General features: G+C 67.0%; 59 protein-coding genes and 1 tRNA gene (1 of these 60 cut by a window edge). 36 read left to right on the forward strand and 24 right to left on the reverse strand.

Going from position 1 to position 54,244, the window contains the following annotated elements; translation table 11 throughout:
• Positions 1–54: 54 nt before the first annotated feature.
• The 4 genes from KQ310_RS11140 (at position 55) to KQ310_RS11155 (ending at position 2,590) form a co-directional block, all read left to right on the forward strand.
• Positions 55–381, forward strand: a complete 327-nt coding sequence (locus KQ310_RS11140) for a S4 domain-containing protein (RefSeq protein ID WP_259721821.1) — start codon at positions 55–57, stop codon at positions 379–381.
• Between the two features lie 176 nt (positions 382–557).
• A tRNA-Val gene (locus KQ310_RS11145) sits at positions 558–629 on the forward strand.
• A gap of 21 nt (positions 630–650) precedes the next feature.
• Positions 651–2,045 (forward strand): UDP-N-acetylmuramoyl-L-alanine--D-glutamate ligase, encoded by a 1,395-nt coding sequence (gene murD / locus KQ310_RS11150; RefSeq protein WP_259721822.1) that lies wholly within the window; start codon positions 651–653, stop codon positions 2,043–2,045.
• 89 nt (positions 2,046–2,134) lie between these two features.
• Complete coding sequence (locus KQ310_RS11155; RefSeq protein ID WP_259721823.1) at positions 2,135–2,590, forward strand: EVE domain-containing protein; 456 nt, start codon at positions 2,135–2,137, stop codon at positions 2,588–2,590.
• 49 nt (positions 2,591–2,639) lie between these two features.
• Here the strand turns inward: KQ310_RS11155 and KQ310_RS11160 are convergent, their stop codons facing one another.
• The 3 genes from KQ310_RS11160 to KQ310_RS11170 all read right to left on the reverse strand — a co-directional run bounded on the left by KQ310_RS11160 (position 2,640) and on the right by KQ310_RS11170 (position 3,957).
• The gene (locus tag KQ310_RS11160) at positions 2,640–2,927 is read right to left on the reverse strand and encodes a DUF2811 domain-containing protein (protein ID WP_399238184.1); all 288 of its coding nucleotides are present in this window, start codon (positions 2,925–2,927) and stop codon (positions 2,640–2,642) included.
• A gap of 419 nt (positions 2,928–3,346) precedes the next feature.
• A complete protein-coding gene (locus tag KQ310_RS11165) occupies positions 3,347–3,730 on the reverse strand; it encodes a DUF1818 family protein (protein WP_259721825.1) in 384 nt (127 codons plus the stop codon).
• An 8-nt stretch (positions 3,731–3,738) separates the two neighbouring features.
• On the reverse strand, positions 3,739–3,957 hold the full coding sequence (locus KQ310_RS11170) for a DNA-directed RNA polymerase subunit omega (RefSeq protein ID WP_399238208.1): 219 nt from the start codon (positions 3,955–3,957) through the stop codon (positions 3,739–3,741).
• A 73-nt stretch (positions 3,958–4,030) separates the two neighbouring features.
• Here KQ310_RS11170 and KQ310_RS11175 point away from each other — a divergent pair, with 73 nt between their 5' ends.
• The 3 genes from KQ310_RS11175 (at position 4,031) to KQ310_RS11185 (ending at position 6,885) form a co-directional block, all read left to right on the forward strand.
• Positions 4,031–5,614, forward strand: coding sequence for an Hsp70 family protein (locus KQ310_RS11175; protein WP_259721827.1), 1,584 nt, complete (start codon positions 4,031–4,033; stop codon positions 5,612–5,614).
• 97 nt (positions 5,615–5,711) lie between these two features.
• Complete coding sequence (locus KQ310_RS11180; protein WP_259721828.1) at positions 5,712–6,539, forward strand: hypothetical protein; 828 nt, start codon at positions 5,712–5,714, stop codon at positions 6,537–6,539.
• 127 nt (positions 6,540–6,666) lie between these two features.
• Positions 6,667–6,885 carry a ferredoxin-thioredoxin reductase variable chain gene (locus KQ310_RS11185; RefSeq protein WP_259721829.1) on the forward strand — a complete coding sequence of 73 codons (219 nt, stop codon included), beginning with the start codon at positions 6,667–6,669 and terminating at the stop codon, positions 6,883–6,885.
• 11 nt (positions 6,886–6,896) lie between these two features.
• Here the strand turns inward: KQ310_RS11185 and pyrR are convergent, their stop codons facing one another.
• Positions 6,897–7,487: a bifunctional pyr operon transcriptional regulator/uracil phosphoribosyltransferase PyrR gene (gene pyrR, locus KQ310_RS11190; RefSeq protein ID WP_259721830.1), complete on the reverse strand. Its 591-nt coding sequence runs from the start codon at positions 7,485–7,487 to the stop codon at positions 6,897–6,899.
• A gap of 250 nt (positions 7,488–7,737) precedes the next feature.
• On the opposite strand from pyrR, the gene gpmI reads away from it, so the two are divergent.
• Genes gpmI through KQ310_RS11215 form a run of 5 tightly spaced genes read left to right on the forward strand, consistent with a single transcriptional unit; the run spans position 7,738 to position 10,456 of the window.
• Complete coding sequence (gpmI, locus tag KQ310_RS11195) at positions 7,738–9,306, forward strand: 2,3-bisphosphoglycerate-independent phosphoglycerate mutase (RefSeq protein ID WP_259721831.1); 1,569 nt, start codon at positions 7,738–7,740, stop codon at positions 9,304–9,306.
• A 23-nt stretch (positions 9,307–9,329) separates the two neighbouring features.
• Positions 9,330–9,563, forward strand: coding sequence for a preprotein translocase subunit SecG (gene secG / locus KQ310_RS11200; RefSeq protein ID WP_259721832.1), 234 nt, complete (start codon positions 9,330–9,332; stop codon positions 9,561–9,563).
• Positions 9,560–10,039, forward strand: coding sequence for a peptide-methionine (R)-S-oxide reductase MsrB (gene msrB / locus KQ310_RS11205; protein WP_259721833.1), 480 nt, complete (start codon positions 9,560–9,562; stop codon positions 10,037–10,039). The genes secG and msrB overlap by 4 nt, the downstream gene beginning before the upstream one ends.
• A gap of 45 nt (positions 10,040–10,084) precedes the next feature.
• Positions 10,085–10,213, forward strand: a complete 129-nt coding sequence (locus KQ310_RS11210; RefSeq protein WP_259721834.1) for a hypothetical protein — start codon at positions 10,085–10,087, stop codon at positions 10,211–10,213.
• 48 nt (positions 10,214–10,261) lie between these two features.
• Entirely contained in the window at positions 10,262–10,456 is a 195-nt protein-coding gene (locus KQ310_RS11215) for a hypothetical protein (RefSeq protein ID WP_259721835.1), read from the forward strand.
• Positions 10,457–10,634: 178 nt separating this feature from the next.
• Here the strand turns inward: KQ310_RS11215 and groL are convergent, their stop codons facing one another.
• Positions 10,635–12,269 (reverse strand): chaperonin GroEL, encoded by a 1,635-nt coding sequence (gene groL / locus KQ310_RS11220; RefSeq protein WP_259721836.1) that lies wholly within the window; start codon positions 12,267–12,269, stop codon positions 10,635–10,637.
• A gap of 48 nt (positions 12,270–12,317) precedes the next feature.
• Positions 12,318–12,629, reverse strand: coding sequence for a co-chaperone GroES (groES, locus tag KQ310_RS11225; RefSeq protein WP_259721837.1), 312 nt, complete (start codon positions 12,627–12,629; stop codon positions 12,318–12,320).
• A 228-nt stretch (positions 12,630–12,857) separates the two neighbouring features.
• Here groES and atpD point away from each other — a divergent pair, with 228 nt between their 5' ends.
• From atpD to KQ310_RS11240, 3 genes are all read left to right on the forward strand, one after another.
• A complete protein-coding gene (gene atpD, locus KQ310_RS11230; RefSeq protein ID WP_259721838.1) occupies positions 12,858–14,324 on the forward strand; it encodes a F0F1 ATP synthase subunit beta in 1,467 nt (488 codons plus the stop codon).
• Positions 14,325–14,365: 41 nt separating this feature from the next.
• On the forward strand, positions 14,366–14,773 hold the full coding sequence (gene atpC, locus KQ310_RS11235) for an ATP synthase F1 subunit epsilon (protein WP_259721839.1): 408 nt from the start codon (positions 14,366–14,368) through the stop codon (positions 14,771–14,773).
• A 62-nt stretch (positions 14,774–14,835) separates the two neighbouring features.
• The gene (locus KQ310_RS11240; protein ID WP_259721840.1) at positions 14,836–16,059 is read left to right on the forward strand and encodes a rhomboid family intramembrane serine protease; all 1,224 of its coding nucleotides are present in this window, start codon (positions 14,836–14,838) and stop codon (positions 16,057–16,059) included.
• On the opposite strand, the gene KQ310_RS11245 is transcribed toward KQ310_RS11240, so the two are convergent.
• Positions 16,004–18,373: a transglycosylase domain-containing protein gene (locus KQ310_RS11245; protein ID WP_311134732.1), complete on the reverse strand. Its 2,370-nt coding sequence runs from the start codon at positions 18,371–18,373 to the stop codon at positions 16,004–16,006. The two genes, KQ310_RS11240 and KQ310_RS11245, sit on opposite strands and share 56 nt — an antisense overlap.
• 45 nt (positions 18,374–18,418) lie before the next feature.
• Here KQ310_RS11245 and KQ310_RS11255 point away from each other — a divergent pair, with 45 nt between their 5' ends.
• From KQ310_RS11255 to KQ310_RS11280, 6 genes are read left to right on the forward strand one after another with little or no spacing between them, the layout of a single operon-like run.
• Positions 18,419–18,706 carry a hypothetical protein gene (locus tag KQ310_RS11255; protein ID WP_259721841.1) on the forward strand — a complete coding sequence of 96 codons (288 nt, stop codon included), beginning with the start codon at positions 18,419–18,421 and terminating at the stop codon, positions 18,704–18,706.
• Entirely contained in the window at positions 18,703–19,545 is an 843-nt protein-coding gene (locus tag KQ310_RS11260) for an FHA domain-containing protein (protein WP_259721842.1), read from the forward strand. Before KQ310_RS11255 ends, KQ310_RS11260 begins: the two co-directional genes overlap by 4 nt.
• The gene (locus KQ310_RS11265; RefSeq protein ID WP_259721843.1) at positions 19,542–20,873 is read left to right on the forward strand and encodes a protein kinase domain-containing protein; all 1,332 of its coding nucleotides are present in this window, start codon (positions 19,542–19,544) and stop codon (positions 20,871–20,873) included. The genes KQ310_RS11260 and KQ310_RS11265 overlap by 4 nt, the downstream gene beginning before the upstream one ends.
• A gap of 20 nt (positions 20,874–20,893) precedes the next feature.
• On the forward strand, positions 20,894–21,631 hold the full coding sequence (locus KQ310_RS11270; protein WP_259721844.1) for a VWA domain-containing protein: 738 nt from the start codon (positions 20,894–20,896) through the stop codon (positions 21,629–21,631).
• On the forward strand, positions 21,625–23,190 hold the full coding sequence (locus KQ310_RS11275; protein ID WP_259721845.1) for a protein phosphatase 2C domain-containing protein: 1,566 nt from the start codon (positions 21,625–21,627) through the stop codon (positions 23,188–23,190). Before KQ310_RS11270 ends, KQ310_RS11275 begins: the two co-directional genes overlap by 7 nt.
• A 10-nt stretch (positions 23,191–23,200) precedes the next feature.
• Positions 23,201–24,238, forward strand: coding sequence for a hypothetical protein (locus KQ310_RS11280; protein ID WP_259721846.1), 1,038 nt, complete (start codon positions 23,201–23,203; stop codon positions 24,236–24,238).
• A gap of 238 nt (positions 24,239–24,476) precedes the next feature.
• On the opposite strand, the gene KQ310_RS11285 is transcribed toward KQ310_RS11280, so the two are convergent.
• Complete coding sequence (locus KQ310_RS11285) at positions 24,477–25,019, reverse strand: 30S ribosomal protein PSRP-3 (RefSeq protein WP_399238193.1); 543 nt, start codon at positions 25,017–25,019, stop codon at positions 24,477–24,479.
• Positions 25,020–25,080: 61 nt separating this feature from the next.
• On the opposite strand from KQ310_RS11285, the gene KQ310_RS11290 reads away from it, so the two are divergent.
• Complete coding sequence (locus KQ310_RS11290; RefSeq protein ID WP_259721847.1) at positions 25,081–25,740, forward strand: transaldolase family protein; 660 nt, start codon at positions 25,081–25,083, stop codon at positions 25,738–25,740.
• A gap of 13 nt (positions 25,741–25,753) precedes the next feature.
• Positions 25,754–26,554: a TIGR01548 family HAD-type hydrolase gene (locus KQ310_RS11295; RefSeq protein WP_259721848.1), complete on the forward strand. Its 801-nt coding sequence runs from the start codon at positions 25,754–25,756 to the stop codon at positions 26,552–26,554.
• On the opposite strand, the gene KQ310_RS11300 is transcribed toward KQ310_RS11295, so the two are convergent.
• A complete protein-coding gene (locus tag KQ310_RS11300; RefSeq protein WP_259721849.1) occupies positions 26,526–27,869 on the reverse strand; it encodes an aminopeptidase P N-terminal domain-containing protein in 1,344 nt (447 codons plus the stop codon). The genes KQ310_RS11295 and KQ310_RS11300 overlap by 29 nt on opposite strands.
• 174 nt (positions 27,870–28,043) lie before the next feature.
• Here KQ310_RS11300 and KQ310_RS11305 point away from each other — a divergent pair, with 174 nt between their 5' ends.
• The 5 genes from KQ310_RS11305 to ald all read left to right on the forward strand — a co-directional run bounded on the left by KQ310_RS11305 (position 28,044) and on the right by ald (position 33,996).
• Positions 28,044–29,081, forward strand: coding sequence for a CNNM domain-containing protein (locus KQ310_RS11305; protein ID WP_259721850.1), 1,038 nt, complete (start codon positions 28,044–28,046; stop codon positions 29,079–29,081).
• A complete protein-coding gene (locus tag KQ310_RS11310; protein ID WP_259721885.1) occupies positions 29,081–30,412 on the forward strand; it encodes a GTP-binding protein in 1,332 nt (443 codons plus the stop codon). Before KQ310_RS11305 ends, KQ310_RS11310 begins: the two co-directional genes overlap by 1 nt.
• Positions 30,413–30,423: 11 nt before the next feature.
• Positions 30,424–30,990, forward strand: a complete 567-nt coding sequence (locus KQ310_RS11315) for a nicotinate-nucleotide adenylyltransferase (RefSeq protein ID WP_259721851.1) — start codon at positions 30,424–30,426, stop codon at positions 30,988–30,990.
• A 113-nt stretch (positions 30,991–31,103) separates the two neighbouring features.
• Positions 31,104–32,789 carry an NAD+ synthase gene (locus tag KQ310_RS11320; RefSeq protein WP_259721852.1) on the forward strand — a complete coding sequence of 562 codons (1,686 nt, stop codon included), beginning with the start codon at positions 31,104–31,106 and terminating at the stop codon, positions 32,787–32,789.
• 67 nt (positions 32,790–32,856) lie between these two features.
• Complete coding sequence (gene ald, locus KQ310_RS11325) at positions 32,857–33,996, forward strand: alanine dehydrogenase (protein ID WP_259721853.1); 1,140 nt, start codon at positions 32,857–32,859, stop codon at positions 33,994–33,996.
• 29 nt (positions 33,997–34,025) lie between these two features.
• On the opposite strand, the gene KQ310_RS11330 is transcribed toward ald, so the two are convergent.
• From KQ310_RS11330 to KQ310_RS11390, 13 genes are all read right to left on the reverse strand, one after another.
• Positions 34,026–35,084, reverse strand: coding sequence for a DUF3326 domain-containing protein (locus tag KQ310_RS11330; RefSeq protein ID WP_259721854.1), 1,059 nt, complete (start codon positions 35,082–35,084; stop codon positions 34,026–34,028).
• Positions 35,081–35,284, reverse strand: a complete 204-nt coding sequence (locus KQ310_RS11335) for a hypothetical protein (RefSeq protein WP_259721855.1) — start codon at positions 35,282–35,284, stop codon at positions 35,081–35,083. Before KQ310_RS11335 ends, KQ310_RS11330 begins: the two co-directional genes overlap by 4 nt.
• Complete coding sequence (locus tag KQ310_RS11340) at positions 35,281–35,610, reverse strand: 2Fe-2S iron-sulfur cluster binding domain-containing protein (protein WP_259721856.1); 330 nt, start codon at positions 35,608–35,610, stop codon at positions 35,281–35,283. Before KQ310_RS11340 ends, KQ310_RS11335 begins: the two co-directional genes overlap by 4 nt.
• A gap of 16 nt (positions 35,611–35,626) precedes the next feature.
• Positions 35,627–36,343, reverse strand: a complete 717-nt coding sequence (locus KQ310_RS11345) for a 2OG-Fe(II) oxygenase family protein (protein ID WP_259721886.1) — start codon at positions 36,341–36,343, stop codon at positions 35,627–35,629.
• A gap of 316 nt (positions 36,344–36,659) precedes the next feature.
• Entirely contained in the window at positions 36,660–37,613 is a 954-nt protein-coding gene (locus tag KQ310_RS11350; protein ID WP_259721857.1) for a F0F1 ATP synthase subunit gamma, read from the reverse strand.
• 13 nt (positions 37,614–37,626) lie between these two features.
• The gene (gene atpA / locus KQ310_RS11355) at positions 37,627–39,144 is read right to left on the reverse strand and encodes a F0F1 ATP synthase subunit alpha (RefSeq protein WP_259721858.1); all 1,518 of its coding nucleotides are present in this window, start codon (positions 39,142–39,144) and stop codon (positions 37,627–37,629) included.
• 60 nt (positions 39,145–39,204) lie between these two features.
• The gene (gene atpH, locus KQ310_RS11360; protein ID WP_259721859.1) at positions 39,205–39,753 is read right to left on the reverse strand and encodes an ATP synthase F1 subunit delta; all 549 of its coding nucleotides are present in this window, start codon (positions 39,751–39,753) and stop codon (positions 39,205–39,207) included.
• Complete coding sequence (locus KQ310_RS11365; protein WP_259721860.1) at positions 39,753–40,277, reverse strand: F0F1 ATP synthase subunit B; 525 nt, start codon at positions 40,275–40,277, stop codon at positions 39,753–39,755. Before KQ310_RS11365 ends, atpH begins: the two co-directional genes overlap by 1 nt.
• Positions 40,274–40,747 (reverse strand): F0F1 ATP synthase subunit B', encoded by a 474-nt coding sequence (locus KQ310_RS11370; protein WP_259721861.1) that lies wholly within the window; start codon positions 40,745–40,747, stop codon positions 40,274–40,276. Before KQ310_RS11370 ends, KQ310_RS11365 begins: the two co-directional genes overlap by 4 nt.
• Positions 40,748–40,874: 127 nt before the next feature.
• The gene (atpE, locus tag KQ310_RS11375) at positions 40,875–41,123 is read right to left on the reverse strand and encodes an ATP synthase F0 subunit C (protein WP_106502337.1); all 249 of its coding nucleotides are present in this window, start codon (positions 41,121–41,123) and stop codon (positions 40,875–40,877) included.
• Positions 41,124–41,296: 173 nt separating this feature from the next.
• Positions 41,297–42,025: a F0F1 ATP synthase subunit A gene (gene atpB / locus KQ310_RS11380; protein WP_259721862.1), complete on the reverse strand. Its 729-nt coding sequence runs from the start codon at positions 42,023–42,025 to the stop codon at positions 41,297–41,299.
• Between the two features lie 86 nt (positions 42,026–42,111).
• Positions 42,112–42,447 (reverse strand): hypothetical protein, encoded by a 336-nt coding sequence (locus KQ310_RS11385; RefSeq protein ID WP_259721863.1) that lies wholly within the window; start codon positions 42,445–42,447, stop codon positions 42,112–42,114.
• Between the two features lie 190 nt (positions 42,448–42,637).
• Complete coding sequence (locus KQ310_RS11390; RefSeq protein ID WP_259721864.1) at positions 42,638–43,906, reverse strand: bifunctional 2-polyprenyl-6-hydroxyphenol methylase/3-demethylubiquinol 3-O-methyltransferase UbiG; 1,269 nt, start codon at positions 43,904–43,906, stop codon at positions 42,638–42,640.
• Between the two features lie 217 nt (positions 43,907–44,123).
• Between KQ310_RS11390 and KQ310_RS11395 the strand changes: the two genes are divergently transcribed.
• The 7 genes from KQ310_RS11395 (at position 44,124) to KQ310_RS11425 (ending at position 52,482) form a co-directional block, all read left to right on the forward strand.
• Positions 44,124–47,144, forward strand: a complete 3,021-nt coding sequence (locus KQ310_RS11395; protein WP_259721887.1) for a phycobilisome rod-core linker polypeptide — start codon at positions 44,124–44,126, stop codon at positions 47,142–47,144.
• 450 nt (positions 47,145–47,594) lie between these two features.
• Positions 47,595–48,080: an allophycocyanin gene (locus KQ310_RS11400; RefSeq protein ID WP_259721865.1), complete on the forward strand. Its 486-nt coding sequence runs from the start codon at positions 47,595–47,597 to the stop codon at positions 48,078–48,080.
• A gap of 42 nt (positions 48,081–48,122) precedes the next feature.
• The gene (apcB, locus tag KQ310_RS11405; RefSeq protein ID WP_259721866.1) at positions 48,123–48,611 is read left to right on the forward strand and encodes an allophycocyanin subunit beta; all 489 of its coding nucleotides are present in this window, start codon (positions 48,123–48,125) and stop codon (positions 48,609–48,611) included.
• 34 nt (positions 48,612–48,645) lie between these two features.
• On the forward strand, positions 48,646–48,846 hold the full coding sequence (locus KQ310_RS11410; protein WP_197156848.1) for a phycobilisome linker polypeptide: 201 nt from the start codon (positions 48,646–48,648) through the stop codon (positions 48,844–48,846).
• A 274-nt stretch (positions 48,847–49,120) separates the two neighbouring features.
• Positions 49,121–50,284: an FtsW/RodA/SpoVE family cell cycle protein gene (locus KQ310_RS11415; protein ID WP_259721888.1), complete on the forward strand. Its 1,164-nt coding sequence runs from the start codon at positions 49,121–49,123 to the stop codon at positions 50,282–50,284.
• A gap of 48 nt (positions 50,285–50,332) precedes the next feature.
• Positions 50,333–51,073, forward strand: coding sequence for a cytochrome c biogenesis protein CcdA (locus KQ310_RS11420; protein ID WP_259721867.1), 741 nt, complete (start codon positions 50,333–50,335; stop codon positions 51,071–51,073).
• Positions 51,073–52,482 carry a cytochrome c biogenesis protein ResB gene (locus KQ310_RS11425; protein WP_259721868.1) on the forward strand — a complete coding sequence of 470 codons (1,410 nt, stop codon included), beginning with the start codon at positions 51,073–51,075 and terminating at the stop codon, positions 52,480–52,482. Before KQ310_RS11420 ends, KQ310_RS11425 begins: the two co-directional genes overlap by 1 nt.
• On the opposite strand, the gene queF is transcribed toward KQ310_RS11425, so the two are convergent.
• Entirely contained in the window at positions 52,470–52,901 is a 432-nt protein-coding gene (gene queF / locus KQ310_RS11430; protein WP_259721889.1) for a preQ(1) synthase, read from the reverse strand. The genes KQ310_RS11425 and queF overlap by 13 nt on opposite strands.
• Positions 52,902–53,132: 231 nt before the next feature.
• Between queF and KQ310_RS11435 the strand changes: the two genes are divergently transcribed.
• The gene (locus KQ310_RS11435) at positions 53,133–53,471 is read left to right on the forward strand and encodes a P-II family nitrogen regulator (RefSeq protein ID WP_259721869.1); all 339 of its coding nucleotides are present in this window, start codon (positions 53,133–53,135) and stop codon (positions 53,469–53,471) included.
• Positions 53,472–53,485: 14 nt separating this feature from the next.
• On the opposite strand, the gene KQ310_RS11440 is transcribed toward KQ310_RS11435, so the two are convergent.
• On the reverse strand, positions 53,486–54,244 hold the 3' portion of the coding sequence (locus KQ310_RS11440; RefSeq protein ID WP_259721870.1) for a TlyA family RNA methyltransferase. The gene runs 120 nt beyond the window's last position; 759 of the gene's 879 nt are visible here — the last part of the coding sequence; its start codon lies beyond the right edge, outside the window — the gene reads right to left on this strand; its stop codon occupies positions 53,486–53,488.

A 54,244-nucleotide genomic window follows, 5' to 3' on the forward strand; every position in this document is an offset into this window, starting at 1 on the left:
CAGGCGGTGGGCGGGGCGGCCGCCGCCTAACGGCTGCATGCGCAGCCGGGGCTGGTGCGCACGGTTTCAGTGCGCTTCGAGGCCAGGCCGCTCAACACCCTGCAGTTACCGGCCCGGCGTCAGCCACGCCAGATCCAGGTGGTCGAGGCGTCGATGCGGCTCGATGCCGTGGGTTCAGCCGGGTTCGGCGTCTCCCGCAACCGCATGGCCGACGCGATCCGCCAAGGGCTGGTGCGGCTCAACTGGCAACCGGTGAGCAGCCCCAGTAAGGAGCTGGCGCCGGGCGATCGGGTGCAGTGGCACAGCCGCGGTGAGCTGGAGATCCAGGCGGCAAGCCCCACCCAGCGGGGCCGGATCCGGATCGGGCTGCTGCGCCGCTGATCTGCTTGCGGGTCGCCGCTGCGATAGCGGCCCGTGGAGATGCAGGTCTTCGTGCAGACAGCTGCACGGGTGATGTGCGTCAGGCCGCTGTACAGCCGGCTGCTAAGTTGCTGCTGCTGGAGACACAGCACTCACCTGGGCCTCAACTCCTGGGCAGCGGCATCTTCATCACCAAGGGGCGATTAGCTCAGAGGTAGAGCACTACCTTGACACGGTAGGAGTCACTGGTTCGATTCCAGTATCGCCCATTTCCTTCTTTCAGCCCTCCAATGCCAGCCGCGGATTGTCCCCTCACCGTGGTGGTCGGTCTGGGTCGATCCGGCAGAGGCGCCGCGCGGCTGCTGCATCGTCTTGGCGAGCCCGTGCTGGTGCTGGACAGCGGTCAGAGCCCTGACCTTGAGCAGCACGCCAGGCTGCTGCGGGCCGAAGGCATCGCCGTGCAGCTGGGATGCCCGCTGACCAGCTCCGCCTTTGACGACCTGCAGGCACCCCTGGGCAAGGTGATCGTCAGTCCGGGCATTCGCTGGGACCATCCCGTGCTGGCGAAACTGCGCCAGGAGGGGGTGAGCGTTCAAGGCGAGATGGTGCCGGCCTGGATGGCCACGGCCGGAGTGCCCTGGATCGGCATCACGGGCACCAACGGCAAGACCACCGTCACCCATCTGGTGCACCATCTGCTCAGCCAGGCGGGCCTGGATGCTCCCCAGTGCGGCAACGTGGGCTTCTCCGCTGCGGAAGTGGCCCTGGAGCGCTGCGCCGCCGGCGCCACGCCACTGCCGGACTGGCTGGTGGTGGAACTGAGCAGTTACCAGATCGAAGCGGCACCTCAGCTGGCCCCCCGCATCGGCCTCTGGACCACCCTGACGCCCGATCACCTCGAGCGCCACGGCACGCTGGAGAACTACCGCGCCATCAAGCGCAGCCTGCTGGAGCGCAGCCAGCTCCCCATCCTCAACGCCGACGATCCGGATCTGCGGGCCCAGGCTCCGAGCTGGGATCGGGGCCACTGGGTCACGGCAGGGTCCCGCCACCATCTGCCCGCCGACCTCGCGGCCAGCCTCTGGATCGAAGACGGAATGGTCTGCAATGCCAGCGGGCCCCTGCTGGCGGCCGACAGCCTGGCCATGCCCGGCGCCCACAACCGCCAGAATCTGGTGCTGGCCACCGCCGTGGGCCTGGAGGTCGGGCTGAGCGGGGCCGTGATGGAGGCGGCCTTCCGCTGTTTCCCCGGGGTACCGCACCGCCTGGAGCGGGTGCGGGAGCAGGCCGGGGTGGCCTACTACAACGACAGCAAGGCCACCAACTACGACGCCGCCGAAGTCGGCCTGCGGGCCCTGGAGGGGCCACTGGTGGTGCTCGCCGGTGGTCAGTCCAAGATCGGCGAGGCCAGCGGCTGGATCGCGGAACTGCGGCGTCAGGCCTTCGCGGTGGTGCTCTACGGCGCGGCCCGGCCGGAGTTCCGGCAACTCCTGGAGGCGGCCGGTTACGGCGGTGAACTGCACGAGCAGGAGGGCCTCGAGCAGGCCGTGCCCCTGGCGGCGGAGCTGGCCCGGCGCGGTGACTGCCGGGCGGTTCTGCTGTCACCGGCCTGCGCCAGCTTCGATCAGTACAGCGATTTCGAAGCCCGCGGTGATCACTTCCGCCGCTGCGTCGAAGCGCTCTGAGACCACCGGCTCGCCACCTTCAGCCCCCCTGCACGCCATGATCCCTTCGCCATCTCCGTCCGCGCCCTGAATCGCGGCAGCCGCCCCCCATGGCCCATTGGTTGATGAAGAGCGAACCCGACGTCTACGGGATCGACCATCTGGCACGCGATGGGAGCACCCTCTGGGACGGGATCCGCAACTACCAGGCCCGCAACTACATGCGCAGCATGGCGGTGGGCGATCGGGCCTTCTTCTATCACTCCAATGCCAAACCGCCGGGCATCGTTGGCCTGATGGAGGTGCTCGAAACGGGCCTCACCGATCCGAGTCAGTTTGATCCAGCCTCGAACTACTTCGATCCGAGCAGCAGGCGCGAGGCTCCTCGTTGGGACTGCGTCCGGCTCGGTTACCTCTGCACCTATCCCGGTCTGCTGAGCCTGGAGGCGTTGCGCGAGGACTTCAGCCCGGAGGAGCTGGCGGTGGTGAAGCGGGGCAACCGCCTTTCCATCCTGCCGGTGCCGGAGGCCTCAGCCTCTCGCCTGCTGACGCTGCTGGAGGGCTGAGGGCCGGCACGGGCGGCGATCAGAGGTAACCGAATTCAGAGGTAGCGAATCAGAGGCGCCGAATCGGAGCAGCGCGCCGCACCGGCTCGTTCGCCAGCAGGGGCTGGTTGAAGCTGTTCTGCCCCGGAAACAGGTTGGCCAGGTAGCAACGGGTCACCTCCCGGCTCTGCACGCCGTTCTGCACCAGGAAACCGGCCAGGGCGGCCTGAAACAGCCGGTACTGGTCCCAGTTGGGATGGCACTCAATGAAGCCACGCATGGCCGAGAGCAGGGCCTCGGGCACCTCGGCCCGCAGGCTCACCGTGCCACTGGCCTCAGCCTCCGTCTTCAGCCCCACCCCTGCTCCTGACTCCACGGCATACCGCATGCGATTGCTCCCCCTGACACGGACACCAGTTCCCCACATCCCAGGGTCCCCGTCAAATGGCTGCAGCGGGATGGCCAGGCAGGGATCCCAACCTGAGACAGACGGCGTGGCAAGGGATCCCGCAACCCTTGCGCCAAAGCACCGCTGGACCGAGCCCCGCCGGCCAAAGCGTCAAGGGACAAACGGCGGCGGGCGGGTTTTCCCCAGGGCAGGGCGGCCAGCAACGCTTCGGGATCCAGGCTTGTGGAAAACCCCGGGAAAGGGGTGGCCAGGCTGCGGAATCAACCGGCTGAACCGGAAGCATCAGCAGTGCTGATCAGCAGGGAAACCGCCACAGGTCTTACGGGCTTAGCCGCGCTGCTGGGGACGGCGAGGGTGGCAGCCGTCCTTCAGATCAGCTCCTGCAGTGGGGCCTCCAGCGGAACCAGGGCGGCGGCGAAGGCCGCGGCAGCTCCAGCGGACCAGGCTCCTTCCAGACCACGCTGGCCATCGTCCGGGCTGAGCACGAAGCGCAGACTCCACTGGGTCCGGTCTCCCTCCAGGGCCATCCACAGCGGGCCGCGCTCCCACTCCAGCTCAATCGCCTCCTCGTCCAGCAGCTGATCGGTGAGGGCGCCGTGCTGGGCCGTGAGGGTGGCGATGCCCTGCAGCAAGGCCAGGGCCTCCTGAGCCCTGAGCTCGGCAGCCCAATCGGTGGCACCCACCAACAGCACAAAGGGGTGGCGGGCTGCCTCAAAGACCAGCCGCCACCCCTGCGCATCCTCGACCCGCATGGCCGCAATCAGCCAGGCAGCAGGTCGGGCTGGTCCTGCTCGTCGCTCAGCTCAACAATGGCGCGCTGCACGGGCTTGACCATCGACTCATCGAGGAGGCCGTCAAAATCGTCGAAGCGGCGCTGCTTGGCCCGGAAGGCGATCCGCACGGTGGTGAGGTAGCGATTACTGGAGTGGCGGATCAGACTTTCTCCCCTCTGGGCCAGTTCCTTGGCATTGAGTTCCATACCGAGCTGCATGTCAATTCCACTCCTGATCGACCGAATCTAAGCGAGCGTCTCGCCGCGCCATCCTGGCGGCATGACCGGCACCCTTGCGATCGACCTGGGCAGCAGCACCACCGTGGTGGCCTGGCAGCCCGACCACGGCCCGCCAACGCTGCTCGAGCTCGCTCCCTACGCCTGCGGTGATCCCGTCGTGGTGCCGAGCCTGCTCTGGCTCGCCGCCGCCGACAGCCCCCGCCCCCTGATCGGCCGCCAGGTGTTGGAGGCGGGCCTGGCCGCCGATTCCAGCCCCAGCCTCTGCCGCGACTTCAAGCGCCTGATCGGCGCCGGCGACGTAGCGCCATCCCCCAACACCACGGGCATGCTGCTCAGCCCGGAGCAGGCGGGTGAGCGCCTGCTCCGGGCCCTCTGGGCAGCCCTGCCGGCGGGGATCGAGCCACGCCGGCTGGTGCTCACCGCCCCGATCGAGAGCTACCGCGGCTACCGGCGCTGGCTGCAGGAGGTCACCTCCAGCCTGGCGGTGGAGGAGGTGGCCCTGGTGGACGAACCCACGGCCGCGGCGATCGGCTGCGGCCTCCGCCCCGGCAGCCGTGTGCTGGTGGTGGATCTCGGCGGGGGCACGATCGATCTCTCGCTGGTGGCGCTGGAGGGGGGGGAAGGGCGAGCCGCACCGATCGCCCAGCTGCTGCGCTTCGCGGGCCGCAGCCTCGAGGACGGTCGTCAGGCCCTGCGCTGCGCCCGGGTGATCGGCAAGGCAGGTCTGGCCCTGGGGGGGCGCGACATCGATCGCTGGATCGCCGATCTGCTCCATCCCGGTGGCGACAGCGACAGCAGCCTGCTGGCGGTGGCGGAACGCCTCAAATGCCGGCTGAGCGAAGCCGAGGAGGCCCTCGAGATCTGGTGTCCTCCGCAGGGGACCCCCCAGCCCCTGCGCCTGAGCCGGCAACAGCTCGATCAGCTGCTCGAGGAGCGGGGCCTGCTGCTGCAACTGGACGACCTGCTCGAGCAGGTGCTGGCAGCGGCCCGGCGGGAGGGCTCCGGCGGCGACAGCCTCGCGGGGGGCCTGGTGAACGGGATCGCCGCCGTGCTGCCGGTGGGCGGCAGCAGCCGCATGCCCCGCATCCGCCGCTGGCTGCAGGAGCATTGCGGTGCCATTCCCCTGCGCGATGAACGACCCGTGGAAGCGGTGGTGCTCGGAGCCCTCGCCCTCACGCCGGGGGTGCAGATCCGCGATGTGCTGGCCCAGGGTGTGAGCCTGCGCTGCTGGGACCGCCGCAGCAGTCGTCATCGCTGGCATCCGCTGTTCGTGCCGGGTCAGTCCTGGCCCACCAGCGAGCCCCTGGAGCTGGTGCTGGCCTGCAGCCGTGACGGGCAGTCCTGCCTGGAGCTGGTGCTGGGGGAACCCCAGCCGCAGCAGCGTTCCGAGGTGATCTTCCGTGACGGGCTGCCGGTGCTGCGGCCACGCCCCGCTGGGGCCGCAGCCGTTCGTCCCTGGATCCAGCAACCCAGCCCCCTGCCGCTCGATCCTCCCGGCCAGCGCGGCGAGGACCGTCTGCAGCTGCGCCTGTGGATCGATGCGGCGGGTCAGCTGCAGGTCGAGGGGACGGACCTTCGCAGCCAGGCGCCACTGGAACCGCGCAGCCTCGGCATCGTGCGCTGAGGGTGTCCCAACCCAGGTGGACAACATCGGGGCTGCCCCCTCAAGGCGTTGGGGCGGCCCTCAGGTCCATAGAAAGGTTGAAGTTCTTGATCTGTTCTTGGCCCTCCGCCGCCACCGGCTGCCGCGTGTCTGGCTGGCGATCACCCTCGGGCTGGTGGCCACGGCCGTGGGGGTGGCCCGTTGGTGGGAAGGCGAGCTGCCCCAGCGGCTGGCGGACGCCTCCCAGCGCGGTGAACTCGATGCCTGCCTGCGGTACAGCGAGCAGCTCTCAGCCTTGCAGTGGATGGCCGGCCGGGCCCCCCTCGAACAGGGCCAGTGCCGCCGGCTCAAGGCTCGCCAGCTCTGGGAGCAGCAGAACTGGCCCGAGGCCCTGGCCCTGCAACTGCAGCTGGTCAACTCCGCCGCTGGCGGACCCGCCGATCGCAAGGAGCTGCAGACCTGGCAGGAGCAGCTCCGCCGCCGCGCCCTCACCCTGTTCCGGGATGGAGATCTGGAAGGCGCCCTGACGGTGCTGGCCGCCATGGGGGAAGAACGTCGCGAGAACGGCACCGCCCTGGGGGACAGCCTGCGCGAGCAATGGAACCGCAACCGTCTGCAGCTGGAACGGGCACGCCAGCTGGCCGAACGACAGCGCTGGTGGGAGGCCCTCGATGCCCTCAACCGCATCGACCATCCCTGGTGGAAGCAGGAAAGCAACGCTGTGCGCGAGGAGGTCGACGCGGGTGTGAAAAGCCTGTCTGGTGCCGATCAGGAGCACGACAGCCACGGAGACCTCCCCCACACGGTGCCCACCGACAAGCTCGATGCCTTGGTGCAGAAGCGGATCGCCGCCGGGGTGGATGAGTGGAGTGCCTTCGAGCAGGCCTGCCAGGAACTGGGGGGCAAGATTGTCGAAGCGGGGCCGGAATCCGCCTGTCAGCGCTGAATCACCGCCGCTGCTGAATCGCTGCCACTCCCGAATCAGCGCCGCTGCTGCCGGGCATCCCGCCAGGGCTGCATGACAGGATGAGCGGCCGAAGTGTTCTCCCGAAGGGCCGGAAGGTCCAGAGCCCATGCAGCCAGGCGATCCGGTCAGCGTCAGCAGCAGCGTGGTGGTGTTCCACCATCCCCAGCACCGGGGACAAGCCTTCGACCTGAAGGGACAGCAGGGGGAAGTCGTGAACGTGCTGAACGACTGGAAAGGCAGGCCGATCAGCCCGACCCTGCCGGTGATCGTGGCCTTCGGCAAATTCCGCGCCCACTTCCGCAGCGACGAACTCTCGCCGGCCTGAGGTTTCTCGCTTCAGGCGTCAGGCGCCAGCAGGTAGACCCCCTCGTGACCATCGATCGCGTTCAGACAGAGCTGGATGCTCTCCAGCCGGCGCGTCGGCACCAGGCGGCCGCAGAAATCCGGTTGGATCGGCAGCTCCCTGTGGCCCCGATCCACCATGACCAGCAGGCTGACCCGCCGCGGTCGGCCCCAGGCCTGCAGGGCTTCCAGGGCCGCACGCACGGTGCGGCCGGTGAAGATCACATCGTCCACCAGCACCACATCCCGATCCTCCAGACCAGCGGCGGGCAGCTGGGTGGCCTCCACCAGTCGCGTGCCGACCCGATCGAGATCATCGCGGTGAAACGTGGGATCAAGGCTGCCCTGATCGATCGGATGGCCGCAGCGCTGCTTGAGCCGTTCCGCCAGAACACGGGCCAGCGCAACGCCCCGGGTGGGAATGCCGAGCAGTAGCAGGGCCCGGCTGTCATCGGTGCGCTCCAGCACCTGGGAGGCGAGGCGATCGATCGTGCGGCCCAGATCCTGGGAGGAGAGCAGTTCCCGGCGACCGCCGGCCTGATTCGACTGGGTCGCTGCGATGGCCTCGGCAGGCAGGGGTTCCATGCTCAGACGTCTGATCATTCACGCTAAGTCAGGTGCTGTCGCCAAAGCCTGACCAAGCCGCGTGCCAGCTGATGCGACCTCGCTGAACCGGAGTAGGTTGGGGATGGTCAGAGATGTGCCGACGATTGCGGATGTTCGGGTGAAAACAGTTGATTCCCCTCAGAACTCCTCACCTCCCGCTTCTCAGCGCTCCGGAGGACACGACGCCATCGCCACCCTGTCTGGCCGAGGCACCGTCGCTCCCGTTGTCTTGGCCATCCTGGACGGTTGGGGCTATCGGCACGAAACCGATCACAACGCCATCCGAGCCGCCTCCACCCCGGTGATGGATGCCCTGTGGCATGCCTATCCCCATACCCTGATTGAAGCCAGCGGGGCTGCCGTGGGTCTGCCCGATGGGCAGATGGGAAATTCCGAGGTGGGCCACCTCACCATTGGTTGCGGCCGGATCATCCGCCAGGAACTGGTGCGGATCGGCCAAGCCGTGCGGGATGGATCGATTGCCACCAATCCCTCCCTCAATGCCTTCGGCGACCGCCTCCTGACCAGCGGAGGCACCCTTCATCTGATCGGCCTCTGCTCAGACGGCGGAGTCCACAGCCATGTCGACCACATTGCCGGCCTGCTGCGCTGGGCGGCGGAACGCGGACTCGACGACGTCTGCCTGCACGTGATCACCGACGGTCGCGACACGGCCCCGACCAGCGCCATCACCTTCCTGCAGCGTATTGAGGCTCAGATCGCCGACGCCGGCGTCGGCCGTATCGCCACCATCTGCGGCCGTTACTGGGCCATGGATCGCGACAACCGCTGGGACCGCACCGAGAAGGCCTACCGGCTGCTCACCGAAACAGAGACCCCCTGCGGACTCACCCCCGAACAGGTGGTGGAGGCGTCCTACGCCGAAGACATCACCGACGAATTCATCGAACCAACCCGGATCAGTGCAGGACTGGTCAAGGCCGGCGACGGTCTGGTCTGTTTCAACTTCCGCCCCGACCGCGCCCGCCAGCTGATCCGCGCCCTGGTGCTGCCCGAATTCGACAACTTCCCGCGTCAGCGGATTGAACCGCTGGATGTGGTCACCTTCACCCAATACGAACAGGGCCTTCCCGTAGCCGTGGCCTTTCCGCCGGAATCACTGGAGGGCCTCTTAGGTCAGGTGATTTCAGAGGCTGGTCTGCGCCAGTTCCGCACCGCTGAAACGGAAAAATATCCCCATGTCACCTATTTCATGAATGGAGGCATCGAGAAGGCCTTTCCTGGAGAAGACCGCCACCTTGTGCCTTCGCCACGGGTCCCGACCTACGACCAGGCACCCACCATGTCAGCGCAGCAGCTGACCGAGAGCTGCATCGCGGCCATCAACAAGGGGATCTATTCGTTCGTCGTGATCAACTACGCCAACCCCGACATGGTCGGGCATACAGGCCAAATGGAAGCCACCACCACGGCCATTTCCACGGTCGACACCTGCGTGGGGCGACTGATGGAAGCCACCAACCGCATGGGCGGAACCCTGCTGGTCACCGCCGATCACGGCAATGCCGAGCTGATGGAAGGTCCGGATGGTCGTCCCTGGACAGCCCACACCACCAACCCCGTGCCCGTGATCCTGGTGGAAGGGGAAGAGCGCAAGCTGCCTGGCCACGGCACCGATATCCACCTGCGTGAAGGCGGTGGGCTGGCCGACATCGCCCCCACCCTGCTGGACATTCTGAACCTGCCCAAACCCGCCAGCATGACGGGCACATCGCTGATCGTGCCCCTCGCGGCCGCTGCCGCGGCCCAGCGCATTCCCCAGACCATCGGCGTCTGACCACCAGGGCCTAATCTGGGTCAATGATCACGTCAGCGGTTTCCTGGATCTGGATCGGCAGTGGTGTGCTGCTGATCATCAGTGTGTTGTTGCACAGCCCCAAGGGCGATGGCATGGGCGGACTGGCCTCCAGCGGAGGCTCCATGTTCACCAGCGCCCGTAGCGCTGAAGCCACGCTCAACCGCATCACCTGGACCCTGCTCGCCTTGTTTCTCGGGCTGGCCGTCCTCCTGAGCGCCGGATGGCTGGGCCGATGACCCGCCGCGGGCTGCTGGCCTCCTTCGGGGCCAGTCTCACCGCCCTGGTCGGGGCGCGTCCAGCCCTGGCGGCCTCCAAAGCCAGCGATCCTGCCTGGCAGCTGAGTGAAGCGGAATGGAAAAAGCGGCTCAGTCCGGGGGCCTACGAGGTGCTGCGGCGAGAAGGAACCGAGCGTCCCTTCAGCAGTCCACTCAACAAGGAAAAGCGCAAGGGCACGTTCCTCTGTGCCGGCTGCCGGCTGCCCCTGTTCAGCTCCACCACCAAATTCGACAGTGGCACGGGCTGGCCCAGCTTCTGGGAGCCACTGCCAAAAGGGATCACCACGAAGATCGATTTCAAGCTGATCGTGCCCCGCACCGAATACCACTGCCGGCGCTGCGGTGGGCATCAGGGTCATGTGTTTGATGATGGCCCCCGGCCCACGGGCAAGCGGTATTGCAATAACGGCGTCGCCTTGGTCTTTCAGCCAGCCTGAACCGCTGAATCGACCTAGCGTGATCAGGTTGACCGTCCTGAGCCCATGATCCGCCTGTTCACAGCTGCGCTGCTAGCCACCCTGGTGGGAACCGGCTCCGCCATGGCCTGTGAGAAGCACCCCCGTGGTCATCAGGGCAGTTCCGACACCACCACCGAAGCGATGCGGCAGTAGGGGACCAGCGCTGAAGCGTGAGAGAGGTCCCGTGCTGAAGCTTGAGCGATGGCCATTGAACTGCTGATCGCACTGGTGCTGCCGGTGGTGCTGCTGATCACCGCAACGCTTCTGCTGGAATCCCACCCCGGCAACCTGCCCCGTCCGCTGGGCTGGCTCAGACGACGTCAATCGCTGATCTGGAACAGCGGCATCGGCCTGATTCTTGGTCTCAGTGCGCTGCGCTATCTGCTCACCCGCTGAACAACAAAGCTGCCGAACAACTGAGGCAGCGTCATCATCGGCTCTGTCAGTCCCCCGGTAGAGCGAGGCAAGGAAACGGCAGCAGCTTGGCACAACCGATCTGCCACAAAAAAGCCCCCGCCGAAGCGAGGGCCGAGACCGACCAGCCAATCAGGCTGGTCGGAAGCCAGGACTGCGATCAGTAGTCGAAGTCGCCGCCCATACCGCCGCCGCCGGCGGGAGCAGCTTCCTTCTTCTCGGGCAGATCGGCCACGATGCACTCGGTGGTCAGCACCATGCCGGCAATCGAGGCGGCATTCTGCAGACCGGAGCGGGTCACCTTGGCGGGGTCAACGATGCCAGCGGCCAGCATGTCGACGTATTCGCCGGTGGCGGCGTTGTAGCCCTCGTTGAAGGGCATGCCCTTGACATGCTCAGCCACGACAGCGCCGTTGACGCCGGCGTTCTGGGCGATCCGCATCAGCGGAGCGGTGAGGGCGGAGGCCACGATGGTGGCACCGATCAGCTCCTCGCCGGAGAGGTTGGCCGCGGCCCACTCCTCGAGGGCGGGGGCCAGGTGGGCCAGGGTGGTGCCACCACCAGGAACGATGCCTTCCTCAACAGCCGCCTTGGTGGCGTTGATGGCGTCTTCCAGGCGCAGCTTCTTGTCCTTCATCTCGGTCTCGGTGGCGGCGCCCACCTTGACCACGGCCACACCGCCGCTCAGCTTGGCCAGACGCTCCTGCAGCTTCTCCTTGTCGTAGGAGGAGTCAGTTTCATCCATCTGCTTGCGGATCTGCTCGCAGCGAGCCTTGACCGCCGCCTCGTTGCCTTCGGCGACGATGGTGGTGGTGTCCTTGTTGATGGTGATGCGACGGGCGGTGCCGAGCATCTCCAGTTTGGTGTTCTCCAGCTTGAGGCCGGCGTCCTCGGTGATCAGCTGACCGTTGGTGAGAACGGCGATGTCCTCAAGCATGGCCTTGCGACGGTCACCGAAGCCGGGAGCCTTGACGGCCGCCACGTTGAGCACGCCGCGCAAGCGGTTCACCACCAGGGTGGCGAGGGCCTCCTTCTCGATGTCCTCAGCGATGATCAGCAGAGGCTTGCCGGTACGGGCGATCTGCTCGAGCACGGGCACCAGGTCCTGCACCAGACCGATCTTCTTGTCGGTGAGCAGGATGTAGGGCTCCTCGAGCACCGCTTCCATCCGCTCGGTGTCGGTGGCGAAGTAGGGCGAGATATAGCCCTTGTCGAAGCGCATGCCCTCGGTGACCTCCAGCTCGGTGGTCATCGACTTCCCTTCTTCCAGGGAGATGACGCCTTCCTTGCCGACCTTGTCCATCGCGTCAGCGATCATGCGGCCCACTTCTTCGTCGTTGCCGGCGGAGATGGTGCCCACCTGGGCGATGGCGTTGGAGTCGGAGATCGGCTTGGCGTGCTCTTCGATCTTCTTGACGAGGAAGTCGGAGGCCTTGTCGATGCCCTTCTTCAGGGTGATGGCATTGGCGCCGGCGGCCACGTTGCGCAGACCCGCCTTGACCATGGCGTGGGCCAGGACGGTGGCCGTGGTGGTGCCGTCACCGGCAGCATCATTGGTCTTGGAGGCGGCCTGACGGATCAGGGCGACGCCGGTGTTCTCGATGTGGTCTTCGAGCTCGATCTCCTTGGCGATCGTGACGCCGTCGTTAATGATCTGGGGGGCGCCGAATTTCTTCTCAAGTACCACATTGCGGCCTTTGGGGCCGAGGGTGACGGCGACGGCCTCAGCCAGAATATCGATGCCTTTTTCGAGAGCCCTGCGGGCATTCTCGTTATAAATAATGCGCTTGGCCATGGAAGACGTTGTCCTTACGGGTGTGGAAAAAGCGGGAACTGGAACCGTTCAGTTGACGATGGCCAGGATGTCCTTCTCGGAGAGCAGCACGAACTCGTCGCTGCCCAGCTTGATATCGGTGCCGGCGTACTTGCTGTAGAGGACCTGATCACCCACGCTCACCTCGGGAGTCTGACGGGTGCCGTCTTCGTTGCGCTTGCCGGGGCCGACCTGGACCACCTCACCCACCTGGGGCTTTTCCTTGGCGGTATCGGGAAGCAGGATGCCTCCGGCAGTCTTTTCCTCCGACTCGGAGACTTTGATGAAGATGCGATCTCCGAGCGGTTTGACCGTGGAGACGCTGAGGGAAACAGCAGCCATGAATTGATGCGATAGCAACGGCATGGCGCCTGAGACGCCACTGAACAACGGGAGAGTTGGCACTCGGCCCCGTTGACTGCCAACGTATGCGAGAAAGTGGGCAACAAGCCAGCCCCAGGCCTGTGCGGTTGACCGAACTCCCAGGGTCGGGTGAGCTGCGGTGGTAAGGTTGCGCCGCTCAAGACGGGCTGATGTCCCGCTGCGCGAAACCGCGATTTTTCCTTACTTATGGCTGCTGCTGCTCCCGCCGCCTCCGGCACCAAAGGCATTGTCCGGCAGGTGATCGGTCCAGTGCTCGATGTGGAGTTCCCGGTCGGCAAGCTGCCCAGGATCTTCAATGCCCTGCGCATTGAGGCGACCAACTCCGCTGGTCAGCTGGTCGCTCTCACCGCCGAGGTGCAGCAGCTGCTGGGTGACCACCGCGTGCGTGCCGTGGCCATGAGCAGCACCGATGGCCTGGTGCGCGGCATGGAAGCACTCGACACCGGCGCCCCGATCTCCGTGCCCGTGGGCGAAGCCACCCTGGGCCGCATCTTCAACGTGCTGGGCGAGCCCGTCGACGAGCAGGGCCCGGTCAACACCACCATGACCGCGCCGATCCACCGGGAGGCTCCCAAGCTCACCGAGCTGGAGACCAAACCCAAGGTGTTCGAAACCGGCATCAAGGTGATCGACCTGCTGGCTCCTTACCGCCAGGGCGGCAAGGTGGGCCTGTTCGGCGGCGCCGGCGTGGGCAAAACGGTGCTGATCCAGGAGCTGATCAACAACATCGCCAAGGAGCACGGCGGTGTGTCCGTGTTCGGCGGCGTGGGTGAGCGCACCCGCGAAGGCAACGATCTCTACGAGGAATTCAAGGAGTCGGGCGTGATCAACGCCGACGACCTCTCCAAGTCGAAGGTGGCCCTCTGCTACGGCCAGATGAACGAGCCTCCGGGCGCCCGCATGCGGGTGGGCCTTTCGGCTCTCACCATGGCTGAGCACTTCCGTGATGTGAACAAGCAGGACGTTCTGCTCTTCGTCGACAACATCTTCCGCTTCGTGCAGGCCGGCTCTGAAGTCTCCGCCCTGCTGGGGCGCATGCCATCAGCCGTGGGCTACCAGCCCACCCTCGGCACCGACGTGGGCATGCTTCAGGAGCGGATCACCTCCACCCTGGAAGGTTCGATCACTTCCATCCAGGCGGTCTACGTCCCTGCCGACGACCTCACCGACCCGGCGCCCGCCACCACCTTCGCCCACCTGGATGCCACCACCGTGCTCAGCCGCGGTCTGGCTTCCAAGGGCATCTACCCCGCCGTGGACCCGCTGGATTCCACCAGCACCATGCTTCAGCCCGCCGTGGTGGGCGACGATCACTACCGCACCGCCCGCGCCGTGCAGAGCACCCTGCAGCGCTACAAGGAACTGCAGGACATCATCGCGATCCTGGGTCTCGATGAACTCTCGGAAGACGATCGCCGCACGGTGGACCGGGCTCGCAAGATCGAGAAGTTCCTCTCCCAGCCCTTCTTTGTGGCTGAGGTGTTCACCGGCATGCCCGGCAAATACGTGAAGCTCGAGGACACCATCAAGGGCTTCAACATGATCCTGGCTGGCGAACTCGACGATCTCCCTGAAGCGGCCTTCTATCTGGTGGGCAACATCGACGAGGTCAAAGCCAAGGCCGCCAAGATTTCCGCCGAAGCCAAGGGCTGAGCGCGTCCATCCACCGCTCGTTTCCCTGAGGTCCCCGATCCATGAGTCTCACTCTCCGCGTCCTGGCACCAGACCAGAGCGTTTTCGACGGCAGCGCCGACGAGGTGATCCTGCCCAGCACCACCGGTCAGGTGGGCATTCTTCCCGGGCACGTCACCATGCTGGCGGCCCTGGATACCGGCGTGATGCGTCTGCGTGACGCCAATGGCTGGAGCACCATCGCCCTGATGGGTGGCTTCGCCGAGGTGGAAGCCGATGAAGTCACGGTGCTCGTCAACGCAGCCGAACTCGGCAGCAGCATCAATGCCACTGCCGCCGAAGCAGCCTTCGAGGCCGCTCAGCAGGCCGCCGCGGTGTTCGAAGGCCAGCAGCCCAGCACTGAAAAGCTGAAGGCCCAGCAGAGCCTGGCCCGGGCCAGGGCGAGGCTGCAGGCGAGCAAAGCCAGCTGACAACAAGGCTGGCTTTGCTCTCGCCATCACCCTCCTAAGCTCGGCCCGCACGGTTCGAGGGCATGGGGAAGGGTGAAGAACTGGGCCTGCAGCTGAGGGCATGGAACGAGGCCGGCCTGCTCGACCTCGACCATCCCACAGCGCTGGCCAACCGGCTGATGGATGGCCTGGGCGCCGAAGACTGGCTGAAGGGGCCGATCCGCGATCTGGCGTCCCAGCCGCTGCTTCGCCAGGTTCTTCGCCAACGGGACGGCGGTAGCCGGCACTCAGCCCTGCAGGCCCTGGTGCATCAGCTCGAGTCGACCTACGCCCCCAAGGTTCTGGTTGAGCTGCTGGCGCTGCTTCAGGCTGCCACCGCTCAATCGATCAACCTGTCAGCACTCGCTGAGCCCATCCCCGATGGGTCCTTGATCAGCACTGACAACTACGGCTCTGCCACTGCCAGTCCACTCAGTGCTGGACCGGGCCGTGATGGTCCCTTCCTTGCCAATTCCTCCAATCCCACGCCTACTGCGCTTGAGATTGCAGCAGGCCCGGCAGGGCTCGCCCAGCAGCTGCAGCTGCTGGGGCCTGGAGTCGCCCTGGCAGCCACCACGGCCCTGGTCTGGCGCTGGTCGGCCGGGGAGTTGCAGCGCTGGCTGTTTGATCCCTGGGGGTGGAGCGGTGGGGTGGTGCTGGTGGTGCTGCTGGCGCTGCTTCAGGCGCTGGCCCTCGGTCCCCTCAAGGTGGTGCGGCGTCAGTGGCCCCTGGAGCAGGCTGATGCCACCGATCCCCGCCAGGCCTGGCGCTGGATCTGCGCGCCCTGGATTCACCATGCCAATGGGGAGGCGCTGCTCAACCTGGTGCTGCTGCTGATTCTGCTGGGCCCATCCCCCCTGCCCCTGCCGGAGGTGATGCTGCGCTACTGCCTCACCAGCCTGGCCACCGCAGCCCTGGCCCTGCTGCTGGCCCAACGCCGCACCAGCGAAGGCCGGTGGGATGGAGCTTCCGGTGCCGTCAGCGCCCTGATCGCCCTGGGCAGTGGCGCCAGCCTGCTGCACTGGCGATCGCTGAGCTATCCCTTCGGCCCCTTGGCGATTCCCGCCTGGGTGCTGCTGGTGGTGTACGGAACCCTGCAGCTCAGCTGGCTGCTGCCCCGCCGCAGCCCCCAGGACAACAGCCGTCCGATCGACCGCCTGCTCAGCAGCCAGTGGTGGTGGGGACTGCAGCTCGGCCTCGCCTGGGCGCTGATCAGCCGGATTGGCCAATGGCTGCAGGCCCTGCAGCAGGCTCGCCCAGCAGGTTGACGGCTGCGGTCATGTAGCGCCCCCACAACTCCGCCACCAGGGCCCCACTGGCGGCTTCGGCGGGTTTGTTGTCGTCGTTGCCCATCCAGATGGCCGTGAGCATCTTCAGCGACGGCGAATAGCCGACAAACAGCACATCGACGCCGTTGTTGGTGGTGCCGGTCTTACCGCGGGCATCGGCCACCAGAGCGGCCGCCTTGCCGGTGCCGCGCTGCACCACCGCGGCCAGCAGGGTATCCATCTGTTGAGCCTGTTCCGGCGGAATCAACTGGCGGGGGGTCTCCCCCACCGGCACCGTCACCCCCCGTGCCGGACAGGTGGCGAGGCTGTAGATCGACTGGCAGATGCCCAGGTCGTAGATGCGACTGACGCCGTGCATCGGCACCGATTGGCCGCCATTCGCCACCACCGCATAGGCCCGGGCCAGCTCGTAGAGCAGGGTTTCACGCCCGCCCAGAATGGTGTTGAAGTCGAGGTCGAGGGGGGTGCTGATCCCCAGCCGGCGGGCCTGGTCCACCACCTGGCGCAGGCCTGCCCGCTGAGCCAGGCGCAGGGCCACCACATTCTCGGAAGCGGCGAAGCCGTCGGCCACGCTGGTGGTGCCATCGGCTGAGCCCGCCCCATGGCGGCAGCCGGCCACGTAGGACAGTGGCGCGCAGGAGATGCGGTCGTCCGGGCTGACCCCATGGGCCAGGGCCGCCAGGAAGGTGAACAGCTTGAAGGCCGAGCCGGGCTGGCGCATCGCCTGAACCCGATCAAAGCTGGAGCGGCCGTAATCGCCGCCGCCCACGTAGGCGAGGATGTCGCCACTCTCGAAATTCAGGGAAATCAGTGCTCCCTGGGTGAGGCCAGCCCGGGCCGCCGGACCCTCCAGGAAGCGCTGCAACTGTTGCTGCGCCAGGGCCTGCAGCCTGGGATCGATCGTGCTCACCACGCTGTAGTTGCCGCCACTCTCCTGTTCGGAGAGGTTGAGCCCGAAGCGGGTGCCCTCCAGCTCACCGAGCACGTAATCGCTGAAGAACGGATAGCTGGTGAAGGTGGAGGCGCGGCAGGCGGAGGGATCGATGTTGAGTGGCCGGCGCTCGGCATCGATCAGCCCCTGATCGGAGAGATAGCCCTGCTCGTGCATCAGTTTCAGCACCAGGTTGCGCCGCTCCCGACCGGCGGTGGGGTCGTCGCGGTTGCAGGGGCTGTAGCCATTGGGGCTGGGCAGCAGACCCACCAGAAACGCGGCCTGGCCCACATCCAGATCGCGGGCCGACCGGCGGAAATACAGCTGAGAAGCCTGCTCGAACCCATCGGTGCCCAGGCCGAGATGGGCCCGGTCCAGATACATCTTCAGGATCCGGTTCTTGCTGTAGCCCACCTCCAGCTGCAGCGCCACCCACAATTCCCGCAGCTTGCGGGCCAGGCTCACATCGGTGCCCACGGCGGGGTAATAGAGGCGCGCCACCTGCTGGGTGAGGCCGCTGCCACCACCGCTGCCGACCAGGGCGGAGCGCAGGGTGCCGAACAGGTCGAGGCCGCTGTTCCAGCCGAAACGCGATTCCTCCGAGGCCACCAGGGCCTGGCGCAGATGCAGGGGATAGTCCTGCAGGGAGGGCAGGGCCGTGGCCGAGCCCTCACGGGCATCGACCTGCTCGCCGCTGGCCGCAAAGATCTTCACCGGTCCGGCAATGGAGCGGATCCGGGAGCCGCCCCCCACCGAAGCCGCCGCCAGCAGCCCGCCCACCAGCAGACCCGAGCCCAGCAAGGCCGCCAGGCCAGCCAGGTGCACCACCTGCTCGAGGGCACTGCGGGGATGGAGGTACCGCAGCCGCGGCGCTTCCCCCTTCAGCGGTGATCCGAGCTGCACCACATCGCCATGGCGCAGGCGGATGGCACGGATGCGGCGGTCGCGGTGGAACAGGCCGTTGGCGGAGTTGAAGTCTTCGAGGCAGAAGTCGCGATCGCCCAGCCGCTCCTGCTCGAGGATGGCGTGCACCCGGCTGAGGCTGGGATCGGCGACCGGCAGCTCGCAGGCCGGATCGCGACCGATCCGCAGCCGCTGACCGGGCTCCAGGGACCGGGCCAGCACCAACCGATCGCCTTGCCACAGTTCGGCGCGGGCCTGTCGCGCCACCAGGTGCCGCCAGGCGGAGCCGAGGGCCCCGGGGCGCTGCGCCCATGGACCACGGCTGCAGGCGATCCAGAGGGCCCGCCAGCGGCGGCGGCGGCTCTCTGCTGCAGCGGTGCGGCGGTCTGCTGCGGCGGTGCAGCTGACTGCGGCGGCAGTGTCGCTGCTGACTTGGACCCCGGGGTCGGACGACGGCACGGGCAGGGCGGTCCACGGCGACGGCCCCATAGGCTACGGACAGCGATGGCGGGAAAACGGGTGGAGCGCCAGCGGGATCCCTGGGAGCCCTTCCGGCTGTGGCTGGCCCTCACGATCGGGCTCTACGCCCTGCGCGCCAGCTTCGCGGCGACCTGGCTCGGGGCGATCCCCGGCTGGGTGCTGCTGACCCTGGTGCTCCTGGCCCTGGCCCTGGCCAGCAATGCCCTGTTGTTCCCGGGCCGCGTCGTGCCCTACCGCGAGGGGGACGGGGGCTGGTGGGCAGACCTGCGCGAAGACTGGCAGCTCTGGTGGCAGCGCCGTCGCGGCCCATGACCAACCCAGCCCCACCACCACCTCGTGCCCGCCTGATCCGGCAGGGCGAACCGGGCAACAGCGTGCCGCTCGATTCCGGTCGGCCCCTGAGCATCGGCCGCGACCCGGCCAATCAGCTCTGCCTGCCGAACGCGTCGGGGCTGTCGCGTCGTCATGCGGAGATCCGCAGCTCCAGCGACAACACGGGCTGGGTGATCGCGGATCAGGGCAGCGCCAACGGCACCTACGTGGGCCGCCAGCGGATCACAGCCCCCCATCCCCTGCAGGACGGCGATCGGATCCAGCTGGGCCGCAACGGGCCGGTGTTCTTGTTTCAGCTGGAGCCCGCCACTGCTCTGAAGAGCACCGCTGCGAGCGCAACTGGTTCGCAGGCCACGGCTTCCAAGCCCAGTGCTGCAAAGAGCACTTCTGGGCAGATCACTTCTGGGCAGACCATTTCTGGAAAGACCAGTGCTGCCAGGCCGGCGCCGCCGCCAGTCCTGGCAGCGCAAGCTGCGGGATCCGCCCCTGCAGAGATCGACATCGGTGGGGAGCGGATCGGCCTCGATCGGATCCGCTCGGCCGAGCTGCGCAGCCTGGCCCTCCACCCCCACATCTTCAGCTGGTGGGTGCTCGTCTGCCTCGGCGGCCTGCTGCTGCTGCCCTTTCCGCTGGTGTTCTGGCCCCTGCAGGTGGCAGCCCTGGCCGGCGCGGTGCTGCTGGGCTCGCGCAAGCAGCACGTTCTGGTGGTGGTGCTGCGCGACGGGCTGGCCTACCGGCGCAGCTTCTCCAACCGGATCACCGCCCTGTCGCACCGCAATGGCATTCGCCGGGCCCTGGGCCAGACGGTGGAGCCATGACCTGGATCCTGCCGTTGGGCGAGACCCTGCAGATGGAGGAACTCAGCAGCCCGATCCGAATCCTGCGCGCCCTGGGGGGCGGCACCCAGGGCCAGGTGTTCGCGGTGGAGGTGGACGGCGAAGCTCTGGCCCTGAAGTGGTATCTGCCGGCCTGCCTGGCCCGTGATCCCCAGCTGGCCCGCCGCCTCAGCGCCAGCATTCGCGCCACGGCCCCCAATCAGGATTTCCTCTGGCCGATCGCCCTGCTGCACCCGACCGCCACCAGCCGTGCTCAGATCCGCTGCCGCGACGCCGGTTTCGGTTATCTGATGGACCTGAGACCCGCGGACTACGTGGGTGCCCATGAGCACGTCGCGGGCCGGCTCGAGATCAGCCTGCGCTCGGTGCTGCGGGCCTGCTTCTTCCTGGCTGACGCCTTCCATGCCCTGCACCTGCGCGGCCTCTGTTACAAGGACATCTCCCTGGGCAACCTGTTCCTCCAGCCCGGCAGCGGCCGCATCCTGATCTGCGACAACGACAACGTCGACGTGGACGGGCGTGATCCAGGCAGCGTGCTGGGCACTCCGGGGTTCATGGCTCCCGAGGTGCTGCTGGGCCAGGCCCGCCCCGGCGCCGACAGCGATCTGTTCTCGCTGGCGGTGCTGATTTTCAGGCTGCTCACCCGCCACGATCCCCTACGGGGACAGCGAGAGCTGGCGATTCGCTGCCTCGATGAACCCGCCCGCCGCCGCCTCTACGGCGAAGACCCCCTGTTCATCTTTGATCCGGCCGATCCGTCCAACCGACCCGATCCGATCGAGCACACCGCCGCCCTGATCACCTGGCCGATCTACCCGGAGCGGCTCAAGGGCCTGTTCGAGCAGACCTTCTGCCGCGGCCTGCGCCAGCCCAGCCTGCGGGCCCTGACGGGCCAGTGGCGACGGGCCCTGTCGATCACCCTGGACCAGCGGCAACTCTGCCGGGCCTGCGGCCAGGAAGTCTTCCCCGAACCGCAGTGTGCCGGAACCTGCTGGAGCTGCGGCTCGCCGCTGCAGCCAGTCCTGCGGCTGCAGCTGGCCCATGGGGAGGTGATCGCCGCACCGGACAACGAGCTGCATCCCCATCACTTCGATGCCCTGCTGCCCGAGAGCCTGCTCACCCCCCTGGCGCGGGTGGAGGCCCACCCCGGCGACGCCACAATCATGGGGGTGCGCAACCTCTCGACGGAACCCTGGAGCGTGGAGCTGCTCGACGGCGCCGTGGTGCCGTTGCAACCCCAAAAAACCTGTAATCTCGCGCCCGTGCGACGGCTCACCACGCCGGCCGGGGCGATCACGGTGCTGCGCTGACCCCTGGCCCGTTGTGCCCCATGCCCTTCCCCAACGTTCGCCTCGCCAACCGACCGCTCCACTTCCTCTACCTGTGCGACTGCTCCGGTTCGATGGCAGCCCAGGGCAAGATGCAGGCGCTCAACCAGGCGATTCGCCAGTCGCTGCCGGGCATGACCGAGGTGGCACGTCAGAACCCGGAAGCCCGGCTGCTGGTGCGGGCGGTGCGCTTCGCCGACCAGGCCCACTGGCACATCGCCGAGCCCACGCCGGTGGAACAGCTCAGCTGGATCGACCTTGAGGCCGGCGGCGTCACCGCCATGGGCGAGGCCCTCGAACTGGTGGCGGCCGCCCTGCAGACGCCGCCGATGGAGGAGCGGGCTCTGCCGCCGGTGCTCGTACTGATCTCGGATGGCCAACCCACCGATGATTTCGATCGCGGCCTGCGCACGTTGCTCCGCCAGCCCTGGGCCCAGAAGGCGGTGCGGCTGGCGATTGCCCTCGGCCACGATGCCGATCTGGAGGTGCTGCAGCAGTTCATCGGCCAGGATCCCGGCGGCAGCGGCCGATCAGCGCGGCGCCCGTTACAGGCCGGCAACGCCACCTCCCTGGCCCAGTACATCCAGTGGGCCTCCACGGCCGTGGTGAACGCCGCCTCCATGCCCGCCAGCCGCATGGTGCCGTCGGCAGAGACCGCAGCCCCAGGCCCCATCCCCCTGCCGGATCTGCCCCCCACCGTGCTCGATCCCACCGACGACGTCGGTCCCCTGGTGTGGTGAGCCCCTGGCAGCCGGCCAGGATCTGCAGCCGCCCCGGAGCCGCCCACCAACGCCGCGGCCAGGTCTGCCAGGACTGGAGCGCGGCCGTCAAACTGCGCAGCCTCGATGGCCTGCCCGTGCAGGTGATGGCCGTGGCCGATGGCCACGGTGGCGCCCGCTACCACCGCAGCGACATCGGCAGCCGCCTTGCCTGCACTGCCGCCCTGACGGCCGTGGCCGCCACGCTGGAGACCAGTCGTCTGGCCGACAGTGCCACTGGCCAGCCGATGGAGCAGTGGCGACGGTGGCTGCAACAGGACTTGCCCCAGTCCATCATCACCAGGTGGCGACAGGCGGTGGAGGCCGACCGAGCCAGCCGGCCGGAGCCGGACAACGCAGCAGAGCAGGAGAACGCCTCCGAGCTGGAGAGCGCAGGTGCGGACGGTTCGTTGGCCTACGGCACCACCCTGGGGCTGGTGGTGATGACACCGCACTGGTGGGGCCACACCGGTCTGGGCGACTGGGACCTGGCGCGGGTGGATGCCCAGGGAGTCGCCGTGCTGCTGGACGAGGAACCGAACGACCCAGCCTCACCGGGGGAAGCCACCGGCAGCCTCTGCCTGCCTGGCGCGGCCTTGCTGTTTGCGTCGCGCTCCGGACTGCACCGGCTCGAGACTGTGCAGGCGCGCTTCGCGCTGCTGCTCAGCACCGATGGACTGCGCAAGTCCTGCGCCACTGATCCTGATTTCCTGGCACTTACAGCGTTCCTGGTGAGCGCAGTCCAAGCGGGATCGACGGCTCCGGCCCATGCGTTGGATCAAGCGGCCGCACCGGCAGACGCTCCAGAGGCAAGCCAGGAGCCCTATGACCTTCCCAGCCTGCTGGATCGGATCAGCCGCGAGGGCAGCGGCGACGATGTGACCGTGGCCATGACCTGGTTCGAGCCTAAGGACGCGATCGCGAGGGCTGAGCAAGCAACCGCTGAGCCAACACCCGCGGAACCCGCAACAGCGAAACCAGCAACGGTTCAGCCAGCAGCGTCTCAGCCAGCCACCGAAGCCAGCGATTCTCCTGAAGTTGGTTCCTCTGCCGTCGCTGGCATGGCGCGACCATCCACTCCACGCCTCCTGCCAGGTCTCAGTCTGGCGCTTGCAGGGGGGCTGGCTCTCTCGAGCTCATTGGGGCTGCTTGGGCACCTGTCACCACCGAGGCCTGCCACCCCTCTGAACACGGAGCCGACACCCCGTGAATCCCTGCAGCCTGAGCCCCTGCCACCTGAGCCGGTTCGTCGGTTGGTTCAGAAACTCTGCCAGGGTTCACCCGCCGCGATCCGAGGCACCCTGCGCAACCGCCGCGCCCAGTTCGAGGGGCTGGGGCGGGGCACAATCGCTCCTGATCTTCTCAACGCAACCAGCACCAGCGATCCCCTCGGCGCCCTGATCGCGGCCAGCTTCGATCCGGCCCAGCGCACGATGGTGCGCGGATCAGCCCTTCAGGCTCTGGGAGCCTGTGCACCGTTGCAGTCCGCCCTCCAGGAGCAATGGCAGCAGACCATGTCCAGCCCATCCCCATCCCGCTGATCCGCCTCCCATGAACGACTACCAGCTCGGTGCCGCCCTGCGGGAGCGGGTGCTGCAGCTTCGTTCCCAGAACCTGCCGATTGAGGGCCGTCGTCTGCAGGGGCTGGTGGGTGACCTCTGCGGCAGCGAGCAGAGCGCCCTGCTGCCGGCGCTGCGCCATCTGGTGTTGTCCGCCGCCTTCCACAGCGGTGCCAGCCAGGCCAGGCCCCTTGCGGATCCGCGCCTGGCGGCCCGGCTGATGGCGGAACTACGCGAGGTGTTCGCTGTCACGATCTGTGCCCGCATGGAGGGGGTGGTGCTGGGCCTGCTGGCCCTGCCAGGGCCGATGGCCCCTTCAGGCTCAGCGGCCGAACCCCATCCAGCCATGCCCCGGCAAACCGCTGCGGTGCCAGTGGCGGTAGCAGCCGTTCAACCGCCCGTGGTGCCACAGATGCCGGCTGCAGCACCAGCCGCCGATGACTTCTATGTCATCGAAACACCGAAGGCATCAGGCGGCAGCCGCGGCCTCGTGGCCTTCCTCGCCTTCCTCACCGGCAGCCTCAGCGTGGCACTGGTGGCCGTGGTGCTGTGGATGCAGCAGTCTGCGCAGCAGAGCGCCCTGCAACCGATCGCGCCGGTGCTTCGCCAACCGGTGGCAACCCCCACCCCCGCACCCGTGAGCCAGCCGGAGCCCCCGCAGGCGCCAGAGCTGCCCGAACCTGAACCCACCCCTGCGGCCGCCACGGCGGAGCAGGCCATGGAAAGCATCCGCAGCGTCTACGAGAGCCTCAGCCGCAAAGACTTCGAGCAGGCCCGTCAGTGGTTCGCCGGCGCGGCAGCCGACCAGTTCGACGCCGCCTTCTTCGAGCAGTTCCAACAGGTGAGCGTGTCGGATCTGCAGACCACCGGCAGCAACGGCAGCAGCCTCACCCTCGATGGGGTGGTCACCTTCGTCTACCCGGATGGCACCAGCCAGAGCGAGACACGCAGCTTCACGGTGGACACCGCCAGCTCGCCGGCCCTGATCACCAACAGTGCCTTCGTCCGGGTGCTGCAGTCGCGCCGGTGATTCCAAATCTCTGAATTCAGAGCTCTGAATTCAGAGCACTAAATCAAGAGCACCGAATCAAGACCGCTGAATCAAGATCACTGAACCAGAACGCTGATTCCAGCCCGATCAAACAGCAAGATCCCCAAACAAAAAATCCGGTGGTTAGGACCTGCGTGGCCTAATCACCGGATGAAAAAAGCCGATCAGGGCACCATGGGACTCGATTCAGAGGCCCAATGGAACTCCAGCGAAAGGATCAGGCGGTCCCGCAGAAGGTGACATCGGGGAACTTGAGCTTGGCCTCGTCGAGGCTCTTGCCCTTGCCCTCCTCTTGCCAGTAGTTGATCACTTCGGTGGCCTTGTTGAGGATTTCCACCCGCTCGTTATCGGTGATCCAGCTCTTGGCTTCCAGCTCGGACTTCAGGGTTTCCCAGGCATCTTCCCGGGGCCAGAAGAAATAGGCGGTGAGTGGGCTGGGGCCCCCACCCACGATCTGATCCACCGCCAGGGCGACGTTGTCCGGCAGCCAGAGGATCTTCAGCAGGAAGCGGCCCTCATCGGCCTTGGGGGTGTAGCCGGAAGGTACGCCATCTTCATCGATGGTGGCCGTGGCCAGGGCGGCGCTGCCACCGCGCATCACCGGACGGCCCTGGGTGGCGGTGTCGGCGGCAGGGGCATCGGCAGCGGCGGCCACTTCGGCGGGGGCCTCCGTCACGGCAGCGGCACTGGAGCTTTCAGCACCGGCGCTGGCGCTCTCGGCGCTGGCGATCTCAGTGGCCGTCATGGTTTCGGCGCTCAAGGAACAAGGTCAAACAAGTAACCTACCAGCCGCCAAGGCGCGACCGGCGCGATTCCCGCCCATGACGCTGCGCCTGTTCCTCGATTCCGCCGACCCCAACGACTGGGAGGCGTGGCTGCCCAGCGGGCTGTTTTTTGGGATCACCACCAATCCCAGCCTGCTCAGAAAGGCTGGCCAGCCCTGTGATTCAGACCATCTGCGCCAACTCAGTCGCCGCGCTCTCGAACTGGGAGCCCAGGAACTGCATCTCCAGGCCTGGGGCAGCAGCACCGCCGAACTGGTGCGCTGTGGCACTGCCCTGCATGCCATCGCCCCAGACCGCATCGTCGTGAAAGTGCCGGTGACCAGCACGGGTGCAGCGGCGGCGAAACAGCTGATCAGCTCGGCCATCCCCGTCACGTTCACCGCCTGTTACGAAGCACCCCAGGTGTTGATCGCCGCCGCCCTGGAAGCCCGCTACATCGCCCCCTACCTCGGGCGCATCAGCGACCTGGGGCGCGATGGTCACGCCGAGCTGATCACCATGCAGCGCTGCCTCGATGGCGTGGGATCTTCCGTGCGGCTGCTGGTGGCCAGCCTGCGCCAGGCCAGCGACCTGAGCCGCCTGGCGGCGGCAGGGATGACCACCTTCACCATGAGCCCAGCCATCGCCGCAGGGCTGTTCGCCAGTGAAGCCACCGATGCCGCCGCCGCCCAGTTCGAGCAGGATGCGATCGCCTGATCGGCACCGCCTGATGTCCCCCCGTGCCGTTCTGCTCTTCGACATCGACGGTGTGATCCGGGATGTTGGCGGCAGTTATCGGCGCGCCATCGTGGAGACGGTGCACCATTTCAGCGGCCAGCGCCCGGATGCCAGTGCCATCGACAGCCTCAAAAGTGAAGGCTGCTGGAACAACGACTGGGAAGCCTCGCTGGAGTTGCTGCGCCGCTCGGGCCATAGCCCGCTCCCGGCCTTCGAAACCCTGGTGGACGTGTTTGGCTGCTTCTACTTCGGCGGCGACCCCGAGGGGGATTCAGGTCTGTGGCAGGGCTTCATCGGCAGCGAGCCGCTGTTGGTGGAATCGGATTTCTTTGCTGCGTTGACCAGGGCCAACGTGGCCTGGGGCTTTGTCAGCGGCGCGGAGCCTCCGTCCTGCCGCTACGTGCTGGAGACACGGCTGGGGCTGCGCGAGCCCCCGCTGGTCGCCATGGGCCAGGCCCCCGACAAGCCCGATCCCACGGGCCTGCTGCGGCTTGCCAGCCAGCTCGCGGGCGCAGCGCTGGATCAGGCGAGTCCGCCGATCGCCTACCTGGGCGACACCGTGGCGGATGTTCTCACCGTGCAGCGGGCTCGGCACCAGTGCCCTGCTGCCCGCTTTCTCAGCCTGGCCGTCGCCCCACCCCACCTGCAGACCCCGGAAGCCATCGAGCTCCGGGCTGCCTATGAAGCCCGGCTGATCGAAGCCGGAGCCGATGTGGTGCTGCCCTGCACCCGGGCCCTCGAACCCGAAGCCCTCGTCCGCTGGCTCAGCGCTCCATCGCCGCCGGCGCCTTGAGGGCGGCAGCGGTGAGGATCTCGTGGCCCTGCTCCATCACAGCCACATCATCCTCGATGCGGATGCCGATCCCCTTCCAGCGCTCCTCGATCGCCGGCTGGCCTTCCGGCACTGGCAACCGATCGCTCACGTAGAGCCCCGGCTCCACGGTGAGCACCATGCCGGGCTCGAGCGCCACCGGATGCTCGCCCAGCCGATAAGCGCCCACATCGTGCACATCCAGGCCCAGCCAGTGGCCGGTGCGGTGCATGTAGAGATGGCGGTAGGCGCCCTGCTCGATCACGCTGTCGGCCGAGCCCCGCAGCAGGCCCAGCTCCAGCAGGCCCTCCACCAGCACCCGCACCGCCGTGTCGTGCACCTGCTCGGCGGTGGCCTCCGGCCGCACCACCGCCACAGCCGCCTCCTGGGCCGCCAGCACCAGGTCGTAGAGGGCCCTCTGCTCGGCGCTGAAGCGGCCGCCCACCGGAAAGGTGCGGGTGATGTCGCCGTTGTAGTAGTCGCCCAGGCTGCAGCCGGCATCGATCAGCAGCAGATCGCCATCCCGCAGTTCGGCAGCATTGGCGGTGTAGTGCAACACGCAGGCGTTGTCGCCGCCGGCGACGATCGAGCCATAGGCCGATCCGCGCGCGCCCCGTTCGAGGAAGTGCTGCTCGATCACCGCCTGAACCTGCCGCTCCAGCAGCCCTGGCCGGGTCACCCGGCGCGCCAGTTCGTGGGCTTCGGCGGAGATCCGCGCCGCTTCCCGCAGCCGCTCCAGTTCCTCGGGGCTCTTGCGCAGACGTAACTCATGCAGCATCGGACAGGGAGCCACCAGCCCCAGGGCGGCGCTGCCGGTGCGGGGGGCCCGATCCAGCTGGTGGGCCCAGGCCTGCAGCACCAGCGGCTCCACCGCGGGATGCCGCCCCACCCGGAAGGCGATGCCCTCGGCACCCTTGAGATAGTCGGCCAGCCGCTGGGGCAGCTCGGCGATCGGATGGGCCCGATCAGCGCCGAAGCGCGCCACGGCCCCCTCACAACCCCAGCGAAACCCGTTCCACACCTCCGCGGCTGGATCCCTGGGTTCCACGAAGAGCACGAAGGGATGCTCGGGGCAATGGGGCAGGAACAGGGCCACCGCCCCTGGTTCATCGAAGCCCGTGAGATACCAGAAATCACTGTTCTGGCGGAAGGCATGCTCCACATCGGCGTGGTGCGTCGCCAGGGAGGAGGCCGGGATCACCGCCGCCACCCCACCGAGGCGGTTCAGGAAGCGCCCACGCCGCTCCGCGTAAGCCGCGGCGTCGATCGGAGGCGGGCAGGCCGTGGGGCTGGCCATGGGCGGCGGATCGGCTCGACAGCCAGAAGTTGGAACAGCCGGTTTAATACAGAGACCGCGCAAGCTGCGTGCCTTGGGCCCGGAACGGCCAGCACGCTTCCCGGTTGTTGACGCCGCCCCTGCGATCGCCCACCTCTCCACCACTTCCGTCCCCCCCCACGCGACCGCCGCCGGATGAACGATTACTTCGTCCTCGGCCTGTTGGTGGTGGTGATGCTGCTGGGCTCGTTTGTGTGCTCCGGTGTGGAGGCCGCCCTGCTCACCGTGAGCCCGATCCGGGTGCATGAGCTGGCCAATCGGGCCAAGCCATCCGGCAGCGCCCGCCGCCTCGAGCAGTTGCGCAACCGGCTCGGCCGCACCCTGTCGGTGCTGGTGATCGCCAACAACACCTTCAACATCTTCGGCAGCCTGATGGTGGGCGGCTACGCCAGCTTGGTGTTCAGCCGCCACAACGTCGACACCGTCGCCCTGCCGCTGTTCTCGGTGGGGCTCACCCTGCTGGTCATCCTGCTGGGCGAGATCCTGCCCAAGGCCCTCGGCAGCCGGCTGGCGCTGCCGGTGTCCCTGGCCAGCGCTCAGAGCCTGGCGCTGCTCCTGAAGCTGATGCTGCCCCTGGTGCTGGTACTGGAACGCCTCCTCCCTGGCATCAGCGACGAGAACGAGCTCAACACCGACGAAGAGGAAATCCGCCTGCTGGCAAGGCTCGGCTCCCAGAAAGGGCAGATCGAGGCCGACGAGGCCGCGATGATCGCCAAGGTGTTCCAGCTCAATGACCTCACCGCCAGGGATCTGATGGTGCCGCGGGTGGCGGCCCCCACCCTGCAGGGCCAGGCCAGCCTCGAGAGTCTGCGGTCCACCCTGCTGTCCAACCCGGCCTCCTGGTGGGTGGTGCTGGGCGAGGAGGTGGACGAGGTGCTGGGGGTGGCGAACCGCGAACGGCTGCTCAGTGCCCTGCTGCAGCAGGAGGGCGCGATGACCGCCGCCGAGCTGTGCGAGCCGGTGGAATACGTGCCGGAGATGATCCGCGCCGACCGGCTGCTCACCGGCTTCCGGCGGAACAGCAGCGGCATTCGCGTGGTGGTGGATGAATTCGGCGGCTTCGTGGGGGTGATCGGCGCCGATGCGGTGCTGGCGGTGCTGGCCGGCTGGTGGCGCCGCCCCCAGACCGGTGGGGACAACCTGGCCCCCAGCGTGGGGCAGGAACAGCCGTGATCACCTCCCCGAAGCTGACTCCGCCGCCCACTGCTGAGCGCTGCCTGCTGCTGCTGCGTCGCTGGCGGGCAGAGCTGCAACTCAGCGCTCGCGAAACCACCCTGCTCGGACCGGAGCTGGTGGGGGTGGACCGGCAACTGCAGCGTCTGGAGCAGAAGCAACCGCGCCTGGCGGTGTTCGGCCGGGTGGGGGTGGGGAAATCGAGCCTGCTCAATGCCCTGCTCGGCGAGGAGGCCTTTGCCACGGATGTGGCCCATGGCTGCACCCGCCGTCAGGAGAGCCGGCCCTGGCAGCAGCCGATCACGGGGCTGAGCGCCGTTGAGCTGGTCGACACGCCGGGCATCGACGAGATCGCCGCCGAAGCGCGTTCCCGGCTGGCGGCCCGCCTGGCCCTCGGCGCTGATCTGGTGCTGCTGGTGCTGGATGGTGATCTCACCAGCGTCGAGCTGGAGGCCCTTGAACCCCTGCTGGCCAGTGGCAAACCGCTGCTGCTGGTGCTCAACCGCTGCGACTGCTGGCCCGAGCAGGAACGCCAGGCGCTGCTGGCCAGCATCCGCCGCCGGCTGCCCGCCGCCGCCCGCACCCTGGAGCCGATCGCGGTGGCGGCAGCGCCGCGGCGGCCCCAACTGCTCGACGATGGCCGGGTGCGCAGCGTCCGCGAAGCCGCCCAGGTGGAGCCGCTGCGCCACACCCTGCGGCAACTGCTGAGCGATCACGGGCCCCTGTTGCTGGGCCTCAACGCCCTGCGGGCCGCCGATCGCTTCAGCCAGAGCCTTCACGCCCACCGCCTGCGCCAGGGCCGCCGCCACGCCCAGACCCTGATCGGCCGTTTCGCCGCCCTCAAAGCCACCGGGGTCGCTGCCAATCCGCTGCTGCTGCTCGATCTGGCCGGAGGCCTGGCCTGTGATACCGCCCTGGTGCTGCAGCTCTGCCAGCTCTACGGCCTGCCGATGACCAGCAGTGGCGCCCGCCAGCTGCTCTCGCGCCTCTCCGGCCACAACGCCCTGCTGGGCGGCGTTCAGCTGGGCCTGCAGCTGCTGCTGGGCGGCATGCGCCAGGTGCTGCTGCTGGCGGCGCCCTTCAGCGGTGGCCTCAGCCTCGCGCCGGCGGCGCCGGTGGCCCTGGCCCAGGCGGCCCTGGCCGTGCACACCACCCGTCGCACCGGCCGGCTCGCGGCCGCCGAGCTGCTGCGCAGCGCCAGCGGCGCCGGCCGGCCAGGCGCCCTGCTGCAGCGCCTCTGCGGCCAGGATCCGGAAGTGCGCCGCTGGCTGGCCAGCTGGCAGCAGGCGCCCGTCGCCCTGCCGCCGCGGCCCGCCAGCCTGCTGCCCTGAGCCGGCCACCGATGCCCGCTATAGCTCTGTTCGGCACCAGCGCCGATCCACCCACCCTCGGCCACCGCGCCCTGCTCGAGGGGCTGCTGACCTTGTATCCAGAGGTGGCGACCTGGGCCAGCGACAATCCCCTCAAGCACCATGCGGCCCCGCTGCCCATGCGAGCTGCCCTGCTCGAGGCCCTGGTGGCGGCGATCGGCAATCCCCGGCTGTGCCACCGGCAGGAGCTCAGCAGCCCCTGGACGATCGAAACCCTGGAGCGCGCCGCCCGGCGCTGGCCCCAGCACGAGCTGGTGTTCGTGGTGGGAAGCGATCTGGCCCCCCAGATCCCCCGCTGGAAAGCCGCCGATGCGATCCTGCGCCGCTGCCGCCTGGCGATCGCCCCGCGCCGGGGTTGGCCACTCACGACGGAGCAGCAGCAGGCGCTGCGAGAGCTGGGGGCAACGCTGGAGCTGCTGCCGCTGGAGATTCCCGCCACGGCCAGCTCAGCAGTGCGCCGCTGCCCCGATCCAGCCCAGGTGCCGCCGGAGCTGCGCCCCCTCCTGCTGCAGCACAATCTCTATGGCTTCACGGGCTGATCGTCCTGCGGCAGGCTGATGCAGCAGCGGCAGCCTGGTCCAGGTGCACCAACCTGATCTGACTGCGGCCGCTGCAGCCCCCTGTCCTTCCCCTCGCGCCGCTCCCGCCGCCGATGCGTCTTGCTCTGGCCCAGATCGATCCCCTGGTGGGCGACCTGCGAGGCAACGGCGCCCGCATCCTGACGGCTTGCCAGGAGGCGGCGAGCGCTGGCGCCGATCTGGTGCTGACGCCGGAGCTGTCGCTCTGGGGCTATCCGCCCCGCGACCTGCTGCTGCGCGCCAGCCTGGTGCAGCGTCAGGGTGAAGAGCTCGACCGACTCGCTGCCTCACTCCCCGCGGAGCTGGCGGTGCTGGTGGGGGTGGTGGAACCGGTGGAAGATGACGGGGTGCCGGGCCTCTACAACAGCCTGGCCCTGGTGGAGCCGGGCCAGTGGCGCTTCGTGGCCCGCAAACGGCTGCTGCCCACCTACGACGTTTTCGACGAGCAGCGCTATTTCCGCAGCGGCACCAGTGCCGCCGTGCTGGAGCTGGTACGCAACGGCCGCCCGTGGCGCCTCGGGCTGACGATCTGCGAAGACCTGTGGGTGGACGAGCACCTGCAGGGCCACCGCCTCGCCGGCGCCGACCCGATCGCGGCACTGCTGCCGCACCGGCTTGATCTGCTGCTCAACCTCTCGGCCTCCCCCTTCGGCCAGGAGAAGGTGGCCCTGCGGCAAACCCTGGCCTCACGCGCCGCGACACGCCTCGGCTGCCCGGTGGTCTACGTCAACCAGGTGGGCGGCAACGACGAACTGGTGTTCGACGGCGTCAGCTTCGTGGTGGATGGCGAAGGGAAGCTGGTGGCTCGCCTGCCCTGCGCCCGTGAAGCCCTCGGCTTCTGGGACGCCGCTCGCGACCAGACCAACGCCATCGCACCATTGCCCGAGCGGCTCGAGCAGATCTTCCGCGTGCTGGTGCTGGGGGTGCGCGATTACGCCAGCAAGTGCGGGTTCCAGCGGGCGTTGCTGGGCCTGAGCGGCGGCATCGATTCGGCCCTGGTGGCGGTGATCGCCGCCGCGGCCCTGGGCCCCGAGCAGGTGCAGGTGCTGCGGATGCCCTCCCCCTGGAGCTCCGCCGGGTCCCTCAGCGACGCCGCAGCCCTGATCGAACGGCTGCACCTGGCCAGCAGCACCCTGCCGATCGCCGCGCTGATGAACAGCTTCGACACGGTGCTGACACCAGCGCTTGGGGAGGCCCCCCGGGGAATCACGGCGGAGAACCTGCAATCCCGCATCCGCGGCACGCTGCTGATGGCCCTGGCCAACCAGGAGGGCCGGCTGCTGCTCTCCACCGGCAATAAATCGGAGCTGGCGGTGGGCTACTGCACCCTCTACGGCGACATGAACGGCGGCCTGGCCGTGATCGGCGATCTCTACAAAAGCACCGTGTTTGCGCTCTGCGCCTGGCTGGACAGCCCCGCCGCAGGCCCCTGCCGCCGCGAGCTGGGTCTGCCCGAGGGCGGCGATCTGGTGGGCAGTTCCATCCGCGACAAGCCCCCCAGCGCCGAGCTGCGGCCCGACCAGCGCGACAGCGATTCCCTGCCGGACTACGCCGTGCTCGATCCGCTGCTGAAGGCCTACATCGAACAGCTGCGCACCCCCGAGCAGTTGATCGAGGCCGGCACCGACGCCGCCCTAGCCGAACGGGTGCATCGGCTGCTGCGACTGGCCGAATTCAAGCGTCGCCAGGCTGCACCGCTGCTGAAAGTGAGCGCTCGGGCCTTCGGCAGCGGCTGGCGGATGCCGATCGCCGCACGCTGATCCCGTCACGAAAGCGTGGCAGTTCGGCCCCGGCCCCGCCAATCTGGTGCAAGCCCTGCAGTGGTCCATGACAGCACCCGGCCTGACGGCCCCGATGGCCAGCATCGGTGTGCCCACGGAAATCAAGCGGGACGAGCAGCGGGTGGCGCTCAGTCCTGATGGGGTGCGCGAGCTGGTAGGCCAGGGCATGGAGGTGCGGGTGCAGGAGGGCGCCGGGCTCGGCGCCGGCATCGCCGACGACGACTACGCCGCCGCCGGGGCCCATCTGGTGAGCTGCGAGGACGCCTGGGGCGCGCATCTGGTGGTGAAGGTGAAAGAACCGCAACCGGAGGAGTTCCGCTATCTGCGCAGCGACCTGGTGCTGTTCACCTACCTCCATCTGGCCGCCTATCCCGAGGTGGGCGAGGCCCTGCTGGAGGCCGGCACCACCGCGGTGGCCTACGAAACCGTGCAGCTCGAAGACGGCAGCCTGCCGCTGCTGGCGCCCATGAGCGAGATCGCCGGGCGCATCGCCGCCCAGGTGGGCGCCCACCTGCTGGAAAAACCCCACGGTGGCCGCGGCGTGCTGATCGGCGGCTGTACCGGCGTCCGGCCGGCGCGGGTGGTGGTGCTGGGCGCCGGCACGGTGGGCTGGCATGCGGCGCGGCTGGCGGCGGCGATGGATGCGGAGGTGTTCCTGCTGGATCACTCGCCCCAGCGCCTGCGCCGGCTGGAGGCCGACCGCAAGGGCCGCCTGGTGAGCCTGGTGAGCAGCCGCGGTTTGATTGAGCGGTTGGTGCCGGGAGCAGATCTGCTGATCGGCGCCGTGCTCACCCCCGGCGGCCGGGCCCCCACCCTGGTGGAGGAGGAGCTGGTGCAGCGCATGAAGGCCGGCTCGGTGATCGTGGACGTGGCGATCGATCAGGGGGGCTGCATCGCCACCAGCCGCGAGACCACCCACACCGAACCGGTGGTGACCATCCATGGCGTGCAGCACTACGCCGTGGGCAACATGCCTGGCGCGGTGCCCTTCACCTCCACCGAAGCACTGGTGAGCGTCACATTGCCCTACATCCTGGTGATGGCGGGCCGCGGGCTGGCCGAGGCGGTCACCGACCGGCCCGAGTTGCTCTCGGGTCTGAACACCGTCAATGGGGCCGTCTGCCATCCGGGTGTGGCCAAGGCCCTGGGGGTGTCACCGCGCCACCCGATGGCCTGTCTGCGCTGAGTACCGCTCAGGCGAGACGCCCCAGGGGCTCAGGCGAGGCGCCCCAGGGGCCGCCGCAGGCTGGCGGGATCGATCCCCTCGCGCAGGGCCAGGACCAGACCCGCCGCCTCGGCGTAGGTCTCAACCTCCAACACCGGCAGGCCCAGCGCCGCCCCGTCCACCGCCAGCACACAGGGATTGCCGCGCACGGCGATCAGCGGCACTCCCCGCTCCGCGCAGGCCAGCACGGCTTCCCCCCCCAGGGCCGTCGCCGGCGCCACCACCGCACCGATATCCGCGGAGCGGATCAGCCCACCCGCCCTGAAGGCGGCCGGTTCGCTCACCAGATCGGGGGACCGGCTCAGGCCCACCAGAACGCAGGGCAGAAAGGTGTGGCCCAGCTCCTCTGCCGCTGCCCGCGGATCGAGACTGGGATCGAGCGGCAGCGGCGCCAGAGCCGGTGCGTGGGCACAGGGGCAACCCAGATGGCGACTGAGCAGATGGCTGATCACGGCCTCGGCACCGGCCAGCCCATCGACCCCCGCCCCCTGGCGGTAGGCCGCCAGGGCCTCGCTCTCGGGCTCATCGGGAAAGCGGGCCACCACGGCGATCGCCGTGGCCCCAGCCGCCACCAGCTGCTCTCCCGCCCGCAGCAGCAGATCAGGGCGCGCCAGGGAGCCCCAGCTGGCACCACTGGGTCCGAGCGACAGGCTCACCTCCAGCGGCGCCTCAGTGGTGCGCACCGGGCCGATCGCCAGTCCAAGGCTGGCGCGGCAGGCATCGGCCGCCTGCAGATGGCGGCGGCGCAGGGGCTCCTCAATGCCGGCATCCAGCAGCAGGCCCACCCGCCGCGCTGGAACCGGCGCCAGGGCCAGCTCCCCTGCAGCGAAGCGATTCAGGCTCCAGCCCTCCACGTAGTGCAGCCGTGGATCGCTCCAGTAGAGCGCCGCCGCGTTCATCACGTTGGGATGGGTGATCAGGCAGCCACTGGCGGCCGCGAGCAGCCGGGCCGCCGGCAGACCATCACCCGCATAGCCGCCCACGGCACAACCCACGCCGGTGGGGATCACCAGAAGGGTGGGCAGCGGCGGCGCCGCGCGGTCGCTCAACAGACCGGCCCGGAGCTGAAAACCCACACCCCTTCGACCCTCAGACCCCGATCAGGATCCACCGCCGTGATCGCCCAGCGCAGGGGCTCGGCGCCACCGGATTGAGCGGCCAGGGAGGCACGAACCTGGGGCAACAGAGCACCGGCAGCGGGCTTCAGCCACAACTCCAGAGGCTCCAGGCGCGTCAGCGCGTCACTCACTTCTGGAACTGACCGAACTGGAGCTCATAGAGGGCATCTTCCTGGCCGGCGAGCAGATCCAGGTCGCTGCGGGGGAATGACACACACAGCAGCGCATAGCCCTGCTCCTGCAGCTCCAGCTTCACTCCCATGGCATCGGGCTGGTGCACACTGCCGCTGCGGAGCAGGGCAGCACAGGTGGTGCACACACCTGAGCAGCAGGAACTGGGCAACGGCACGCCCGCTGCTTCAGCCGCGGCGAGCACGGTCTGATCGGATCGGCATGGAAAGGTGTGTGGCGTGCCGTCGATCTCGGCGGTGACACTGAAGCTGGAGGGATCGGACACGAGCGGGATCGGACGGTCAGGCGCGCAGCCCATCTTCCCCGATGGCCTGCCACTGGCTGGGATGGGGCGCCAGGTACTCCGGCGGCGTGGAGCCTGGCGCAGCGGGCGGTGCGGTAAGCACAAAATCAAGACTGATCGAAAACCTGTGGTCGTCGGGCTCGTGGTTCTCCAGCACGGCGTGATCCAGGCAGGAGGGAAACAGCAGCAGCAGACCGGCCCGTGGCGCCACATCCACCCAGGCCGCATTGAGGGGAGAGGCGCCATCGATCGGGCCGTCATGGCCCACCGCCAGGCCCGGCACCAACTCGTTCACCTGGCGGGCTGGAAACAGACGCAGACAGCCATGGTGGCCGCTGCCATCGCCATTGAGGTAATAAACAGCGCTGAGATGCGCATTGGGATGGTGGTGGCGGCCCACCACCTGCCCGGCCTCGCTCACGACAGGCCAACAGCGCTGCAGATGGAGCGACACCTCCGAGCAGGAGAAACCCAGGGCGTCGAGATAGCCCTGGGCATGGCCGGCGATCTCGGCCACCAACGGCGCAAAGACCGGGTGGCGGTGCAACTGCCAGACCCCATTGAGGTCCCCGGTCCAGGCGCAGCCGGGATCGGGGTTGGAGGCAGACGCGCCGCGCAGGTCACAAATCGCCTGAATCTGCAGGGCCGTGTCGAGCGGATCGACCGCCCGCTGCACCTGGCCGAGCGCGGTGGGGAACAGGGCCTGGATCGCCAGGCCGCCGCCCCGTGCAGTCGGCCCAAGCCGCTGAGCGGCAGCACGAGGACCCGATTTTGAAGGCATCCCACCCTGATCGCTCATCAGCAAGGCCTGCAAGCACACCCCTGGATCCTGCCAAGCCGAACATCCAGGCCACAAACAGCCGGGCACAACAAGCCAACAGGCAGAAAAGCAGCCATCAAAAAAGCCGTTCCCGAAAGTCGGAAACGGCCGTCTGATCAGCAGGTGCGGGTCGGAAGATGCGGGCCTGCAGGTGCAAATGAGCCGAGAGAGGATCTCCGCTCAGAAGGCAACAAACCAGGCCATCAACAGATCAGGTCATCGCCACGGAACCACCGACCACCTCGAGGATCTCCTGGGTGATCGCTGCCTGGCGGGCCTTGTTGTAATCCAGCGTCAGGCTCTTGGCGAGGGCCTTGGCATTGTCGCTGGCGTTGTTCATCGCCGTCATCCTGCTGGCCAGCTCAGAAGCCGCGGCCTCCTGCAAGGAGCGCAGCAACTGATTCTCCAGATAGAGAGGCAGCAGGGCATTGAGCAGCTGCTCCGGGCTCTGGTCGAAGACGATGTCCGAGGGGATCTCGGGCTGTTCGTTGGCAGCACCGCCTCCATCCACAGCCACGGTCAGGCGACCTTCGCGGGTGGTGAGCCGGAAGATCTCATCCTCGGGGGTGGCGATGCCCTGGGGATCCAGTGGCAGCAGGGTTTGCACCACGGGCTTGGAACTGACCAGGTTGATGAACTTGGTGAAGATGATCTCGACCCTGTCGGTACTGGCAGAGAGAAACTCAGCCAATACTTCCGTGGCAATACCACCCGCTTCGCTGGCGTTGGGAACCTGCTCAAGACCGGTGAAGGTGGCCCGGATCGGGTAGCTGCGGTTCTGGAAGTAGGTGATTGCCTTGCGGCCGATCAGCACCAGATCGACGCTGTAACCCTGCTGCTTGAGCTCAGCAAAGCGTTGCTCGGTGCGTTTGATGATGTTGGCGTTGTAGCCACCGCAGAGGCCACGGTCTCCTGTCACAGACAGCAGCGTGATCGTGCGCAGCTCGCGGGATTCAAGCAGGGGGGAATCGGCATCTTCGAAGCGCATGCGCGACTGAAGATTCTCCAGCACCCGTGCCAGCCGATCGGCAAATGGACGGCTGCGCAATACCTGCTCCTGGGCGCGCCGCACTTTGGCGGCAGCCACGAGACGCATGGCCTCGGTGATCTTGCGCGTGTTCTTGACCGAACCAATGCGGTCGCGGATTTCCTTGAGATTTGCCATGGTTACGCCCTCCTCAGACGGTGGCGAGCATGGACGACTTCACCTCGTTGATCCCTTCCTTGAGCATGGCTTCAGCCTCTTCGCTGAGCTGCTTCTCGGTCTGGATCTTGGAGATGAACTCGGGCTTGTTGGTCTTGAGATACTCGCGCAGTTCACGGCAGAACTGCACCACAGACTCCACAGGAACCTCGTCGATCAGACCCTTGACTCCGGCGTAGACCACCGCCACCTGTTCGGCCAGGATCAGGGGGCTGAACTGGGGCTGCTTGAGAATCTCGCGCAGGCGCTTACCGCGCGCCAGTTGCTTCTGGGTAGCGGCGTCGAGGTCGGAGGCGAACTGGGAGAAGGCAGCCAGTTCATCAAACTGAGCCAGCTCCAGCTTCAGGGTACCGGCGATCTTCTTGATCGCCTTGGTCTGGGCTGCACCACCCACCCGGCTGACGGAGATACCCACGTTGATGGCGGGCCGCAGACCGGAGTTGAACAGATCGGAGCTGAGGAACACCTGGCCATCCGTGATCGAGATCACGTTGGTCGGGATATAGGCGGACACGTCGCCGGCCTGAGTTTCGATGATCGGCAGAGCGGTCATGCTGCCCTTGCCCATGGCATCGCTCAGCTTGGCGGCGCGCTCCAGCAGGCGGCTGTGGCAATAGAACACGTCGCCGGGATAGGCCTCACGACCGGGGGGACGACGCAGCAGCAGCGACATCTGGCGGTAGGCCTGGGCCTGCTTGGTGAGGTCGTCGTAGATCACCAGGGTGGCCTTGCCCTTGTACATGAACGACTCGGCCAGGGCCGCGCCGGTGTAGGGAGCCAGATACTGAAGCGCGGCAGCTTCAGAAGCGCTGGCTGCGACCACGATGGTGTAGTCGAGGGCGCCCTTCTCGCGCAGCACTTCGACCACATTGGCGACGGAGGCGTTCTTCTGGCCGATCGCCACATAGACGCAAACGACGTCCTGGCCCTTCTGGTTGATGATCGTGTCGATGCCGATCGCCGTCTTGCCGGTCTGGCGGTCACCGATGATCAGCTCGCGCTGTCCGCGGCCAATCGGAATCATGGCGTCGATGGCGGTGATGCCGGTCTGCATGGGCTCATGCACCGACTTGCGCTGGATGATGCCCGGCGCCATCGACTCGATCAGACGCGTTTCGGTGGTGGCGATCTCACCCTTGCCATCAATGGGCTGGCCCAGGGCATTCACCACCCGGCCCAGCATCGCGTCGCCAACGGGCACCGAGGCGATCTTGCCGGTGGCCTTCACCGTGCTGCCTTCGCGGATGCCCAGTCCCTCACCCATCAGCACGATGCCGACATTGTCGTCCTCAAGGTTGAGAGCAATGCCTTCGGTGCCGTCTTCGAATTCCACCAGTTCACCGGCCATCACCTGCTGGAGGCCGTAGACGCGAGAAATCCCATCGCCAACCTGCAGAACGGTTCCGACGTTGCTGACCGAGACGGATTTGTCGTAGTCCTCGATCTGCTGCTTGAGGATCGCGCTGATCTCGTCGGGGCGGATGGAAACCATGGGTGGAAATCCCCGGCAGGGGACAGGAGGGGAAAAAGGCGGAAGGAGAAATGGGAGGAGCTAGCTCACCTTGACCAGGGCCAGACCGAGGCGACGAACCTGTCCGGACAGGCTGGCGTCGATCACCTGGGAACCGACGCTGACGGTGAAACCGCCGATCAGAGAGGGATCAACCTTCTGGACGACCTCAACCTGCTCGGTGGCGGCCACGGTCTTGATCTTGCTGGTGATCTGAGCCAGCTGTTCAGCACCGAGCTGGGTGGCCGAGGTCACCGTGGCCAGAGCGATCCTGTTCTGCTGGCGGTAGAGCTCAAGCAGACGCTCAAGCACCGCATCCAGCACTTCAATGCGCTGGCGATCGGCCAACAGCTTCAGCAGATTCAGGAAGGTGGGAGTCACCTGCTCTTCGAACAGTGCCTGCAGCGCACTCTTCTTGGCTTCGATCTCGATGACCGGCGAGGTCAGCGCCTCGCGCAGATCATCCGATTCATTCCAGAGAGCCAGGATCTGACGGGCCTGCTCGACGACCTGATCGGTTTCGTTATGGGCTTCAGCCACCTGCAGGAAGGCTTCGGCGTAGGGCGTGGTGATGGAGTTGAGCAGGGGCATCAGGCGTTACCCATCGATTGGATGGCCTGCTCGATGAAGCGGGCCTGGGCCTGGTCATCCAGCTTGCCGGGAAGGCTTGCGAGGGCCTTGTCAATGGCCAGCTGAGCGGCCTGGCGACGCAGCAGGGTGGTGACCCTGGCCGCTTCTGACTCCAGATCATTGCTGGAGCTCTGCTTGATCCGCGCCATATCCTCGATCGTGCGCTTCTCGATCTCCAGGCGGATCGACTGGGCACGCTCCTTGCCCTCAGCTCGGATCTGATCGGCCTTCTTCTGGGCCTGACCGAGATCCTGCTGGGCCGTTGCAAGAGAGGCAGTGGCCTTGGCCAGACGGTCCTCCGCGTCCTTCAGATCAGAAAGGATGAGGGCCCGGCGTCGCTCGAGGATGCCACCGAGAAAGCTGGGCAGGAACTTCCAGAGGCAGGCGATCACGATCGCCAGATTGATGATGTTGGATTCGAAGATGTTGAAGTTGAGGCCGAAGCCTCCCTCCGAAGCCATCACCAGGGGAATGGGGAGATTCATTTGGTGGCAGCCAGCAGACGATCGACGATCAGATCACCGAGTTGGTCGGCATCTCCCTGAAGCTGAGTCATGGCCGATTCCCGCTGGGAATCGATCTCACGACGCGCCTGTTCTCTGGACGCGTTGGACTCCGCCGTCGCAGTGGCCAGGGCATCGCGATAGAGACTATCGGATTCCTGTTCAGCGTCGAGGATCAGCTTCTGGGTATGGAGACGGGCCTCCTTGAGCTGCTCCTTCAGCTCAGTCTCCAGGCGCTCAACCTGAGCCAGCTTCTGCTTGGCCTCGGCACGACTGGTACTGATGTAATCCTCACGCTCTTCCACAACCCGACCGACCGGGCGGAAAAACAGGGCATTGAGAATGAAGGTGAGGATGACAATCTGCACCGCCATCAGCGGCAGAGTGGCATCGAGGTCGAACAGACCTCCTTCGGGTGCACCTGCTTCGGCAAGCAGAAGCCAGCTGGTCATGGGGCGGGGGTGGCGAGCGGACGTCCGGAGAAAAACCGGAGGGAGAACGCGGAGCGAATGGGAAACGATGCTTGCGAGGCCCAGGAAACAAACGGTTCCAGGGACCTCGGATCACATCCAGTTCCGATCAGCCGGCGAAGGGGTTGGCGAACAGCAGCACCAGGGCCACCACGAGGCCGTAGATGGTGAGAGCTTCCATGAAGGCCAGGGAGAGCAGCAGGGTGCCGCGGATCTTGCCTTCAGCTTCAGGCTGACGAGCGATGCCTTCGACAGCGCCGCCGGCAGCGGTGCCCTGACCGATACCGGGGCCGATGGCGCCAAGGCCGACGGCGAGACCAGCGGCCAGGACGGACGCAGCGGAGGTGATGGAATCCATGGTGGAAGGGGGGATGTGGAGCGCTGGGGTAGCGCTGGTTGAACCTGTCGCCAGCGGACGTCTCCTCCTTGGAGACGGGCCCGGACTGCAACCGGACCTGCGAGCAGGAGATTTAGCAGATCGCCTGAAAGGAGCCGCACGTTGCGGTGGGCTCAATCCAGGCAGAGAGGGGTTCAGTGTTGCTCTTCGTGCACAGCCTCGCCGATGTAATAGGCGGCGAGTGTGGCAAAGATCAAGGCCTGAATCGCACTGGTGAACAAGCCCAGGAACATGGCAGGCAGAGGAACGACCAGCGGCACAAGAAAAGCGAGCACCGCAACAACCAGTTCATCAGCCAGGATGTTGCCGAACAAACGGAACGACAGGCTGAGGGGCTTGGTGAAGTCCTCGACGATCTTGAACGGGAGCATGATCGGAGTCGGCTCCACGTAGTACTCGAAGTACCGGAAACCCTTTCGGCTCAGGCCTGCATAGAAGTAGGCCAGTGAGACCAGCAGCGCCAGGGCGATCGTGGTGTTGATGTCCGCCGTTGGAGCGCCGAGCTCACCACTGGGCAGATGGATCAGCTTCCAGGGCACCAGCGCACCACCCCAGTTGCTCACGAAGATGAACAGGAAGAGGGTGCCGATGAAGGGAAGCCAATCTCGGTAGGCCTTTTCACCGATCTGCTCGCGGGTCAGATCGCGGATGTAATCCCACAGGAACTCCAGGAGGTTCTGGGTTCCCTGGGGATCGCGGCTGAGCTTTCGGGTTCCGGCAACCACGAGGGCAAGCAGCGCGCCGATCACGACCCAGGAGCTCAGGAAAACCTGACCGTGGATCTTGAAATTCCCCAGTTGCCAGTAGAGGTGTTGACCAACCTCCAGCTCGGCAAAAGGGAGAACAAGTGGTAAGGCGACCATCTGGCTGGTGGGTTTCGGTGCCGCGCAGGCGGCGTTTCGGAAAACGACGGCGGAGCCGCCAGGCTTGAGCTAGCCGGTCATGATCTTCAGCTGTCAAAGACAGCGTTCAGAAGAATGGCCGGCTTGTAGAGCAGAAAGCCGATCAGGGCAGGCAGCATCTGCAACTCGGGCAGGCGCGCCGCAGCGAGCACAAGCACCACAGGCACAAGAAGCTGAAACTTGCCCACAGACTTCGATCCGTTACCGACGCGCTCAACACTGCGTGCAAGAAGCCGCAGATAAAGCAAGCCGGCCATGGCACCTACCAGCAGACTGCCGGCAGTGTCCAGATCAAAGCGGAGAGAGGTGATCACAACAGCCACCGCCGAAACGAGCAGCGTGGCCAGGATCAGGCGCTGCCGAAGCCGCGCATAGTCGTCCATCCCATTGGAGGCTGTGGCCTCCGGGGCATCGGACGTGAGAACAGAAGCCTCGACACTGACTGCAGGATGACCCGGATTCTCAATCTGAGGGACGGAGTCATGGAGAGACCCCGTCTCAGGATGAGAATTAAGTGAGTCCTGCAAGCCCGCTGAACCTCTGTTATGGCGCGCGGAATCTATCACGCGGGCCTCAGTCGCCAGGCCGCAGCAGCAGCAGGCGCTGATCCAGCAACAGCCTGGCCGTGCTCAGCAGGCGGGCGCGGGGCCAGTCCGGCAGCAACCGCTCCAGCGGATGATGTGGCCCAGCCGCTTCGAGGGCCTGGAGCAGCAGAACACCCTCCTCCGAGAGGTCAAGTGGTGCCATGTCCGAATCCAGCAGGCTGGTACCAGGCCAGCCCCAGAGGCACGGGTTGCGCACGCCACGGGCCTGCAGCAGAACGGCGTCATCGGACCAGTCCGGGCGCTGGATCGGCCCCTTGGAGAGAAAGAACTCAAAGTGGCTGATGTCGGGATCCAGCTCCTGCACCAACTGCCATTGCTGTCGTTCACTCAGGGCACGGGCCCGCTCGAGCAACTCGCCCTGCAACAACCGGGCCGGATCCCAGACGGCCGGATTGGAGAAGCCGGCGAAGGTCAGATCCGCCGAGGCCACGAAGGCGAAGAGGCGATCCAGGTCGTAACTGGTTTCCTGCGGGTGCAGATACATGTCCGCAAAGTTGGCATCGGCGGCCGTGTCCATCGCCCAGCGCTGCTCGTGATGGCGGCGCAGACGATTGGAGACAGGCAGGTCGGCGAACAGCTGCCGGCCGAGCCTCAGTCCGTCGGCGCCGCTACCCGCACCGAGCAGGCCGAGGGCGCGCTGGGTGCGGTGGATCTCCCAGCGTCCGGCATCGGCATAGAGAAACAGGTGCAGGAGCCCGCCGGGCTTGAGACGTGATGCCAGGGCCGCCAGCCCTGCCGCCGGCTGGCGCAGATGGTGCAGCACCCCCACGGAATTGATGTAGTCGAAGCAGCCTTCGTCGGCCAGATCCAGCAGGCTGCGGTTCTCGATCCTCACCAGGGAACGCTCGCCGCCACCGGAGCGCCGCAGCCGCTCGCGGGCCACGGTCAGGGCACCGCTGGAGATGTCCACCGCCAGGATCTCGGCGCCGGGGTTGAGATGGGCCAGGTAATCGGTGCTGACGCCGGTGCCGCATCCGGCGTCCAGCAGCCGCAGCGGTCGGCCGTCCACAGCGGCAGCGGGCAGGGCCCCGGTACAGGCCGCATAGGCCGCATTGACACACCAGCGCCAGTTGTATCCAGGCGGCGGGCCGTCCTGGAGCGGATCGCCCGGGTAGGGAAATCGGTCGTAGAAGGCACTCACCACCGGGGTGGCGGCATCGGTGCTGGCACCGGGAGCGGAGTCGGTAGCGGCAACGGTGGCAGCCGGAGGAACCGATGGCGAACCTGCGGAGGTCATGCGGAGAGCCGGGGAGTGGGGCCGAGCTTTTCATGGCGTCCAGCCCGGACGGAAGGGATCGCATCGGGTTCGTCACGGGCCGGAGGGGCGCCGTGGCCGCTTCTGGTCCGCCGCCGCTGCACGGGGTCAAACCACGGGGCTGCAAACATTTGTTCATGGGCTCCCGGTGGCCCGCAGGGCCAGCCGTAAGTTGTCCCAGCCCGGCTCGCTCTCGTTCATGACCGTGACCGCCAGCAGCGGCAGCACCAGGGTCACACCCCAGCTCTACGACACCCTGCCGCTCTCCAGCGTCCGTCAGGCGGAGCAGCAGGACCGATTCCCCGACGGCGGGGAACTCGACAGCCTGATCACCTTCTTCCAGAGCGGTCAGATCCGAGTAGCTGTGGCCCGGCGCATCGCCGCCAATGCTCAGACGATCGTGGCCAAGGCCGCTAACCGCATCTTTGCGGGCGGCACGCCCCTCTCCTATCTGGATGCGCCCCTCAGCAGCGGAGGCGACGAGACCCCTCTCGCTGCCGACCAGGCCGCTTTCCAGCGTTCCGTGCAGACCTTCACCGGTGCCGGAGCCGCCGCCAGCAGAGGCAACCTGATCAGTCGCCTGCTCGATGGCGCCGGCGGCGACGCCGATGTGCGGGTGATCCTTCCCACGGGCTTTAACCCGATCTCGGTTGCTGTCTATGGCACCGAGCGGATGAAGAAATCGGTCCGCGACATGGCCTGGTTCCTGCGCTACGTCGGCTATGCCGTCGTAGCCGGCGATCCCAGCATCCTGGCGGTGAACACCCGCGGCCTGCGGGACATCCTCGAAAAAGCCTGTTCGCTGGCGGCCACGAATGTGGCCCTTCAGGAGATGCGGGCCGCCGCTGCCGGGCTGTTCAAGGGCGAGCCTGAGGCTCGCCAGCTGGTGATCGATTACTTCAACGTGCTGCTCAAGGAGCTGGAGGTGCCCACGCCCTCGGCTCGCCAACGGCTCGGCAGCCCCGAGAACCAGGGGCTGCAACTGCCCGCCATCTATGCCCTCTCCGCCGAAGGTGCGCAGCGCTTCAACATGAAGCCCGGCATGACTGGCGCCCAGAAAGCTGAGGTGATCCGCGCCGCCTACCGCCAGGTGTTTGAGCGCGACATCGTCAAGGGCTACAGCCAGGTGGTCTGCCCTGTGGAAGCCACCCAGGTGCGGCAAGGCCAGATCTCGATGCGCGAGTTCATCCGTGCCCTGGGCCGGAGTAAGGACTATCGCCAACAGTTTTATGGCCGCTTCTCCAACAGCCGTGCAGTTGAACTGGCATTCCGCCACTTCCTCGGCCGAGGCCTGAGTTCCAAAGAGGAATTCACCCGCTACTTCGACATCGTCAGTGCCCAGGGGCTGAACGGCCTGGTCGATTCGCTGATCAACACTCAGGAGTACGCCCGCGTCTTCGGTGAAGAGACCGTGCCCTACCTGCGCGATCTCGGCGAGGAAGCCCAGGAGAGCGCCGGTTGGGGGTCGCACCGCAAGTTGTTCCGCTTCAGCGCTCCGTTTGAAGGAGCCCCGCAGTACATCACCCTCTACGCCTCCTACCGACAGCCATTCGGCGATCAACACCCCTACGGCGGGGGGAATGATCCGCTCGGCCTCAACTACGGCGCTATCTTCCCGTCAGGTACGGCCAACGTGGCCACGCGTCCGGCTCCGTTCGCTTACGACGCGCGCCGCATCCTGATCGGCAATGGCATGAGCCAGCCCGGTCAGATGGACAGCCCTCAGTTCCGCAAGGCCACCCCTCGCCGGGTCGGTCCCAAGGTGGTGCGGCTACAGCAGATCGCCACCGGTGGCAATTCCGTGCCCCGGCGCGGTGGGCAGCCCAGCATCCGTGGCACCGAAGCCAGCACCCAGGCCGTGATCCGTGCGGTCTATGTCCAGATCCTCGGCACCACCGGCTATGCCGGTGAGTCCACCAAGGTGGAGGAGATCAAACTCGAAAACGGCGACATCAGCCTGCGCGAATTCATTCGCCAGGTGGCCCGCTCGGATGCGTTCCGCCGCCGTTACTGGAGCGGCCTCTACATCACCAAGGCCATTGAGGTGATGCATCGCCGCATCCTCGGCCGGCCCACCTTCGGTCGCTGGGAGATCAACGCCTACTTCGACACGGCAGCCCGCAAGGGTTTCTATGGCGTGGTCGACGCCATGATCAACAGCCCTGAATACAGCCAGAGTTTCGGAGAAGACACCGTTCCCTACGAGCGCTTCATCACGGCGACCGATCTCAATGCCCGTCGTGTTCCGGCCCTCAGGCGTGCCTTCAATGCCGCCGCGGTTGCTGATCTCACTCCGGCCAAGCGCCCCGACGTGCCACCGTCTCAGCGCCTGCAGACCGTGGGCGATCTGGTGCCCCGCAACCTGCCCGGTCGCCGCCAGGTGATCGTCGGTGGCTGGAGCGCCAATGTGGCTGGCGGGGAAAGCATGGCCGGCAGCAGCGTTGTCGAAGGCCCAGCCACCATCCGCACGGATCCGGAACCCACCCGGCGATGGAGCCAGCCGCGTTGGCAGCCCGGCGGCGGCGTCCCGATGCCCTGGCGCAGCGGTGTCGTGCCCAGCCCCGTCAAACCGCTTGGTGCGCCCAGTGTTGGGGGTCCCAGCTGGTCCGCCGCCGTGTCCACCACCCTGGTGGCATCTCCGGCACGCCAGCCCGGAGCAGCGATGCGCCAGGCGCTTCGCCCGGGCCGGCCCCAGGGCTATGGCCGTCGCCAAAGCCTTGGCATGCCGGTGGTACTCACCAGCCTGCGCAGCGAAGCCAAGCTGCAGGAGGTGATCGAGGCCAGCTACCGGCAATTGCTCAATCGTGTTCCCTTCACCGCCGAACGGCTTGGGGATGCGGAATCCCAGTTGCGAGATGGCCAGCTGAGCGTTGCCGAGTTTGTCGGCCAGATCGCCTCCAGCTCCCTGTTTCTGGAGCGGCTCAACCGCATGGCTCCACTACGGGCTGCCGCGGCTGCCCACCTGGCCGTGCTGGGCCGCGCCGCCCAGCCCGAGGAATCGAGCCGATTCCTGGCCACCCGAGTGCGGAGTGGTCTGCTCAGCGCGGTGGAGGCACTGCTCTCCAGCGACCATTACGCCGAAGCGTTCGGTCGAGACACGGTGCCTTACATCAGAGGCCTGGGCACCAGCGACGGCATCCCGCTGGAGACCGTGAATCGCACGGCAGCGCTCTATGCCGGCAACGCCGGCCTGACACCAGCACCGAAAGGGGCGATCTGACCCCGCTCTGCAGCGGCGGCCGCTGCAGAGCGACCAGACGAGCAGATTTGAACTGTGAGCCCACCCCTTTTGCAAGGGGTGGGCTTTTTATGCGCCCTTAAAAAAGGGGGGAGAGCATGCGATGACGAATTCAAGCCAGATTACGGCCGAGAAGAAACACATCCACACACATACGCATATCAACAACTCCGCCGAAAGCCCTTACGGGCCAAGGGATTTGCGAAAAAGAGCCGCCGTGAAGAACTGTTACCGGGAGCCGGTAAGACTGGGAGGCTTGCCGCAGAATAAGCGGGCGGTCAGGCAATCTGTCCGCACCCACATAGCAGCGAATCTCAGTCCAGCACGACCCCTGAACCCGGTCTGCCCTGAATCGTGGCTGTGTGGACTCCCAACCCACCCACCGGATACCGGTCTCCTCTCAGGCGACCGCTTGTTTCGAGGCAGAACTGCATGAGCATCGTCTCCAACTCGATCATCAACGCGGACGCCGAAGCCCGCTACCTCAGCCCTGGCGAACTCGACCAGATCAAGGCTTTTGTTGGCGGCGGTCAGCGTCGTCTTCGCGTAGCCCAGGTCCTCAGCGAGAGCCGTGAGCGCATCGTCAAGCAGGCCGGCGGCCAGCTTTTCCAAAAGCGCCCCGACTGCATCTCCCCTGGCGGCAGCGCCTATGGCGAGGAGATGACCGCCTCCTGTCTGCGCGACATGGATTACTACCTGCGCCTTGTGACCTACGGGATCATCGCGGGTGATGTCACTCCGATCGAAGAGATCGGCATCATCGGCGCCCGTGAAATGTATCGGTCCCTTGGCGTCCCCCTCGATGCCATGGCTGAATCCGTGCGCGAGATGAAGGCCGTCGCCGCCAGCATGCTGCCCGGCTCCGATGCCGAAGAAGCTGGCACCTACTTCGACTATGTCGTCGGCGCCCTCTCCTGAGGCTGCATTCGTCCTTCATCCACCGCTTCACACTCAGGATTCATGCAAGACGCGATCACCAACGTCATCAATCAAGCTGACGTCCAGGGTCTTTACCTTGACGGCTCCTCCATGGGCCGTCTTGAGCAGTACTACGCCAGCGGTGAGCTGCGCGTCCGTGCTGCTGCCACCATCAGCGCCAATGCCTCGGGCATCATCAAGGAAGCTGTGGCCAAGTCGCTGCTTTATTCGGACATCACCCGTCCGGGCGGCAACATGTACACCTGCCGTCGGTATGCCGCCTGCATCCGCGACATGGATTACTACCTGCGCTACGCCACCTACGCCATGCTGGCCGGTGACACCTCCATCCTGGATGAGCGGGTTCTCAATGGCCTGAAGGAGACCTACAACTCCCTGGGTGTGCCGATCGGTGCCACCGTGCAGGCCATCCAGGCCATGAAGGAATCCACAGCTGCGCTGGTGGGTTCCGATGCCGGTCGCGAGATGGGCGTGTACTTCGACTACATCAGCTCCGGCCTGGGTAACTGATCCCTGCTGCGGTACACCCTCGCGAGGATCCCCCATGCGTCTGTTCAAGATCACGGCCTGCATCCCCTGCCCTGAAAAGGCACGCAGCCAACGGGAACTGCAGAACACCTACTTCACCAAGTGGGTGCCCTTCGAGAGCTGGTTCGCTGAACAGCAGCGAATCATGAAGCAGGGGGGCAAAATTCTGAAGGTCGAACTGGCCACCGGTCGCCGTCAGCAGAACGTCGGCAACTGACAGCCTGACCTGCACCATCCCCCCACACAGCCTCTGCCCGGCCAACGCCGGGCTTTTTTGATGGTCTGGAAGCGGCCTTGATGGTCAGGGCTGTTGTCAGGCTCTCGACAAACCAGGGGGTGGACCGGCTGAATGGGGAGCCTCCGTCGCTGCAACGTTGACCGGTTCCCGTTCCAGAGGATCCCGCCGCACCAGTGGTGGCGGTGGCAGTGGTGACGATGGCAGAGGCAGTAGCGGTGGCAGCGGCGCCCTACCCAGCGCTGCCGCCACTCGGATCGGCCCGAGAGGGCTGCTGCCCCTGCCGTGGGCCCAGTGGCCAGCAGAAGCACGGCTGGTACTGGGTTTCGTGGCCCTCTGGAGTCTGGTGGGGGTGCTGGTACTCACCTCGGCCAGCTGGTGGGTGGCAGAACGGGAGATGGGAGATGGAGCCTTCTATGTCAAACGCCAGGTGATCTGGATGGTGGCGAGCTGGGGGCTGCTCTACCTCGGCATCAGCACCAACCTGCGCCGCTGGCTGCGGCTGGCCGCGCCAGCACTGCTGATCGGCGGCGTGCTGATCGCCGCCACGCTGGTTGTGGGCAGCACGGTGAACGGGGCCAGCCGCTGGCTGGTGATCGGCCCTCTCCAGATTCAGCCCTCGGAACTGGTCAAACCCTTCGTGGTGCTCCAGGGCGCCGCCCTGTTCTCCCATTGGCGCCGCATCGGCATCGATCAGAAACTGCTCTGGATCGGTGTCTTCGGAGCCCTGATCCTGCTGATCCTGAAGCAGCCAAACCTCAGCACCGCTGCCCTGCTGGGCCTGCTGCTCTGGTTGATCGCCCTGGCCGGTGGCCTGTCGCTGCGGCTGCTGCTCGGTGCCGCCGCGGCCGGAGGCCTGCTCGGCACCGCCAGCATCCTGGTGAATGAGTACCAGCGGCTTCGGGTCACCTCCTTCCTGGATCCCTGGAAGGACGCCCAGGGCGATGGCTATCAGCTGGTGCAGAGCCTGATGGCGATCGGCTCGGGCGGGGTTCTGGGCGAGGGCTATGGCCTCTCCACCCAGAAGCTGCAGTACCTGCCGATCCAATCCACCGATTTCATCTTCGCGGTGTTCGCCGAGGAATTCGGCTATGTGGGATCGGTGGTGCTGCTGCTGTTTCTGCTGCTGTTCGGATTCGTGGGGCTGCGGGTGGCCCTGAGCTGCCGCAGCAACCAGCAACGGTTGGTGGCGATCGGCTGCACTGCTCTGCTGGTGGGCCAGTCGATTCTCAACATCGCCGTGGCCAGCGGCGCCATGCCCACCACCGGCCTGCCGCTGCCGATGATCAGCTACGGCGGCAACTCGCTGCTGTCCAGCCTGCTGGTGGCAGGCCTGCTGATCCGCTGCTCGCTGGAGAGCAGCGGCCTTGAAGCCCCGCGCCGCAGGAGGCGGGAGCGTCAACCTGCCCCGATAGGCTGAGATCAATCTCCGTAGCCCAGGCGGGCCAGTCCCGCCCATTGCACCCGTATGACCAGCCTCGGGCTGTCCCTGGCCGACTGGGCCCGTGCCAGCGAAGATCTGCTCAGCCACTCCCTCGAGCAGCCCGGGCCCCTCACCCTCGCCCTGGTCTTCGGAGCCGGCCTGCTGACCAGCCTGGGGCCCTGCTCGCTGTCGTTGCTGCCGGTCACCCTCGCCTACCTGGCCGGTTTCGGTACGCCATCGGTCAATCCGCTGGCCCGGCCGGTTCTGCCGGTTCTGCGCAGCGTCAGCTTTGCCGGCGGCATCGTGGCGGCCCTGGTGTTACTGGGGCTGGCCAGCGGTCTGCTGGGGCGTCTTTACGGCCAGATGCCCAGTCAGCTGCCCCTGCTGGTGGCGGTGGTGGCCCTGGTGATGGGCCTGAATCTGCTAGGCGTTGTCAAACTGCCGATGCCGGCCGGGCCTGATCCGGAGCGCTGGCGCCGCCGCGTGCCGGCTCCGCTGGCCCCCCTGGCCGCCGGCCTCGCCTTTGGCCTGGCCGCCACCCCCTGCACCACACCCGTGCTGGCGGTGCTGCTCACCTGGATGGCCCAGAGCGGCCGTCCCCTTGCCGGCATGCTCCTGCTCACCTGCTTCGGTGCCGGACAGGTGCTGCCGCTGCTCCTGGCCGGCACCGCCGCCGCCAGCCTGCCGGGCCTGCTGCGGCTGCGGCGTATCGGCCAGTGGATTCCGACGATCAGCGGTGTGCTGCTGATCACCACCGGCGGTCTCACCCTGCTGAGCCACCTCTGATGACCGGCAGCTCCGCCACCGCCACCGGCCCGACGCGAACCCTGCAACGCCTGATCGCGGCTCTGGCCGATCTGCGTCTGGCGATCGGCCTGCTGGTGGTGATCGCCATCGCCAGCGGCATCGGCACCGCCATCCCGCAGCAGGAAAACGCCGAGCTGTATCACCGGATCTACGACAATCAGCCCTGGCTGGGGCTGCTGAACGGCGACGGCGTGCTGGGCCTGCAGCTCGATCACGTCTATTCCAGTAACTGGTTCCTCGCCCTGCTGGCCTGGCTGGGTCTGGCCCTGCTGTTGTGCAGCTGGCGGCGGCAATGGCCGGCCCTGATGGCGGCTCTGCGCTGGATCGATTACCGCTCGCCGCGGCAGCTGAGCAAGCTCAGCGTGGCGGAAACCGTGAGCCTGGCCCAGCCGCAGCAGGGCCTCGATCGTCTGGCCGATCTGCTCGCCCAGCAGGGCTGGCAGCTGCAACGCCATCCAGACCGCCTGGCGGCCCGCAAGGGGGTCCTGGGGCGGATCGGCCCGCTCCTGGTGCATGCAGGCATGGTGGTGCTGATGGTGGGCGCCGCCTGGGGCTCCCTGGGGGGGCACCGGCAGGAGCAGTTCCTGGCACCGGGAAGAGAACTGGAGCTGCTCGACAGCCGCGGCCACAGCCAGCTCACCCTCGCCCTGGATACCTTCGCGATTGAGCGCGATCCTGCCGGCCGGCCGGAGCAGTTCCGCTCGCAACTGCGCCTGCTCAACCCCGGGGATGCAGCCACCGGCGAGCTCAGCGTCAAAAAAGCCGAAATCAGCGTCAACCACCCGCTGCGCTACCGCGGCATCACCCTGTACCAGGCCGACTGGGCCCTGGCCGCCATCACGGTGCAGCTGGGCCGCAGCCCTCTGCTGCAGTTGCCACTGCAGAGCTTCCCGCAACTGGGTGAGCAGATCTGGGGCCTGGTGCTGCCCACCCGGCCGGATGGATCGGAGCCCGTTCTGCTCAGCCTCAGCAGCGAGGAGGGACCGGTGCAGGTTTTCGGGCCCGACGGCCAGAGCCTGGCCCAGCTGGTGCCCGGCGGCCCCGCCCAGGAGGTCAAGGGGTTGCCCGTCAGGGTGGACAGCGTGCTGCCTGCCAGCGGCATCCTGCTGAAGCGAGACCCTGGTGTGCCGCTCGTCTACACAGGCTTCGCGATTGCCCTGGCCGGCGGCGCGGCCAGCCTGATCGCCACCCGCCAGTTGTGGGCGATCGCGGAATCCTCAGAACCGGAAGGGAGCAGCGAGATCTCTAACAGGCTCGGTAGCGAGCATCCAGGTCGCCTGCATGTTGCCGGGCTGTGCAACCGCAACCTCACGGCCTTCTCGCAGGAGCTGCCGGCCCTGCTGGTCCAGCTGGATCTGGACACGTCGTCTGGCGCTCAGCAGGCCTGACGACTGCCATGGGACACCCGCACCACGGTGTGGACGTTGCCGCGGGGATTGAAATCGGCCAGGAGCTCCATCCAGGCCGGCTCGGCCGCAGCCACCAGGTCGTCGAGGATGCGGTTGGCCACCTCCTCGTGGGAGATGGCGCGATCGCGGTAGGCATTCACATAGAGCTTCAGGGCCTTGAGCTCCAACACCCGGGGGCCAGGCTGGTACAGAAGCCGCAGCACCGCGAAATCGGGGTAACCGGAAAAGGGGCAGGTGCAGGTGAACTCCGGCAGCTCGATCGAGACCTCATAGGCCCGCCCCGGCCGGGGATTGTCAAAGCAGATCAGCTCAGCCTCGGCGATGGCCCGCTCGCCGTAGCGGGGGGTACCTGTCTGTTCGTCAGGGGAGGCTGATGCGGCAGCGGGGCCGGTGGCGATCGCGTTGGGAGAGGCGGCTGTCACGGGGCTGAGGCGGCAAACGACAGGCTCCAGCGCCGGGCCTGTCAGGGGTTTCGGATGATACCGATGCGACCCGCTCGAACGCGGCCCACCCCAGCCCAGAGCCGTAACGATTGCTACGGCGAACCCACCAAAGCTCGGGTCTGATGGACATGTTTCCTCCTCTCCGGGGCCTTTCCTGAGAGACTTCAAACAGCCCCAGCAGCTTCCATGAAAAAAGTCGAGGCCATCATTCGTCCCTTCAAGCTTGAGGACGTCAAGATCGCCCTGGTGAATGCCGGCATCGTCGGCATGACCGTGAGTGAAGTCAGGGGTTTCGGCCGTCAGAAGGGTCAGGTGGAGCGCTATCGCGGCTCTGAGTTCACGGTGGAGTTCCTGCAGAAGCTCAAGCTCGAGATCGTGGTGGACGACGGCCAGGTCGACACCGTGGTCACCGCGATCCAGGATGCGGCCCGCACCGGCGAGATCGGCGACGGCAAGATCTTCGTGAGCACGATCGAGTCGGTGATCCGCATCCGCACCGGCGAACGCGACAGCGGCGCCATCTGAGTCCCTCGCGCGCCTCAATCCAGCGCTGCCCTCCGCTTCAGGGGTCCAGCGCTGGTGTCCCGCACCACCTGCTCCAGGGCCGGACGCCGCTCTTCAGCCGTGCCCCCCGCCAGAGCGGTGGGGATAGCCGGATCGGCTGGCAACCGGCCTGGACTGGCCACCCAGAGCAGATATTCATGGTTTCCGGCAGGCCCGGTGATCGGCGAGCCCACCAGCCCAGCCGGCTGTAATGCAATCGTGGCCGCAGCGACAATCACCCGCTCGATCGCATCCACCTGGGCCGCTGGATCGCGCACAACACCGCCCTTGCCCACCCGCTCTCGCCCCACCTCAAACTGCGGTTTGACCAGCAGCACCAGCTCGGCCTCAGGGGTGAGCAGCCCCCGCAGGGCCGGCAGCACCAGGCTGAGCGAGATGAACGACACGTCGGCAACGGCCAGATCGGGCCAGGGGTCTTCGGGGCCATAGAGATCAGCGGGCTGGAGATGGCGCAGGTTGGTGCGCTCCATCAGCACCACCCGCTCATCGGTGCGCAGGCTCCAGGCCGTCTGGCCATAGCCCACATCCACCCCGTACACCCGCGAAGCACCATGCTGCAGCAGGCAATCGGTGAAGCCTCCGGTGGAGATCCCCCCATCCAGACAGACCCGCCCCGCCACCGCGATCGGCAGCTGCTCCAGGGCACCGGCCAATTTCTCTCCCCCCCGTGACACAAAGCGAGGCGGGTGCTCCACCTGCAGCGGCAGGTCGGCCTTCACCGCCACACCGGGCTT

The sequence above is a fragment of the Synechococcus sp. CS-1328 genome (assembly GCF_025128095.1).
Taxonomy (GTDB): Bacteria; Cyanobacteriota; Cyanobacteriia; order PCC-6307; family Cyanobiaceae; genus CBW1002.

Coding starts and splice junctions, on each gene's coding strand:
- murD (WP_259721822.1), top strand. CDS start 651: ATGCCAGCCGCGGATTGTCCCCTCACCGTGGTGGTCGGTCTGGGTCGA.
- KQ310_RS11155 (WP_259721823.1), top strand. CDS start 2,135: ATGGCCCATTGGTTGATGAAGAGCGAACCCGACGTCTACGGGATCGAC.
- KQ310_RS11165 (WP_259721825.1), bottom strand. CDS start 3,730: ATGCGGGTCGAGGATGCGCAGGGGTGGCGGCTGGTCTTTGAGGCAGCC.
- KQ310_RS11170 (WP_399238208.1), bottom strand. CDS start 3,957: ATGGAACTCAATGCCAAGGAACTGGCCCAGAGGGGAGAAAGTCTGATC.
- KQ310_RS11175 (WP_259721827.1), top strand. CDS start 4,031: ATGACCGGCACCCTTGCGATCGACCTGGGCAGCAGCACCACCGTGGTG.
- KQ310_RS11185 (WP_259721829.1), top strand. CDS start 6,667: ATGCAGCCAGGCGATCCGGTCAGCGTCAGCAGCAGCGTGGTGGTGTTC.
- pyrR (WP_259721830.1), bottom strand. CDS start 7,487: ATGGAACCCCTGCCTGCCGAGGCCATCGCAGCGACCCAGTCGAATCAG.
- secG (WP_259721832.1), top strand. CDS start 9,330: ATGATCACGTCAGCGGTTTCCTGGATCTGGATCGGCAGTGGTGTGCTG.
- msrB (WP_259721833.1), top strand. CDS start 9,560: ATGACCCGCCGCGGGCTGCTGGCCTCCTTCGGGGCCAGTCTCACCGCC.
- KQ310_RS11210 (WP_259721834.1), top strand. CDS start 10,085: ATGATCCGCCTGTTCACAGCTGCGCTGCTAGCCACCCTGGTGGGAACC.
- KQ310_RS11215 (WP_259721835.1), top strand. CDS start 10,262: ATGGCCATTGAACTGCTGATCGCACTGGTGCTGCCGGTGGTGCTGCTG.
- groL (WP_259721836.1), bottom strand. CDS start 12,269: ATGGCCAAGCGCATTATTTATAACGAGAATGCCCGCAGGGCTCTCGAA.
- groES (WP_259721837.1), bottom strand. CDS start 12,629: ATGGCTGCTGTTTCCCTCAGCGTCTCCACGGTCAAACCGCTCGGAGAT.
- atpD (WP_259721838.1), top strand. CDS start 12,858: ATGGCTGCTGCTGCTCCCGCCGCCTCCGGCACCAAAGGCATTGTCCGG.
- atpC (WP_259721839.1), top strand. CDS start 14,366: ATGAGTCTCACTCTCCGCGTCCTGGCACCAGACCAGAGCGTTTTCGAC.
- KQ310_RS11240 (WP_259721840.1), top strand. CDS start 14,836: ATGGGGAAGGGTGAAGAACTGGGCCTGCAGCTGAGGGCATGGAACGAG.
- KQ310_RS11255 (WP_259721841.1), top strand. CDS start 18,419: ATGGCGGGAAAACGGGTGGAGCGCCAGCGGGATCCCTGGGAGCCCTTC.
- KQ310_RS11260 (WP_259721842.1), top strand. CDS start 18,703: ATGACCAACCCAGCCCCACCACCACCTCGTGCCCGCCTGATCCGGCAG.
- KQ310_RS11265 (WP_259721843.1), top strand. CDS start 19,542: ATGACCTGGATCCTGCCGTTGGGCGAGACCCTGCAGATGGAGGAACTC.
- KQ310_RS11270 (WP_259721844.1), top strand. CDS start 20,894: ATGCCCTTCCCCAACGTTCGCCTCGCCAACCGACCGCTCCACTTCCTC.
- KQ310_RS11280 (WP_259721846.1), top strand. CDS start 23,201: ATGAACGACTACCAGCTCGGTGCCGCCCTGCGGGAGCGGGTGCTGCAG.
- KQ310_RS11290 (WP_259721847.1), top strand. CDS start 25,081: ATGACGCTGCGCCTGTTCCTCGATTCCGCCGACCCCAACGACTGGGAG.
- KQ310_RS11295 (WP_259721848.1), top strand. CDS start 25,754: ATGTCCCCCCGTGCCGTTCTGCTCTTCGACATCGACGGTGTGATCCGG.
- KQ310_RS11300 (WP_259721849.1), bottom strand. CDS start 27,869: ATGGCCAGCCCCACGGCCTGCCCGCCTCCGATCGACGCCGCGGCTTAC.
- KQ310_RS11305 (WP_259721850.1), top strand. CDS start 28,044: ATGAACGATTACTTCGTCCTCGGCCTGTTGGTGGTGGTGATGCTGCTG.
- KQ310_RS11315 (WP_259721851.1), top strand. CDS start 30,424: ATGCCCGCTATAGCTCTGTTCGGCACCAGCGCCGATCCACCCACCCTC.
- KQ310_RS11320 (WP_259721852.1), top strand. CDS start 31,104: ATGCGTCTTGCTCTGGCCCAGATCGATCCCCTGGTGGGCGACCTGCGA.
- ald (WP_259721853.1), top strand. CDS start 32,857: ATGACAGCACCCGGCCTGACGGCCCCGATGGCCAGCATCGGTGTGCCC.
- KQ310_RS11350 (WP_259721857.1), bottom strand. CDS start 37,613: ATGGCAAATCTCAAGGAAATCCGCGACCGCATTGGTTCGGTCAAGAAC.
- atpA (WP_259721858.1), bottom strand. CDS start 39,144: ATGGTTTCCATCCGCCCCGACGAGATCAGCGCGATCCTCAAGCAGCAG.
- atpH (WP_259721859.1), bottom strand. CDS start 39,753: ATGCCCCTGCTCAACTCCATCACCACGCCCTACGCCGAAGCCTTCCTG.
- KQ310_RS11365 (WP_259721860.1), bottom strand. CDS start 40,277: ATGAATCTCCCCATTCCCCTGGTGATGGCTTCGGAGGGAGGCTTCGGC.
- KQ310_RS11370 (WP_259721861.1), bottom strand. CDS start 40,747: ATGACCAGCTGGCTTCTGCTTGCCGAAGCAGGTGCACCCGAAGGAGGT.
- atpE (WP_106502337.1), bottom strand. CDS start 41,123: ATGGATTCCATCACCTCCGCTGCGTCCGTCCTGGCCGCTGGTCTCGCC.
- atpB (WP_259721862.1), bottom strand. CDS start 42,025: ATGGTCGCCTTACCACTTGTTCTCCCTTTTGCCGAGCTGGAGGTTGGT.
- KQ310_RS11385 (WP_259721863.1), bottom strand. CDS start 42,447: ATGGACGACTATGCGCGGCTTCGGCAGCGCCTGATCCTGGCCACGCTG.
- KQ310_RS11390 (WP_259721864.1), bottom strand. CDS start 43,906: ATGACCTCCGCAGGTTCGCCATCGGTTCCTCCGGCTGCCACCGTTGCC.
- KQ310_RS11395 (WP_259721887.1), top strand. CDS start 44,124: ATGACCGTGACCGCCAGCAGCGGCAGCACCAGGGTCACACCCCAGCTC.
- KQ310_RS11400 (WP_259721865.1), top strand. CDS start 47,595: ATGAGCATCGTCTCCAACTCGATCATCAACGCGGACGCCGAAGCCCGC.
- apcB (WP_259721866.1), top strand. CDS start 48,123: ATGCAAGACGCGATCACCAACGTCATCAATCAAGCTGACGTCCAGGGT.
- KQ310_RS11410 (WP_197156848.1), top strand. CDS start 48,646: ATGCGTCTGTTCAAGATCACGGCCTGCATCCCCTGCCCTGAAAAGGCA.
- KQ310_RS11420 (WP_259721867.1), top strand. CDS start 50,333: ATGACCAGCCTCGGGCTGTCCCTGGCCGACTGGGCCCGTGCCAGCGAA.
- KQ310_RS11425 (WP_259721868.1), top strand. CDS start 51,073: ATGACCGGCAGCTCCGCCACCGCCACCGGCCCGACGCGAACCCTGCAA.
- KQ310_RS11435 (WP_259721869.1), top strand. CDS start 53,133: ATGAAAAAAGTCGAGGCCATCATTCGTCCCTTCAAGCTTGAGGACGTC.